The sequence below is a fragment of the Mycobacterium sp. NGS33 genome, from assembly GCF_059812885.1.
On sequence record NZ_JCALDN010000009.1, the window covers coordinates 1 to 56,850 of the forward strand.

51 protein-coding genes and 2 pseudogenes (1 of these 53 only partly in view) are annotated in these 56,850 nt (G+C 68.7%); 31 read left to right on the plus strand and 22 right to left on the minus strand.

Going from position 1 to position 56,850, the window contains the following annotated elements:
* The first annotated feature begins 4 nt into the window (after positions 1–4).
* Positions 5–475, plus strand: coding sequence for an SRPBCC family protein (locus AC5Y5B_RS15765; protein WP_112634993.1), 471 nt, complete (start codon positions 5–7; stop codon positions 473–475).
* Here AC5Y5B_RS15765 and AC5Y5B_RS15770 read toward each other — a convergent pair whose 3' ends face one another.
* Entirely contained in the window at positions 476–1,036 is a 561-nt protein-coding gene (locus tag AC5Y5B_RS15770; RefSeq protein ID WP_112634977.1) for a pyridoxamine 5'-phosphate oxidase family protein, read from the minus strand.
* Between the two features lie 160 nt (positions 1,037–1,196).
* Between AC5Y5B_RS15770 and AC5Y5B_RS15775 the strand changes: the two genes are divergently transcribed.
* The 4 genes from AC5Y5B_RS15775 to AC5Y5B_RS15790 all read left to right on the plus strand — a co-directional run bounded on the left by AC5Y5B_RS15775 (position 1,197) and on the right by AC5Y5B_RS15790 (position 5,862).
* Complete coding sequence (locus AC5Y5B_RS15775; protein WP_500005973.1) at positions 1,197–1,829, plus strand: TetR/AcrR family transcriptional regulator; 633 nt, start codon at positions 1,197–1,199, stop codon at positions 1,827–1,829.
* Between the two features lie 16 nt (positions 1,830–1,845).
* Positions 1,846–2,352 (plus strand): DUF417 family protein, encoded by a 507-nt coding sequence (locus tag AC5Y5B_RS15780; protein ID WP_500005880.1) that lies wholly within the window; start codon positions 1,846–1,848, stop codon positions 2,350–2,352.
* A gap of 142 nt (positions 2,353–2,494) precedes the next feature.
* A complete protein-coding gene (locus AC5Y5B_RS15785; protein WP_500005881.1) occupies positions 2,495–4,294 on the plus strand; it encodes a flavin-containing monooxygenase in 1,800 nt (599 codons plus the stop codon).
* Positions 4,291–5,862 (plus strand): flavin-containing monooxygenase, encoded by a 1,572-nt coding sequence (locus tag AC5Y5B_RS15790; RefSeq protein ID WP_500005883.1) that lies wholly within the window; start codon positions 4,291–4,293, stop codon positions 5,860–5,862. The genes AC5Y5B_RS15785 and AC5Y5B_RS15790 overlap by 4 nt, the downstream gene beginning before the upstream one ends.
* Before the next feature lie 18 nt (positions 5,863–5,880).
* On the opposite strand, the gene AC5Y5B_RS15795 is transcribed toward AC5Y5B_RS15790, so the two are convergent.
* From AC5Y5B_RS15795 to AC5Y5B_RS15815, 5 genes and pseudogenes are all read right to left on the minus strand, one after another.
* The gene (locus AC5Y5B_RS15795) at positions 5,881–6,717 is read right to left on the minus strand and encodes an SDR family oxidoreductase (protein ID WP_112634982.1); all 837 of its coding nucleotides are present in this window, start codon (positions 6,715–6,717) and stop codon (positions 5,881–5,883) included.
* A gap of 66 nt (positions 6,718–6,783) precedes the next feature.
* The gene (locus AC5Y5B_RS15800) at positions 6,784–8,088 is read right to left on the minus strand and encodes a sodium/calcium exchanger protein (protein WP_500005885.1); all 1,305 of its coding nucleotides are present in this window, start codon (positions 8,086–8,088) and stop codon (positions 6,784–6,786) included.
* Positions 8,089–8,331: 243 nt separating this feature from the next.
* On the minus strand, positions 8,332–9,150 hold the full coding sequence (locus tag AC5Y5B_RS15805; protein WP_500005886.1) for an SDR family NAD(P)-dependent oxidoreductase: 819 nt from the start codon (positions 9,148–9,150) through the stop codon (positions 8,332–8,334).
* The gene (locus AC5Y5B_RS15810) at positions 9,151–9,564 is read right to left on the minus strand and encodes a nuclear transport factor 2 family protein (RefSeq protein ID WP_500005887.1); all 414 of its coding nucleotides are present in this window, start codon (positions 9,562–9,564) and stop codon (positions 9,151–9,153) included. It lies immediately after the preceding gene.
* Positions 9,561–9,728 (minus strand): annotated as a pseudogene (locus AC5Y5B_RS15815) (zinc-binding dehydrogenase); the annotation flags it as partial. The pseudogene AC5Y5B_RS15815 and the gene AC5Y5B_RS15810, both read right to left, overlap by 4 nt.
* Positions 9,729–9,868: 140 nt before the next feature.
* On the opposite strand from AC5Y5B_RS15815, the gene AC5Y5B_RS15820 reads away from it, so the two are divergent.
* The 4 genes from AC5Y5B_RS15820 (at position 9,869) to AC5Y5B_RS15835 (ending at position 14,107) form a co-directional block, all read left to right on the plus strand.
* A complete protein-coding gene (locus tag AC5Y5B_RS15820) occupies positions 9,869–10,744 on the plus strand; it encodes a helix-turn-helix domain-containing protein (protein ID WP_112634986.1) in 876 nt (291 codons plus the stop codon).
* A gap of 84 nt (positions 10,745–10,828) precedes the next feature.
* Positions 10,829–11,785: a LysR family transcriptional regulator gene (locus AC5Y5B_RS15825; protein ID WP_112634987.1), complete on the plus strand. Its 957-nt coding sequence runs from the start codon at positions 10,829–10,831 to the stop codon at positions 11,783–11,785.
* Between the two features lie 111 nt (positions 11,786–11,896).
* Positions 11,897–13,285, plus strand: coding sequence for an MmgE/PrpD family protein (locus AC5Y5B_RS15830; RefSeq protein WP_112634994.1), 1,389 nt, complete (start codon positions 11,897–11,899; stop codon positions 13,283–13,285).
* A gap of 57 nt (positions 13,286–13,342) precedes the next feature.
* Positions 13,343–14,107 (plus strand): DUF2127 domain-containing protein, encoded by a 765-nt coding sequence (locus AC5Y5B_RS15835; protein ID WP_112634995.1) that lies wholly within the window; start codon positions 13,343–13,345, stop codon positions 14,105–14,107.
* Positions 14,108–14,121: 14 nt separating this feature from the next.
* Here the strand turns inward: AC5Y5B_RS15835 and AC5Y5B_RS15840 are convergent, their stop codons facing one another.
* Positions 14,122–14,736, minus strand: coding sequence for a PaaI family thioesterase (locus AC5Y5B_RS15840; RefSeq protein WP_112634988.1), 615 nt, complete (start codon positions 14,734–14,736; stop codon positions 14,122–14,124).
* Positions 14,737–14,827: 91 nt separating this feature from the next.
* Between AC5Y5B_RS15840 and AC5Y5B_RS15845 the strand changes: the two genes are divergently transcribed.
* From AC5Y5B_RS15845 to AC5Y5B_RS15855, 3 genes are all read left to right on the plus strand, one after another.
* Positions 14,828–15,673, plus strand: a complete 846-nt coding sequence (locus AC5Y5B_RS15845; protein ID WP_500005890.1) for an SDR family oxidoreductase — start codon at positions 14,828–14,830, stop codon at positions 15,671–15,673.
* A gap of 154 nt (positions 15,674–15,827) precedes the next feature.
* The gene (locus AC5Y5B_RS15850) at positions 15,828–15,992 is read left to right on the plus strand and encodes a hypothetical protein (protein WP_165821886.1); all 165 of its coding nucleotides are present in this window, start codon (positions 15,828–15,830) and stop codon (positions 15,990–15,992) included.
* 28 nt (positions 15,993–16,020) lie between these two features.
* Positions 16,021–16,632, plus strand: a complete 612-nt coding sequence (locus AC5Y5B_RS15855) for a class I SAM-dependent methyltransferase (RefSeq protein ID WP_500005892.1) — start codon at positions 16,021–16,023, stop codon at positions 16,630–16,632.
* On the opposite strand, the gene AC5Y5B_RS15860 is transcribed toward AC5Y5B_RS15855, so the two are convergent.
* Entirely contained in the window at positions 16,609–17,157 is a 549-nt protein-coding gene (locus AC5Y5B_RS15860; protein ID WP_500005974.1) for a CGNR zinc finger domain-containing protein, read from the minus strand. The genes AC5Y5B_RS15855 and AC5Y5B_RS15860 overlap by 24 nt on opposite strands.
* Before the next feature lie 148 nt (positions 17,158–17,305).
* Here AC5Y5B_RS15860 and AC5Y5B_RS15865 point away from each other — a divergent pair, with 148 nt between their 5' ends.
* Together AC5Y5B_RS15865 and AC5Y5B_RS15870 are read left to right on the plus strand one after the other, a co-directional pair.
* Entirely contained in the window at positions 17,306–18,001 is a 696-nt protein-coding gene (locus AC5Y5B_RS15865; RefSeq protein ID WP_112634990.1) for an SDR family oxidoreductase, read from the plus strand.
* Between the two features lie 253 nt (positions 18,002–18,254).
* Positions 18,255–18,707, plus strand: a complete 453-nt coding sequence (locus AC5Y5B_RS15870) for an SRPBCC family protein (RefSeq protein WP_112634991.1) — start codon at positions 18,255–18,257, stop codon at positions 18,705–18,707.
* Position 18,708: 1 nt separating this feature from the next.
* On the opposite strand, the gene AC5Y5B_RS15875 is transcribed toward AC5Y5B_RS15870, so the two are convergent.
* From AC5Y5B_RS15875 to AC5Y5B_RS15885, 3 genes are all read right to left on the minus strand, one after another.
* The gene (locus AC5Y5B_RS15875; protein WP_112634992.1) at positions 18,709–19,449 is read right to left on the minus strand and encodes a methyltransferase domain-containing protein; all 741 of its coding nucleotides are present in this window, start codon (positions 19,447–19,449) and stop codon (positions 18,709–18,711) included.
* A gap of 136 nt (positions 19,450–19,585) precedes the next feature.
* Positions 19,586–20,962 carry a bifunctional lipase/adenylate cyclase LipJ gene (gene lipJ / locus AC5Y5B_RS15880; protein ID WP_500005895.1) on the minus strand — a complete coding sequence of 459 codons (1,377 nt, stop codon included), beginning with the start codon at positions 20,960–20,962 and terminating at the stop codon, positions 19,586–19,588.
* A gap of 40 nt (positions 20,963–21,002) precedes the next feature.
* Positions 21,003–21,608: a TetR/AcrR family transcriptional regulator gene (locus AC5Y5B_RS15885; RefSeq protein ID WP_500005896.1), complete on the minus strand. Its 606-nt coding sequence runs from the start codon at positions 21,606–21,608 to the stop codon at positions 21,003–21,005.
* A gap of 191 nt (positions 21,609–21,799) precedes the next feature.
* Here AC5Y5B_RS15885 and AC5Y5B_RS15890 point away from each other — a divergent pair, with 191 nt between their 5' ends.
* The 4 genes and pseudogenes from AC5Y5B_RS15890 to AC5Y5B_RS15905 all read left to right on the plus strand — a co-directional run bounded on the left by AC5Y5B_RS15890 (position 21,800) and on the right by AC5Y5B_RS15905 (position 26,313).
* A complete protein-coding gene (locus tag AC5Y5B_RS15890) occupies positions 21,800–22,759 on the plus strand; it encodes an oxygenase MpaB family protein (RefSeq protein ID WP_500005898.1) in 960 nt (319 codons plus the stop codon).
* Between the two features lie 160 nt (positions 22,760–22,919).
* Positions 22,920–23,684, plus strand: a complete 765-nt coding sequence (locus tag AC5Y5B_RS15895) for an SDR family oxidoreductase (protein ID WP_112635854.1) — start codon at positions 22,920–22,922, stop codon at positions 23,682–23,684.
* 136 nt (positions 23,685–23,820) lie between these two features.
* Positions 23,821–24,915, plus strand: coding sequence for a phenazine antibiotic biosynthesis protein (locus AC5Y5B_RS15900; protein ID WP_500005899.1), 1,095 nt, complete (start codon positions 23,821–23,823; stop codon positions 24,913–24,915).
* 35 nt (positions 24,916–24,950) lie between these two features.
* Positions 24,951–26,313 (plus strand): annotated as a pseudogene (locus AC5Y5B_RS15905) (aldehyde dehydrogenase family protein).
* Positions 26,314–26,335: 22 nt separating this feature from the next.
* Here AC5Y5B_RS15905 and AC5Y5B_RS15910 read toward each other — a convergent pair.
* On the minus strand, positions 26,336–27,079 hold the full coding sequence (locus tag AC5Y5B_RS15910) for a cutinase family protein (RefSeq protein WP_289176466.1): 744 nt from the start codon (positions 27,077–27,079) through the stop codon (positions 26,336–26,338).
* A gap of 327 nt (positions 27,080–27,406) precedes the next feature.
* Between AC5Y5B_RS15910 and AC5Y5B_RS15915 the strand changes: the two genes are divergently transcribed.
* Complete coding sequence (locus AC5Y5B_RS15915; RefSeq protein ID WP_112632011.1) at positions 27,407–28,276, plus strand: SDR family NAD(P)-dependent oxidoreductase; 870 nt, start codon at positions 27,407–27,409, stop codon at positions 28,274–28,276.
* Positions 28,266–29,831 (plus strand): AMP-binding protein, encoded by a 1,566-nt coding sequence (locus tag AC5Y5B_RS15920; protein WP_500005901.1) that lies wholly within the window; start codon positions 28,266–28,268, stop codon positions 29,829–29,831. The genes AC5Y5B_RS15915 and AC5Y5B_RS15920 overlap by 11 nt, the downstream gene beginning before the upstream one ends.
* Positions 29,832–29,834: 3 nt before the next feature.
* On the opposite strand, the gene AC5Y5B_RS15925 is transcribed toward AC5Y5B_RS15920, so the two are convergent.
* Both AC5Y5B_RS15925 and AC5Y5B_RS15930 read right to left on the minus strand, forming a co-directional pair.
* A complete protein-coding gene (locus tag AC5Y5B_RS15925; protein ID WP_500005902.1) occupies positions 29,835–34,667 on the minus strand; it encodes a cation-translocating P-type ATPase in 4,833 nt (1,610 codons plus the stop codon).
* A gap of 170 nt (positions 34,668–34,837) precedes the next feature.
* Entirely contained in the window at positions 34,838–35,794 is a 957-nt protein-coding gene (locus AC5Y5B_RS15930; RefSeq protein WP_112632014.1) for a sigma-70 family RNA polymerase sigma factor, read from the minus strand.
* Positions 35,795–35,952: 158 nt separating this feature from the next.
* Between AC5Y5B_RS15930 and AC5Y5B_RS15935 the strand changes: the two genes are divergently transcribed.
* Entirely contained in the window at positions 35,953–36,714 is a 762-nt protein-coding gene (locus AC5Y5B_RS15935; protein ID WP_500005904.1) for an SDR family oxidoreductase, read from the plus strand.
* Between the two features lie 28 nt (positions 36,715–36,742).
* On the plus strand, positions 36,743–37,480 hold the full coding sequence (locus tag AC5Y5B_RS15940) for a DUF899 domain-containing protein (protein WP_112632016.1): 738 nt from the start codon (positions 36,743–36,745) through the stop codon (positions 37,478–37,480).
* A 115-nt stretch (positions 37,481–37,595) separates the two neighbouring features.
* On the opposite strand, the gene AC5Y5B_RS15945 is transcribed toward AC5Y5B_RS15940, so the two are convergent.
* Together AC5Y5B_RS15945 and AC5Y5B_RS15950 are read right to left on the minus strand one after the other, a co-directional pair.
* Positions 37,596–37,820: a hypothetical protein gene (locus tag AC5Y5B_RS15945; RefSeq protein WP_083063764.1), complete on the minus strand. Its 225-nt coding sequence runs from the start codon at positions 37,818–37,820 to the stop codon at positions 37,596–37,598.
* A gap of 43 nt (positions 37,821–37,863) precedes the next feature.
* Complete coding sequence (locus tag AC5Y5B_RS15950; protein ID WP_112632017.1) at positions 37,864–38,235, minus strand: nuclear transport factor 2 family protein; 372 nt, start codon at positions 38,233–38,235, stop codon at positions 37,864–37,866.
* A gap of 64 nt (positions 38,236–38,299) precedes the next feature.
* On the opposite strand from AC5Y5B_RS15950, the gene AC5Y5B_RS15955 reads away from it, so the two are divergent.
* Entirely contained in the window at positions 38,300–38,761 is a 462-nt protein-coding gene (locus tag AC5Y5B_RS15955) for an SRPBCC family protein (protein WP_500005907.1), read from the plus strand.
* An 8-nt stretch (positions 38,762–38,769) separates the two neighbouring features.
* Here the strand turns inward: AC5Y5B_RS15955 and AC5Y5B_RS15960 are convergent, their stop codons facing one another.
* Genes AC5Y5B_RS15960 through AC5Y5B_RS15985 form a run of 6 tightly spaced genes read right to left on the minus strand, consistent with a single transcriptional unit; the run spans position 38,770 to position 46,258 of the window.
* The gene (locus tag AC5Y5B_RS15960) at positions 38,770–39,930 is read right to left on the minus strand and encodes an NDMA-dependent alcohol dehydrogenase (RefSeq protein ID WP_500005908.1); all 1,161 of its coding nucleotides are present in this window, start codon (positions 39,928–39,930) and stop codon (positions 38,770–38,772) included.
* A gap of 31 nt (positions 39,931–39,961) precedes the next feature.
* Positions 39,962–41,443: an acyl-CoA synthetase gene (locus AC5Y5B_RS15965; protein ID WP_500005910.1), complete on the minus strand. Its 1,482-nt coding sequence runs from the start codon at positions 41,441–41,443 to the stop codon at positions 39,962–39,964.
* Complete coding sequence (locus tag AC5Y5B_RS15970; protein ID WP_500005912.1) at positions 41,440–42,222, minus strand: SDR family NAD(P)-dependent oxidoreductase; 783 nt, start codon at positions 42,220–42,222, stop codon at positions 41,440–41,442. The genes AC5Y5B_RS15965 and AC5Y5B_RS15970 overlap by 4 nt, the downstream gene beginning before the upstream one ends.
* A complete protein-coding gene (locus AC5Y5B_RS15975) occupies positions 42,215–43,873 on the minus strand; it encodes an AMP-binding protein (RefSeq protein ID WP_500005914.1) in 1,659 nt (552 codons plus the stop codon). The genes AC5Y5B_RS15970 and AC5Y5B_RS15975 overlap by 8 nt, the downstream gene beginning before the upstream one ends.
* A gap of 22 nt (positions 43,874–43,895) precedes the next feature.
* Positions 43,896–44,636, minus strand: coding sequence for a GntR family transcriptional regulator (locus AC5Y5B_RS15980; RefSeq protein WP_112632022.1), 741 nt, complete (start codon positions 44,634–44,636; stop codon positions 43,896–43,898).
* Positions 44,636–46,258: an SMP-30/gluconolactonase/LRE family protein gene (locus AC5Y5B_RS15985; protein WP_112632023.1), complete on the minus strand. Its 1,623-nt coding sequence runs from the start codon at positions 46,256–46,258 to the stop codon at positions 44,636–44,638. The genes AC5Y5B_RS15980 and AC5Y5B_RS15985 overlap by 1 nt, the downstream gene beginning before the upstream one ends.
* 219 nt (positions 46,259–46,477) lie before the next feature.
* Here AC5Y5B_RS15985 and AC5Y5B_RS15990 point away from each other — a divergent pair, with 219 nt between their 5' ends.
* From AC5Y5B_RS15990 to AC5Y5B_RS16025, 8 genes are all read left to right on the plus strand, one after another.
* Entirely contained in the window at positions 46,478–47,332 is an 855-nt protein-coding gene (locus tag AC5Y5B_RS15990) for an SDR family NAD(P)-dependent oxidoreductase (RefSeq protein ID WP_112632024.1), read from the plus strand.
* Positions 47,332–48,723 carry an aromatic ring-hydroxylating oxygenase subunit alpha gene (locus AC5Y5B_RS15995; RefSeq protein WP_112632025.1) on the plus strand — a complete coding sequence of 464 codons (1,392 nt, stop codon included), beginning with the start codon at positions 47,332–47,334 and terminating at the stop codon, positions 48,721–48,723. Before AC5Y5B_RS15990 ends, AC5Y5B_RS15995 begins: the two co-directional genes overlap by 1 nt.
* Positions 48,720–50,579: a flavin-containing monooxygenase gene (locus tag AC5Y5B_RS16000; RefSeq protein WP_205869049.1), complete on the plus strand. Its 1,860-nt coding sequence runs from the start codon at positions 48,720–48,722 to the stop codon at positions 50,577–50,579. Before AC5Y5B_RS15995 ends, AC5Y5B_RS16000 begins: the two co-directional genes overlap by 4 nt.
* Positions 50,576–51,544 carry an SDR family NAD(P)-dependent oxidoreductase gene (locus AC5Y5B_RS16005; RefSeq protein WP_112632026.1) on the plus strand — a complete coding sequence of 323 codons (969 nt, stop codon included), beginning with the start codon at positions 50,576–50,578 and terminating at the stop codon, positions 51,542–51,544. Before AC5Y5B_RS16000 ends, AC5Y5B_RS16005 begins: the two co-directional genes overlap by 4 nt.
* A gap of 13 nt (positions 51,545–51,557) precedes the next feature.
* Complete coding sequence (locus AC5Y5B_RS16010) at positions 51,558–52,700, plus strand: CaiB/BaiF CoA transferase family protein (RefSeq protein ID WP_500005975.1); 1,143 nt, start codon at positions 51,558–51,560, stop codon at positions 52,698–52,700.
* Between the two features lie 45 nt (positions 52,701–52,745).
* Entirely contained in the window at positions 52,746–54,458 is a 1,713-nt protein-coding gene (locus AC5Y5B_RS16015; protein WP_500005918.1) for a thiamine pyrophosphate-binding protein, read from the plus strand.
* Positions 54,459–54,487: 29 nt separating this feature from the next.
* Positions 54,488–55,915: an aldehyde dehydrogenase family protein gene (locus AC5Y5B_RS16020; RefSeq protein ID WP_500005919.1), complete on the plus strand. Its 1,428-nt coding sequence runs from the start codon at positions 54,488–54,490 to the stop codon at positions 55,913–55,915.
* A gap of 238 nt (positions 55,916–56,153) precedes the next feature.
* On the plus strand, positions 56,154–56,850 hold the beginning of the coding sequence (locus AC5Y5B_RS16025) for an acyltransferase family protein (RefSeq protein ID WP_112632030.1). The gene runs 1,298 nt beyond the window's last position; only the first 697 of its 1,995 coding nucleotides appear in the window; it begins with the start codon at positions 56,154–56,156; its stop codon lies beyond the right edge, outside the window.

Sequence of the window (56,850 nt, forward strand, 5' to 3'; positions counted from 1 at the left end):
CATCATGACCGTCACTGTTGTCGATCGGGGCCCCCGCCAGGTCAGCCGCAGGGTCGACGTGGCCGCCCCGGCCGCGGAGCTGTACGCCTTGGTCGCCGATCCCCGCCGGCACCACGAACTGGACGGATCGGGCACGGTGGGCGACAACATCACCGTGCCACCGCAACTCCTTGCGGGCTCGAAGTTTTCGACCCACATGAAGATGTTCGGCATTCCCTATCGCATCACCAGCACGATCACGGCGCTGATGCCGAACGAGCTGGTCGAATGGCGCCACCCGCTGGGTCACCGGTGGCGGTGGGAGTTCGAGGCGGTGTCGCCGACCCAGACCACGGTCACCGAGACGTTCGACTACCGCGACGCCGGGGCGCTCAAGAACAAGCTGAAGTACTACGAGCGGATGGGTTTCGCCAAGGCGAACGCCTCGGGCATCGAAGCGACGCTGAGCAAACTGCGTGACCGCTACGCTAAGTGATCAGTCGGCCACGGGATCGGCTGCGTCCCAAGGCATCACACCGGACACCCAGTGGCTGAGTTCGTTGGCCTGGTCGTTGCGGTGCAGATGGCGCGGCGGGGTCGCGAAGGTCGAGTAGGGCCGGCAACGAATGACCACGCGGTTTTCGCGTTCACACATCTCCCGGATGTGTGGGCGGGCCTCGTCGCCCAGTGGTCGGCCGGACATCCGGCCGCCGACCGCCATCATCACGTCGACCGCCAGCTCGCGATCCCGGTCGAGGGTCGCATCGGCGTAGACCTGCAGATAGGCGAACGGCCAGCGCTCGTCCAGCACGCACAGGCTGATCTTCCCGTCCCGTTCGATGACCCGAGCCTTGCCGCGATCGGCCATGGTGGACACGAGCAATTCGTCGTTATCGGTGGGGATGTAGTACACGATCGACATGCCGGGGCCGTCGTTGCGGCGACGATAGCCGAAGACGCAGGTGCGGTGCGTGCGCACGAACTCGCGTCGTTCGGAGGGAAGCATGTCGCGGTCGGTGGGAGCGGTGAAGGGCTCTGCCGCCAGGGGGAGGAGCATGACGAATGTTCCTTGCTGTGAGGGCGGTTGATCAAGACCGCTTTTATGGATACAGTGTCGCCATAAATAGTTGGACGCGTCAAGCGCTAGGAGACCCGCCTTGCCCGATGAGGGCGACGGCGAACGGCCACGCCGTTCCCGCGGACGCCCGGCCCTGCCGATGGAGCGCATCCTGAGTGCGGCCGTCGAGCTCGTCGACGAGCAGGGGCCCGAGGCGTTGTCGATGCGGTCGCTCTCGCAGCGCCTGGAATCGGGCACCGCCACCCTGTACCGCCACTTCTCCAGCCGGTCCGAATTGGTCTCGCTGGTGATCGACCACATCCTCGGCGAAATCGACCTCGACCCCAAAGCGATCGCCGCGATGCCGTGGCAGCGGGCCTGTATCCTGTTCGCGCAGTCCATGTTTGACGCGCTGAGCCGCCATGGCAATGTCGCGCCCCTGTTGGTCGAGTACACCCCGACGGGGCCGAACGCGTTGGCCAATCGCGAGCGCTGCCTGGCCGTTTTCCTCGACAACGGTTTTTCCCCGCCGGTCGCCGCGCGCGCGTACGCGACGCTGGCGCGCTACGTCCTGGGCTTTGCGCTACAACTGGCGGGCGCGACGGCCGACGGCGGTGAACAGGACGCCGAACTCTCGGCGGCGTTTCACCGGCTCGATTCGTCGCGCTTTCCCGCGACGGTGACCGCCGCCGACGACCTGCCCGTTGCCTTGGCTGACGAATTTGCGTTCGGGTTGCGGCTCATCGTCGCCGGCCTCGAACGGCTGGGAGAAGTGAACGCAACCGTGCCCTGACTCGTGGGTTGGGTGGATGACCGCGCTTCGGCTGAAAGGACTTCGCCCGATGATCGACCAAACCTTGGCGCCGGCCCTGACCCGTTGGGGTCAGCTTGTCAGCCGCTACGGCCTGGTGCTTGTTCTGGCGTGGATCGGAATCGGCAAGTACGTGAAAATGGAGGCGAGGGTCCTCATTCAGCACAGCCCGCTGATGAGCTGGGTCTACGACGTATTCAGCTTCACCTTCGTCGCTCGTGCACTCGGAACGATGGAAATCGTTGCCGCCCTGCTCATCGCCGTGCGGCCGCTGTGGCCGCGAATCTCGGCGGCCGGCAGCGCCCTGGCGGTGGTGCTGTTCTTGGGCACGCTGAGCTTTCTGTTCACCACCCCTGGGGTGGTCATGGCGTACACCCACGGTTTTCCGGTGCTCTCAGCGCTGCCCGGCCAATTTCTAATCAAGGACCTGGTCTTGCTCGGCGTGGCGGTGTGGACGCTGGGTGACGCCCTGGCGGCCGTGGGTAGCGAGCGTTCCGCTGAATAGCCGCCTCAGTCGCTTTGTCGCGCAATGACTTCGGGCTAAGGCGCTGCGGCCGGATGCCGCGACGGCGTTCCAAGCCGGCCGCGCATTGAGATTAACAAACGAATGACTATAGGGTCGAGGCCACGGAGAGGAACCCGAGGCCGTGACCGAGACTGTTCGCCAGGCGCTTGACGTCGACGCGCTGCGACGCAAGTACGCCGAAGAGCGCGCGCGCCGCCTGCGCGCGGACGGGATCGCCCAGTACGTCGAGACGGCCGGCGCGTTCGCCCGCTTTGCCGAAGACCCGTGGGTGGACGGGGACTTCGTCCGCGACCCACTCACCGACGAGGTGGACGTCGCCATCGTCGGCGCCGGATTCGGCGGGTTGTTGACCGGGGCGCGGCTACGCCAGCTCGGCGTGCGCAGCGTGCGACTGATCGACAGGGCCGCCGACGTGGGGGGCACCTGGTACTGGAACCGCTATCCCGGAATCGCTTGCGACGTCGAGTCGTACGTGTACATGCCGCTGCTCGAGGAGCTTGGCTACACGCCGACCGAGAAATACGCCAAGGGTCCCGAAATCTTTGCCCACTGCCGGCGCATCGCCGAACACTACGACCTCTACCGCGACGCCTGCCTGCGGACCGATGTGCGGGAAATCCGCTGGGACGCAGAGCGATCGCGCTGGATCATCCGCACCGACCGGGGCGACGAGATGCGGGCCAGGTTCGTCTCCATGGCCAACGGGTATCAAGCCAAGCCCAAGTTGCCGGGCATCGACGGGCTGGGGGCATTCCGCGGTCACGCGTTCCACACCAGCCGTTGGGATTATGGGTACACCGGGGATACGCTACAGAATCTGGCGGACAAGCGCGTCGGGATCATCGGAACCGGCGCTACCGCGATACAGTGCGTGCCGCACCTCGGCGCCGCCACTCGTAGGCTCTACGTCTTTCAGCGCACCCCGTCCTCGGTGGACGTACGCGCCAACCGCGCCACCGACCCACAGTGGGCCAACACATTACGGCCCGGCTGGCAGCGCGAGCGGATACAGAACTTCCAGATTCTCACCGCCGGAGGGCAAGCCGACCAGGATCTGGTCGCCGACGCCTGGACGAGCATCACCCGCAAGCTGCCCGTCATGCGCCATGACGGGGACGGTCTCGTCGATCCCGAACAACGCGGCCGCGACATCGAGCTGGCCGACTTCGCCAAGATGGACGAGATCCGGGCGCGTGTCGATGCGATCGTCACCGATCCCGCGACCGCCGAGGCGCTCAAACCGTGGTACGGCTACTTCTGCAAGCGGCCCTGTTTTCACGACGAGTATCTGCAGACATTCAACCGGGACAACGTCACGCTGGTCGACACCCGGGGCCGCGGGGTGCAGCGCATCACCGAATCCGGCGTGGTGGTCGACGGTGTCGCCTATGAGCTCGACTGTCTCATCTTCGCAACGGGCTTCGAGGTCGGCACCGACTATTGCCGCCGCACCGGGTTCGAGCTGATCGGCCGCGACGGCGTGACACTGACCGAACACTGGGACGGCGGCGTGCGTACCTTTCAGGGCCTGTGCACGACCGGATTCCCGAACTGCTTCATCGAAAGCATCGCTCAGGCAGGTCTGACGGTGAACTTTCCGTACCTGCTGGACGTGCAGGCCGGCCACGTCGCCTGGATCATTGCCACCGCGCTGGCCGAGGGCATCACCGAAATCGAGGCGGCGCCCGCCGCCGAAGCGGCCTGGGTCGACACCGTGGTGTCCCGCTCGGCCGCGAGCGCCGAGCGGGCCAAGGTGTGCACGCCCGGCTACTACAACCGGGAGGGCAAGGCCGACGCCAAGACTCGCCAAGGCAGCTTCTTCTTCGGCGGACCCACCGAGTACGCCGACATCCTGCAGCGGTGGCGTGCCGACGGGGACCTGGCCGGCATGCTGATCCGCCGCGCCGGAGATGGGTCGTGACTAGCCGAAAAGCCCGTTCCCTCTACGCCATTGGGCGACTGCGGGCCGCAACCCGGCGTGGCCGCGGACCGAAGGTCGCGATCATCGGCGCGGGCTTCGGCGGCCTGGGCGCGGCCGTCGCGCTGCGCCGCGCGGGCATCGACGACCTGGTGATCATCGAGGCCGCCGACGGCGTCGGCGGCACCTGGCGGCGCAACACCTATCCCGGCGCCGCCTGCGATATTCAAAGCCACCTGTACTCGTTCTCCTTCGCCCCCAACGCATCCTGGAGCCGCACCTACGCGCGGCAGCCCGAGATACTGGCCTACCTCGAATCGGTGGCCGACGATTTCGACCTGCGGCGCCACCTCATGCTCGACACCACGGTGCGCTGCCTGCGCTGGGATCCACACAACGGCGCCTGGGAGTGCCGGCTGGAACGCGGGGGGCGGCCGACCACGCTGACCGCCGATGTCGTCGTGTGCGCGATCGGGTTGTTCGGTTCGGTCAAGCTTCCCGACATCGACGGCCTGAGCGACTTCGCCGGCTCGATGCTGCACACCGCGCAGTGGGATCACGACCTCGATCTGGCCGGCCGCAGCGTCGCGGTGATCGGCACCGGCGCCAGTGGGGTGCAGGTCGTCCCCGAGCTGGCCAAGACCGCCGGGCGCGTCACGGTCTTCCAGCGCAGCCCACCCTGGATGGTGCCCAAGGACGATCGCCCGTACAGCCCAACCGAATTGACACGATTCCGGCGCAGCCCCCTGGCGCTGCGCCGCACCCGGTGGCAGATCTGGAAGTTCCAGCACGACAACACCGCGACCTTCGCCGACGACCCCGTGGTGACGGCGCGCACGCAGATCGCGACGTCGTTTCTCGAGCGCACCGTCGACGACGAACCGCTGCGCCGCGCGCTGACGCCGGACTACCCGTTCCGCTGCAAACGGGTGCTGCTGGGCGACGACTACTACCGGGCACTACAGCGCGACAACGTCGAGCTGGTCACCGATCCCATCGCCCGCGTCGGCCCGGCGTCGGTGATTACGGCGGCGGGCGTGGAAATCGGCATCGACGTCATCGTGCTGGCGACCGGATTCGAGGCGTCCCGCTACCTGTCCGGCATCGACGTCATCGGTGTCGGCGGACACCGGCTGCACGAACACTGGGGCGAGGACCCGCGCGCCTACCTCGGGGTGGCGGTCAGCGGGTTCCCGAACTTCTTCATGCTCTATGGCCCCAACACCAACCAGGGCGGCAACTCGATCGTCTACATCCTCGAAGCCGCGGCGCGACTGGTCGCCAGCGCGGTGAGCCGCCTGGCGCGTCGCGGCGGATACCTCGACGTGCGACCCGAGGCCGAAAAGCGTTACAACGAAGCGCTTTCCGCGGACCTGCAGCGCAGCATCTGGACGCAGTGCGACAGCTACTTTCGTTCGCCGACCGGCCGCATCGTCACCCAGTGGCCGTACACCGAACTCAACTACGCCCGCCGGACCTGGCGGCTGCGGGCACGGGAGTGGACGCATGGCCGGGCGGGTGATGGTGCCGCTCAGCCCGATGCCAAAGTCGGCGTCGGGGCCGACGAATAGCCGGTGCGCTGCGCGCGGCTAGCCGGCGGCGGCCGCCCTGGCCCGTTCGGTCATCGAGGCGATGACCCCGCCGTCGTTGAGGATGTCGGTGCCGGTGAGGTATCCGGCCTTGTCGCTGGCGCAGAAGGCGAGGAGCTCGGCCATCTCTTCCGGCTTGCCCCACCGCGGGACCGCGGCGTCGGCAACCATCGCGCCCGCGCCGGCCTGTTCCTCGAGCCTGCCCATCTCGGTGTCGATGGAACCCGGCGACACCGAGACGATGCGCAGCCCGCGGGCGTTGAAGCGCTCCGCCTGCGACTGGCTGTACCACTTCACGAAGCTCTTGCTGATGGCGTACGCGAGGCCGGACCGGGCTTCATCGGGTGCGATGTCGCACGCGGCCAGCATCGCAGCCATGAATCCGTCTTCGTCGTCGAGGGCCCGCGGAAACTGGTCTGTCGGAACGATTTCCGCGGGCAACATGTGCGCCGCCATCGACGCCACATTGACGATCACGGCGCCCTCCTGGGCGACCGCGAAGAACTCCTCGTCGACGTTGACGGTGCCGACGGCGTTGGTCCGCATGACGTAGGCGGCCGCACCCATGCTGGGGCTCACCCCCGCCGTGTGGATGACGGAGACCACCGTGCCGAGATCGCCGGCGCTCGTGAGCAGATCTGCGACCGCCCGCCGGTCGGTGACATCACAGTTGACGGCCGTGGCGGTGATTCCGAGATCTCGCAGCGTTGCCGCCGCGGCCGTCAGCCGGTCCTGCCTGACGTCACACAGCACCAGCGTGTGATCGCGGCCGACGATTTTCGCCGTTGCCTGTCCCATGCCACCCGCGCCGCCTGTGATCACCGACACTCGATTCATACCTGGACCGTATATGCCGGCCGGTCGCGAGCCCGGGAGCGGGGCGGTCGCGGGCATGACGGCGCGCTAGTGCGGGCGGGCGGAACCGTCCGCTTCGAGGTGGGGGTGACCGCTGTGCCGGATGGCCGTGCCGAAGAACGGTGCCCGGAGGGTGGCGGCCACGTGGCGGCGATTGATGATCAGCGCCGCGATGGCCACCGCGGCGTAGACACCGCAGAGCAGTAGCCGCCCCTGTGTCGAGAAGATCGGGAACTGGACGACGAACAGGCCGAGCAGTGTGCACGCGGCGGCCCGGTGGAAACGCAGCGCCAGGATCAGCGCCACCCCCATCATCGTCTGGGCGGCGGTGAGCAGCACTTCCTCCACCTGGCGCGGGTCGAGTTGCAGCGAGAACCCGCCGCCCCCCAGCAGATGGGCGATCGGCAGCGACCCGATCAGCAGGGTCCACTGGTTGACCTTGGAGGAGATCAGCGTGGCGATGGCCGCCGTGCCCTTGCCGCGGGTGGCGAAGATGATCGCGATGATGAATTCCGGTGCTTCGGAGGCCAGCGGGGCCAGCCACTGCACCAGCAGGAAGCGGTTGATGCCGAGCTCGGTACCCGCGGCGACCAGATTGTCGGCAAAGGGCTTGGCGCACAGCAGGATCACCCCGCCGGACACCAGGAAGAGGCCGACCACGACGGCGCGGCGCCGACCGTCGGGCAGATCCCCCAACGCGGCCGCGGTGCCGATCAGGTCGGGTTCTTCGACGCTGCCGTGGCTGATTTTGTACAGGTAGAACCCGAACCAGGCCAGCAACGCCAGCCCGAGCCCGAGATGGATCTGGCCGCTCGCCGGGATGACGAACGCGATCACGCCGGCGACCGACAAGAATCCGAGTTCGACGCGGTTTGCTGGCTCGAGCGTCACACCGGTGGTCTTGTCCGAACCGGACTTGCGGGCGACCAGGGTGCTCACCAGCACCACGACGGGCCAACCCAGACCCATCAACAACCTGTTCGACCCGGTCATGTTGGCCGCGGCGTATTGCGTGTAATCCGCGTTGTGGCCGGACACGAAGGCGTAGTAGAGGTCGACGGCGTATTCGGGCAGCACCGCGATCAGGGCGAGTAGGGCCGTCGCGAGGCCGCCGGAGACGTCGATCTGTGCCGCCTCGGCGGCCCATGCCAGCAGGAAGCTGGCCGCCACCACCGCGGCCCCGAAGATCAGCAGGGCCAGCACGGCGCCGGTGTGTAGGCCGGTGACGCGGACCACCACGGCCGGCGCGACAAACGCGCCGGTGATCAGTCCGGAACGGGTCAGGGTGCGACGCCGCCAGCTTGCCGTCGGCGAGACGGTGGCTGCGGGCCTGTCAATGGCGAGCATCGTCATCCTTCGCACTGGCGATCGGGTGGATATGTGGCGGCTATGTCGGCGCAGTGGCCGGGTACCCAAGTTACCCGCGGCAGTAACGGTCAGCAACGCAGCGGGTCTGCGAACGCAGCGGCACTCCCAAGCCTATATTTGCTGCACAGGGCCGTGCGGACGCAAAAGTTAGGGTGCCCTGATTCGGAACTTTGGCAAACCTCGCGCTCCCTGGCGCGACGCGCAGCGAACGACTGTAGCTGCCGCCCGCTAGGCGTCGGGACCCATGGCAGCCGCGGCCGCCTGGGCGAAGAGCTCGACGGCCTGGTTGCGGCTCAGCGACGCCAGCAGCTGCGCGGCGGCTCGCATGGTGTCGCCCACCATCAGGGTCGGGCCGTTGCCAAGGTTCTCGAACGCCTCGGCGATGACGTCGGATACGGCCGCCGCGTCCGACGGCACCTCGTCGGGGGAGCCGAGCTGTCCGCGGCTGTATTCGAGTTCACGCAGTGCCGGTGTGTTGGTCTTGCCCAGGATGAGGCCCAAGACGTCGACGCCCTTGTCGTGCAGTTCGGCCCACAACGCTTCGGCGAAGACCATGTCGAAGGCCTTGGAGGCGCCGTACGCGACCATGTTGGGTCCGCCGGCCAGTCCCGCACCGGAGCCGAAGATGACGATGCCGCCGCTGCCGCGCGCCACCATCGCGGGGGCGAAGTGGTGACACAGCTGCATGGGCACCATGCAGTTGCGTTGCACCATCGCTTCGGCGGCTTCGATCGAATTGGCAAGGAAGGGCTTGAAGTTCGGGTCGGCTCCTGCGCAATACACCAGCATGCCGATTTCCAGGTCGGCGGTGGCGGCGGCGATCGCCGCCGAGGCGCCCGGTTGCACCAGATCGATGGCGACAGTGCGGGTTTGCACGGACGTCTTGGCTTCGATCTCGGCGGCCACCCGGCCGAGCACGGCTTGCCGGCGGGCCAGCAGAACCACGTTGACACCGCGCTCGGCAAGCCCCTCGGCGAACGCCGCGCCCACGCCGTCGGACGCGCCGGCGACCAGCGCCCACGGCCCGTACTTCGCTACGAACGCCATCTATTCGCCCCCCACCGTGGTGATGCGGACCTGGGTGTAGCGGCGGCGGGCGATGCGCCATCCCGCCGGCGTGCGCACCACGTCGTCGTCGTAGAAACCGATCGCGTTGACGCCAGAGTTGTTGTCGCCGGCCATGATCAGGCCGTCGATGTAGGTGCGCGCGGTGGCGGTGTCGCCGTCGACGGTGATGGCCTGGTTGGTCAGGCGGTGCAGCGTATGTCCCGCCAGGGCGTGCACCTGCTCCATGAAGTCGGCCACGGCATCGACGCCGCTCCAGGTGCCGATCTCGCCGTAGTCGAGCTGACAGTCATCGGTGAACACCGTGCGAAACAGCGGCCAGTCGCGCCGGTCGATCCCCGTCGCGTAGCGCACCAGCAGTTCGGAGATGTCTTGCCGGTCATCACGTTCGGTCACGAGATATCTCCATTCGGACGCACCACGACCCGCGGCGGACCCTGAGACCTGCGGGCCTGTTCGATGGCGTCGAGTGTGCCGTACCGGTCCTGCGGGTGCGGCCCGCCGCCGAACTGAATGGTCGCGCCCTGGCGGGTGGCGGTGGTGATGTCCTGTAACCGGCCGTCTCGCAGCACCACAGCGCGCAATCCGATTCACTTTCTCGAATAATCGATATAAAATCTCGAATGCTCGTACAACTGTAGAAACGCCGTCGCAAAGGAGTCAAGCGATTCGCGGGTCGACGTCAGCGCCGACCGCCCGGGTGCTCGATGTCGTCGAGCTGCTGGCGCGGTCGCCACATGCGCGGCTGCGCTTCTCCGACGTGGTCCGCGAACTGGATCTCACCCAGGCGACCGCACACGCGATCCTGAAGACGTTGTGCGACCGCGGCTGGGCCAGCCGCGATCCGGTCGCAAAGACTTTCGCGCTGGGCCCGGCACTCGCCGTGGTGGCGGCCCGCACGGACACCGCCCGTCCGCTCGCCCATGCCGCGCGGTCGGCGGCGCTGCGACTTTCCCGCGAGGTCGGCTACGCCTGTTCGGTGGTCGAGAAGTTCGGTGATTCCTTGGTGGTCACCGCCTTTGAGGGCGAGCCCGCCACGCAGCCGTCGGGGATACCGGGCGATCGGATCCCCTACGCGCCACCGTTCGGTGTGGCGATGGCCGCCTGGGACACCGAGGAGGAACAACGCGCCTGGGTGCGGCGGGGTGCCGGCGGTAATGCCGTCCGCGCCCAGCGCCTCCAACAGGTGCTGGCGCACACCCGGCACCGTGGCTTCGACGTCGACTGGACAACGCCGGCGCTCGCGCAGGCGGTGCAGGTGGTCGGCACGTTGGACAGCAGCGAGATGCCGACTCCGGTGCGCCACATCATGGACCAGCTGCTGGTCGAGTTCACCACCATCGGATTCCTCTCCGACGACAACCCGGGCCGCCGCAAGCAACCCGTGGTGACCATTGCCGCACCGGTTTTCGACGAGCGGGGCCGCGTTGCCCTGATGGTGGCCGTGCACCCGCTGTGCGCTTTGAGCGCCCGCCAGATTCGGGACATCGGGAAGCACCTGACCGACGAGACGACCGAGGTCAGCGGATCGCCGCAGCCCGGCGCGATCGAGGCGGCCGGCGAACGCGGCGCCTGACCGGGCACGGGTGAGTCCGCTACGCGTTCACGATCACTGGTCAGGCGGTTCCCGGCGCAGGCGGGGCCGCTTTAAGCTCGACCCATGGAACTGCGGCAGCTGCGCTATTTCGTGGCCGTCGCAGAAGAATTGCACTTCGGGCGCGCCGCCGAGCGCCTGCACATTTCGGGACCGGCGCTGTCGCAACAGATCATCGCGTTGGAGCGCGAAGTGGGCACCGATCTGTTGGTGCGCGACCGCCGCAGCGTCCAATTGAGCGAAGCGGGCCGTACGTTTCTCCCGGACGCGCGCAGGATTCTGTCACTGGCCGACGACGCCAAGCATCGGCTGCAGCGGACGGCCGCGCAGAGCTCGCCGGTGCGGCTTGGCTACGTCAGCTGGTTGCCCGATGACATCCACGCCCTAGTCGGGCCCGCGGTGGCCTTGCGCCTCGACGAGTGGGTGTTGCCGTCCCACGCGCAAGCGGACCGGGTGGCCGAGGGCACCCTCGACATCGCATTGGCGTGGATCACCGACGCGCAGGCCAAGCAACGGGGCCTGACACCCCACCTGCTACGCGCCGAGCCGCTGAGCGCGGTCACCCCCGGGGCCGCGTCTTCGGAACCGGTTGGCGCACAAGACGTCAGCGTGCTCGTCGACGATGACGCGTCGGCCTGGTCATCGTGGAATCGGTTCGCCGAAGACTTCGCCGCCGACACCGGCGCACGCGTCATCGCCATCAATGACGGCGGCATTACCGGCGACGCGTTTTACGCACACGTCCGCAAGGTCAGAGGCGCCGTGCTGGCGTCGCCGAAGCGCCACACCGCGGCACTTCCGCCCCGGTTGAGCCGGCGCCCCGTCGCCGACCCGATACCGCTGTGGACGTGGTCGCTGCTGCACCGCCGGGACGACGACCGGCCGAGCGTGCGCGGTGTCGTGACTTCCTTGCTGGCGGTTGCGCGGGGTCGTGACTGGCTGAGGCCTCCCAGCGGACGGTGGTGGACCCCGTCCGACGATCCCCACCGAGGCGTCCTCGACACCGGCGCCGGCGTGCGGTGAGAACTTGCACCAACCACTCATAAGGGATGGATCGTGGACGGTGCCTCCGCGCGCGGCTTCACTGACAGGTGTAGAGCGGAGAGGCGAAAACTGGTGGCACGGAACTACGTTGTGGACGACCTGGCCGATTTCGTCGTAGGTGCGCGGCCAGAGGATCTGACCGGGCGGCCGCGCGCACTGATGAAACGCAACGTGCTCGACAGCATCGCGTGCGCCGTCGGCGCCCTGGACGGCGAGCTCATCCCGACCCTGCGTGACCACACCGCCCAGTTCGGTGGCGCGCCGACGGCCACCCTGGTCGGGGGCGGGCGCGCATCGGTGGACCAGGCCGCGCTCTTCAATGCGGTGCTGGTGCGCTACCCCGATCTGCTCGACACCTATCTCACGGTTGGTGGGCTCTGCCATCCCGCCGACAACGTCGGTGCCGTGCTGGCCGTGGCCGAGCACACTGGCGCCAGTGGCGCCGACTTCCTGCTCGCGCTGGCGGTCGCCTACGAGATCCAATGTCGTTTCAGCGCAGCGGTTCCCGTGATGGCCCGAGGGCTCAACCACGCGCTGCAGCTGTCGATGTCGGTTGCGGCGGGCAGCGCGAAGCTGCTGGGGTTGAGCGCCGCGCAGACCGCCAACGCCATCGCCGCCGCGGCGGCCGACAACGTGTCACTGGCGACGGTGCACGCCGAACCGGTGTCGAATTGGAAGGGCATCTCCCCGGCCATCACCGGGATGCGCGCCGTGTACACGACGGTGCTGGCCGGGCGGGGCATCACCGGACCCAAGTCGCTCTTCGAGGGCCCGCACGGCCTGGTCCAGTTGTTCGATCAGCCCATCGATCTGCAGACCGCCGACCGGGGCCTCACCTGTGTCGAGCAGACCTATCTGAAGCAATACTGCTCGCTCATCCACGGCCAGGTCGTCATCGACGCGATCCTGGCGGTGCGCGGTGAGCACGGCCTGCGCGGCGGGGACGTCGCGCGGGTGGTCCTCGAGGTTTTCCAGGGGGCTTACGACTTCGCCGGCGGGGGAGCCTACGGCGGCAAGGATCACCCGATCACCAAGGAGCAGGCCGACTATAACCTCAAATACCTGACCGCGGTCGCCCTGCTCGACGGTGGTGTCGGTCCCGAACAGCTTGAGAACGAACGGGTTTCGCGAAGCGACGTCGCCGACCTGCTGTCGCGGGTGGAGGTCAGGCCCGCCGCCGACCTCACCGCGGACTATCCGCGCCGCACGGCGGCGCGGGTGCACGTGATCACCCACGACGGGCGGGAATTCAGCCGCGAGCAATCGGATTACGAGGGGTCACCCACCCGCCCGATGTCTTGGGAACGCGTGGTGGACAAGTTCGGCTGGCTCGCCGAACCCTTCTGCGACGAGTCGCTGCGTGACGACATCGTCGCCGCGGTGGCTCGGCTCGACGAGATCGAGGTCGCCGAACTCGCCGGACTGCTCGGGTCGGTGCGTCCCATCGCTGGGTGCGCGCGCAGCAAGCCACGCTTCTGACGCACATCGAGCGCGCCCCCTTGCGTGGCCGACCGGCCGCCATGAATGATCCGGGCCATGGGTAAAGAACACGGCCGCAATCGCTGGGAGCTGGTCACCTGCGCGATTGCCGGTCACGCCACCTACGCACCCGAGGAGAAGTCCCTCGCCGACCGGCTGAGCGGCAGCACCGGGCTGGGGGAGGTGTGGCGCTGCCTGCGCTGCGGCGAATTCACCGTCGGCGAGCCGCACGGCCGCGGGCGCGCCGAAGACGCTCCGATGATCATGCGCGGCAAGGCATTACGCCAGGCCATCATCATCCGCACCCTGGCGGTGGAACGCCTGTTGCGGGCGGTGGTGATCGCCTTGGCGGCCTACGCGGTGTGGAAGTTCCGCGGAGCGCGCGGCGCCATCCAGGCCACCCTCGATCGCGACCTGCCCATCTTTCGCACCGCCGGCTTCAAGGTCGACCAGATGACCGTCGTGCACGAACTGGAAAAGGCGCTGGCGACCAAGCCGTCCACCCTGGCCCTGCTCACCCTGATGCTGGCCGGCTACGCCCTGCTCGAGGTCGTCGAGGGGGTGGGCCTGTGGTTGCTGAATCGCTGGGGCGAATACTTCGCGGTGATCGCCACCTCGGTCTTCTTGCCGCTCGAGATCCACGACCTGGCCAAGGGCATCACGATGACCCGGGTGGTGACCTTCACCATCAACGTCGCCGCCGTGATCTACCTGCTGGTCTCCAAACGGCTGTTCGGGTTGCGGGGCGGACGTGAGGCCTACGACGAGGAACGACGCGGCGAGCAGCTGCTCGACGTCGAACGGGCCGCGGCCGGAAGCTGAACCGGCCCCGCCGGTTATGCCGGTGGCTGCTTGGGGTGGATGAAGACGCCTTCGGCCTCGACGGTGACGCCCTCCTCGTCGGCCAGCTGGCCGACGGCGAAGGTCTTGACCCCGTCGACGCGCTCGACGCGAGCTTCCGCACGCAATCGCCTGCCCAGCGCGGTCGGCCGGCGATAGCGCAGGGTCAGCGTGCCGGTGTAGGCGGGGCGGTCGGGCTGGTGGGCCGTCGCGCCGAGCACGTGGTCGAGCACCAGGGCACAGACGCCGCCGTGAACCGTGCCCGGCGGGCCTTCGTAGGCGGCGCCGAGCTCGAATTCCGACCACACCAGTCCGTCGGGATCGTGGTGGATCACCAGCGGCGGGGCGACCGGGTTGCGCATGCCCACCACGGCGTTGCCCCACGCGATGGTCCGGCCGTCGGGGGTGCGGTGCACTCCGAACGGGCCGGGCAGTAGCGCATCGCTCAATTCGTCTGTCGCACTGTCGATCCTGGCGATGGCAGCCGCTACCGCCGCGGGCCCGGCTTCGGTGCGGATGCTGATGTCGAGGAGCCGGCGCACCGATTCGGCCAGCGGCGCGTACACCGACTCGAGCTGGCTGAAATCGATGCAGGGCGTGGGGTCATGCATGCTGGCAACTTAACAGGGTGCCCGCTGGGTGGGCCGTGCCAGTCGGAGCAGCCGGGTAACCGGCCATACTGCGCTGGGAACGGAGGAGTCAATGGGGACCTATGCGTTAACCGGGTCGGCTTCCGGGATGGGCCGTGAGACCGCGCAGCGCCTTCGGGACAACGGCCACACCGTCATCGGCGTCGACATCAAGGATGCCGATGTCGTGGCCGACCTGTCGACACCCCACGGGCGCACAGACGCCGCCGAGCGCGTCCTGGCGGCCGCGGGCAACAGGCTTGACGGCGCCGTGCTGGCTGCCGGGCTGGGCCCCGGCCGCGGAAGGGATCGCGCCCGCCAGATCGCTGCGGTCAACTACTTCGGAGTGGTCGAGCTGCTCATCGCCTGGCGTGCTGCGCTGGCCGCCGCCGAACACGCGAAGGTTGTTGTCGTGGCCAGCAATTCGACGACGACGGTGCCCGCGGTGCCGCGCCGGGCCGTCAACGCGTTGCTCGCCCACGATGCCGATAAGGCGGGGCGAGCGGTGCGGCTACTGGGGCCGGCGGCGCCGACCATGATGTATGCCGCCTCCAAGATCGCGATCAGCCGCTGGGTGCGTCGCCACGCGGTGTCACCGGAATGGGCCGGGTCGGGCGTGCGGCTGAATGCCCTGTCGCCGGGCGCGATCATGACACCGCTTCTGCAAGAACAACTCTCGGATCCGAGGCAGGCCAAGGCCGTCCGGTCGTTTCCCGTCCCGGTGGGGGGATTCGGTGACGCGGGGCACATGGCCGACTGGATGTGCTTCATGCTGTCGGATGCCGCCGACTTTCTGTGCGGCAGTGTAGTATTCGTAGACGGCGGTACCGACGCCTATTTTCGTCCCGACGACTGGCCCAAGGCTGTGCCCGCACACCGATTGCCCGGGTATCTGCGCAGGTTCAGGGGTTTTCACTAGGCGCACTGTTGCGCAGCTTTCTTTGTGCCGCGCGTGTGCCGTAGACCACAGATTGGCTTTTCGCCGCGTTTACCGCGGCGCGGCGCCCCCGTAAAACGGCTGGGGTGCAATTGAATGAGTCGGCGCACAGGCCGACAGAACAAAGGAACACACGGTGGCCACACTTCCGGCCTGGGTCAGCCAGGCTCCCGCGACTTTCGACGTGGTCGCGCCCCTGAAGGCGCGCGCCTCCGACGCATGGCAGGCGATGCTCAAGAGCACGCGACGGCCGTCCGCCGCGGGCCCGAGGTTGATGTCCCGGGGCGCCGAGCGCTGTTGAGGGCCCGGTCGGGCAGACTGGGTCGACGGTGGATGACTACGCGAAACACGAGGACTACTGGAACCACAACAGCGCCTATCACCCGTGGCTGGTCGGCATTGCCTCGCGACATCGCGGCGACGTCCTGGACGTCGGGTGCGGGGAAGGGCTGCTGGCGCAGCGACTCGCCGCGGTGTCGCGCAGCGTCGTCGGGATCGATGCCGACCCCGCATCGGTGCGGCGCGCTGCGCGGCGACTGCAACCGATCGCAAACGCCTCGGCGGAACTGCGGCGTTTCGAGGATCTCGAGCAGGCCAAGCCGTCCTTCGACCTCATCACCTTCGTCGCCAGCCTGCATCATCTGCCGCTAGGCGACACCTTGCGGAAGGCGCGTCAAATGCTGCGGCCCGCGGGCCAATTGGCCGTGGTGGGGCTGTCCGCCAACAAGAGCGTCGCCGATTGGGTGTGGTCGGGCCTGTGTTTACCGGCGGTGCGCGCCGGGTCATGGCTGCACCGGGAGACCCGCAACATCGGCGTGCCCGTCGCCGATCCACACGAAAGCCTGGCCGAGATCCGGCGGGCGGCCGAAGGCGTCCTGCCGGGGGCCCGCATCAGGCGGGGGCTTTACTACCGCTACCTATTGCTCTGGCGCAACGCCTGATCTGGCCGCGCGCTCGCGTTCGCGTCGCCGCGCCCTGGAGGCCCGCAGATTGACAGCATTGCCGCACGTCTTGACGTCATGCCAGACCCCGCTGTTGTTTTTCGAGCGGTCGTAGAACGTCGCGCCACACCGGTGGTTGTGGCAGCGCTTGATCCGCCGCCAGGTGCCGGCTTGCTGGCTCAGCAGGATCTCGCCCCACAGCGCCGACGCCAGCCAACGCCAACCGCTGCCACTGGGATCCATCCGCACCTCGCCGGCATCGGACAGCGCGAAGGATGCGGCGACACCGTCGGCGCCACGAGACCGCGGCTGTTCGCCGGCCACCAGCTGCTCGATGGTGGCGCGCACCGCGCGAAGCTTGGCCAGGTCCGCGTCACCGAGCTCGGGGGCCGACAAGTCGACATCGCGCACCGACGACCACGCCCGCACCGTGGCGGCCGCCCAGTCCGCGGCCAGGCCCCGATCGGCCAGCAGATCCGGCCCATACCCGTCGATGGCCCTCGTGTTGAGGAAGTCCTGGACCAGGGCCAGCCCTCCTGGAGCGTCCGCGCAGCCATAGCGCTGTGACGACACCCACGTAGGAGACATAATCAAACAGTACTTGACTATGTCTCGCCGGTCAATTAGCATGACGTAAGCAAAGCAGTTTTGCCTATGTCAGAGGAGTGCGATCATGGTCAACGTCAAGGGATCGACGGTGGTGGTCACCGGCGGGCAGCGCGGTCTCGGCAAGGCCATCGTGGCCGAGTTGCTGGAGCGGGGCGCGGCGAAGGTCTACGCCACGGCGAGGGCGCCGAAGCCCAGCCAGGACCCCCGCGTGGTCAGCGTTGAATTGGACGTCACCAGGCCGGAGTCGGTCGCGGCGCTGGCCTCCACGGCGGCGGACGCCGACATCGTCATCAACAACGCCGGTGTTCTGGGCGCCCGGACGCTGCTCGACAGCGACATCGAAGAGGTGCGAGCGGTGTTCGAGACGAACTATTTCGGCGCGTTGCGCGTGGCCAAGGCGTTCGCCCCGGTGCTGGCCGGCAACGGCGGCGGTGCGCTGGTCGACATCGCGTCCATCCTGTCCTGGATGCCCGGATCCGGCGGGTACGGCGACTCCAAGGCGGCACTGTGGTCGACGACGAATTCGCTGCGCATCGAGCTGGAGAAGCAGGGCACCCTGGTCGTCGCGGCGCACCTCAGCTTCACCGACACCGACATGACCGTCGGCTTCGATGCGCCCAAGAACGATCCGCGCCAGGTGGCCCGCGCGATCGTCGACGGCATCGAGCGGGACGACACGGAGGTGCTCGCCGACGACGACACCCGCTACGTCAAGGCTGCGCTGGCCGGACCCGTCGAGGCGCTGCCGCGGATGGGGTGAACCGGCCGCAGGCATGAAGGTCTGTCCGAAGGCAGATTCCCGTGGTGTGACGGTCGGGCAAGCGGGCCCTTGCGGTGGCTCCGCTTGGTTCGGAGCCCAAACTGGACTCTCTGCACTTCGGACAGACCGCCGGGTTGTCCCGGCACTGCCTACCGTCGCATCCGCCCGTCGATGCCGCGACGGCCAAAGGTCCTCGACCTCGCGGGCCAACGTCACCGGCGCGGCGCACGGCCGCACGTGTTTGGATAGCGACATGTCGGAACTTGAACGCATTGTGAGCGCCACCCGCGTGATGTCGGCCAATGCGGCGCGGATATTCGAACTGATCGCCGACCCGTCGCGCCAGCCGAGCTGGGACGGCAACGACAATCTGGCGTCGGCTGCTGCCGGCCAGCGTGTCCATCGGGTGGGCGACGTCTTCAAGACGACGCTGACCAACGGCGCGGTGCGCGAGAACCACGTCACCGAGTTCGTCGAGGGCAGTGTAATCGCTTGGCGCCCAGCCGAACCCGGAAAGCAACCGCCGGGTCACCTGTGGCGCTGGGAACTCAGCCCGGTCAACGCCGAACTCACCACGGTGACCCACACCTACGACTGGACGGAGCTCACCGACGCCACCCGGCTCGAGCGCGCTCGCGCGACGACGACCGACATGTTGCGCGAGTCGATGGATCGGCTCGCCCTGCTGGCACAATCGCCGGAATAGGTCAGCCCTTCTTGGCGCGCACCCACTGGAACGTCCCGAGGGTCTTCACCCGCACGCTGGCAAAGCCGGTGTGTTCCAGTGCATCCCCAATCTCGTCGTCGTCGAACGCGTGCGCTCCGACGTTGGGCAGCATCCGCCAATACCGCGCCAGGCGCCCGGCGGTGGGCACCATGACGGCCAGCCTGCCACCGGGGCGCAGCACGCGCGCGATCTCGGCAAGGGCGGCCGCCGGATCCGGAACCAACTGCAGCACCGCGGTGGACACCGCGACGTCAATGGTGCTGTCGCGCAGCGGAAGACGCTGCGCGTCGGCCTTGATGAAGCCGACCTGGGGCCCGGCCTCGTTGCGGACCGCGCGGTCCAGCATGGGCTCGGAGATGTCGACGCCGAGGGCCAGACCCTGCGGACCCGCCGCGCGCGCCAGCGACGCCGTGACGTTGCCCGGCCCGGAGCCGACGTCCAGCGCCGTACCGCCCTGCGGGACGTCCAACCACTCCAGCGGCAGCTGCCATGCGCTGATCCAGCGCCGGGAAAGCGCCTGGGCGTTGTCGTAGAGCAGCGACCCGATCGGTGAGGCCCACGCCGCCTGGATGGGGCCGGTGTTCTTCTCGACGACGCCGTCCCCGGCCGCGCCGAGCAGGTCGAGGTAACCCCGGCTCACGTCGGGTTCGGCCGGCGGATCGATGAGCAGGTCCAGCGCGCGCCGAAGCGCGGGAGGCAGCGAGATGTGCACGTCGGTCATGCGTACTCCTTCGATGAAATACCAAGCGGGACGCCAGAAATCGAACGGAAAGCCGGGACGCTACGGCTGCGGAAAGTCCCCGTCCGCAGCCTACGCCGCGGGCCCCGACGCTTCGACCGCTGCGATTTTCGGTCCGCTACCGCCGGACGGCGGCGTGCTCGCGGACCAGGGCGTACAGCCGCCAGTAACCGGGCACGCCCTTGAGCGCGGTCTCACCGCGATCACCGAACCTGTGTCGCGAGCCGGTCACGATGTCGCGCAGCGTGGACGACACCAGCACCTCGCTGGGCCCGGCGAGCGCGGCGACCCGCGCGCCGATGTGAACGGCCATGCCCGCGACGTCCGCGCCGCGCACCTCGACCTCGCCGGCGTGAATGCCGACCCGCACCTCGATGCCCAGCACATGAACGGCGTCCACGATGGCGTCGGCACAGGCGATCGCCGCGCTCGGGCTGCTGAACGTCGCAACGAAACCGTCTCCGGCCGTATTGACTTCGTGACCGCCGAAGCGCTGCAGTTCGTGGCGCACGATCCTGTCGTGGTTGTCCAGCAGGTCGCGCCAGCGGTGGTCACCCAGCGCGGCGGCGCGCTCGGTGGAGCCGACGATGTCGGTGAACACGATGGTGGTGAGCAGGCGCTCGGCGTCGGAAGCGCCGCGCACTCCGGTGATGAACTCTTCGATCTCGTCCAGCATCGGGCCGGTGTCGCCGACCCAGTACAGGGCGTCCTCGCCGGGCAGTTCGACCAGACGCGACCCGGCGATGCGCTCGGCGAGGTAGTGCGCGTGCTCGACGGGGCTGAAGCCGGGGTTGTCGCGATGGACGATCAGCGTGGGTACCGCGATGCGCGGCAGCCTGTCGCGGACGTCGCCCTGCCTGACCTTGTTGATGAACGCGCGGGCCATGCTGGGAGACGCCGCCCGGTTGCCGGCCATGTCCCACCACGAGCGGAATGCGTCGTCGTGCGCGACGCTGGGGGCGATGATGCCGAGCATGTCGAAGCCCTGCTCGACGGCGTCCGGCTCCATCCCGACCGAGGTGAATCGATCGGCGTCGTCGAGTTCGGCGCCGATGGGGTAGTCGGGACCGCGCAACGTGCGTGCCGCGCCGTTGGCAATGACAAGGCTGTTCACCCGATCGGAGTGATCGGCCGCCAGGATCACACCGGCCAGCGTGGTGAAACCCGGGGCGAAGATCGTGGCTTTCTCGCAGCCGACGGCGTTCATCACGGCGAGCGCGTCCTGGGCCCACGATTGGGGGCCGAGCATGTCGAGGGAGGGAACCCTCGAGGACAGGCCGATGCCGCGCTGATCGAAGCGGATCACCCGGCAGAACGACGCGAGCCGACGATGAAAGCGGTACATCGAGGGCTCGAGGTCGACGCAGTCGATCGGGATCAGCGGGCCCGGCAGCATGAGCAGGTCCATCGGGCCATCGCCGAAGACCTGATAGGCGATGTCGATCTCGCCGCAACTGGCGTACCGAGTCCGCGGAGCCGCAGAACTCCCAGCCACGGCTCAAGGCTAGTTCAGGGCGCCGACAATGTGAGGTCTGTTAGCGGGATGGTTGCCGACTGATGATCGGCACCAGATAGCGCGCGGCGTAGTCGCGAACCGCCGCCGGATCCGACGTGTCGAGCCGGTCGGTCGGGAAGACGATGATGCCCAGGGCGACGCGGAGCAGGATGTCGGCGATGTTGTCCAGGTCGGCCTCGGCCAGGTCGGCGCCGCAGCGTCGCAGGGTGTGGGCGATCCCGTCGGCGAACTGGCGGATCGGGAAGGCCTGCGACCGGGAGAACATGCCGAACAGTTCGGGTTCGCTTTCGGCGATCCGCGAATACAGCGCGGAGTCCTGCACCAGGCGGACGCCGAGCGCGAACGCCTCGACCACCGCCTGTTGCGGGTCGCAACCCGTGGTCGCCTGGTCCAGCGTGGTGAAGAACAGGCCGGCCTCACGCCGCACCACCTGGGCGAACAGGTTCTCCTTCGTCGGAAAGCGGCGGTAGATGGTGCTGCGGCTGACCCCGGCCCGGGCGGCGACGTCGTCGATATTGGCGCGGCGCACGCCGTAGGTCTCGAACACGCTGCGCGCGGTGTCCAAGATGGTGCGATCGAGATCGGTGAGCGCCTCGGCAGTGGCAGAGCCCGGTTCGGACTGCATGATTGGCGGCATCGTATCAACTCCTCGGCGTGCTCCATGGCCGACTTTTTCGACATCGAGACCGGACTCGGCAGGTGCGACGGCGACCCGCGCCTGCTAGTGTTCGAGACGCTTGGAACAAAGATACGTCTTTGTGTCAATGGTTCACATGGATTGCCGTCGCCCAGCGCGGGTACGGCGAGGAGGTGGGCATGACCGCCCAGAACGACGAGTTTGCCGCGGCGACTGCCGGGCCGCGTTTCGACACCGGCGTCCGCGAGGCGATACCGATGCCCGTCGACGACGCGATCGCCGACGCCTCCCCGCGGCTGGGGCCGGATTCGCTGATCTGGAAGTTCTACGGAGACGTCCGCACCCAGCTCTTCGGGTTCCAGCGCACCGCCGGGGTGGAGAACTGCATCGAGCAGCTCGCCCAGGGCGTGCTGGACCACTCCGTCATCTTCAGCGACACGCTCGGCCGGGCCAAGCGGACCGCGCCGCCCCTGATGAACACCGTCTACTCCGACGAACCGCACGAGTGGGGCCGCAAGGTGCGGGACTTCCACAAGACGATCAAGGGCACCGTCAGCGACGGCTCGCGATACCACGCGCTGAATCCTGAGTTGTTCTACTGGGCGCACGCCAGCTTCGTCGACCAGGTCATCTACAACACCGACATGTTCATCCGCCGGCTCAGCCACGCCGAGAAGGAACAGATCTTCAACGAGGGCAAACTCTGGTACAGCCTCTACGGTGTCAGCGACCGGGGGCAACCGCAGACCTTCGACGACTTCCTCGCCTATTGGGACGAGATGCTCGACCGGTTCGTGCCGCACAAGACCGTCCTGTACGGCACCGGCTACATCCGCAAGGGCATCCCGGGCCCCCGGCGGATTCCCAAGCCGGTGTGGAAGGTCCTCTCGGCGCCGCTGAACGCCTACACCCGGCTGGTCGTGGTCGGGACGCTGCCACCGCAGATGCGCGAGGTGTGCCAGCTGCAGTGGGATGCCAAGAAGGAGAAGCGCTTTCAGCGCTTCGCCGCGACCGTCCGAGCGCTCAACCCGCTGTTGAACCGGCTGCCCGTCCGAGCGCTCTACACGAGCTGGGCCGCCGCGGCGTGGGAGCGCGCGGGCGTCGACCCGCGCCGGCTGCACAACCGCCCGGCCGCGTAGCGGGTCCGCGGCAGCTCGTCGTCGCCGCGGCGAAGTCCGTGACACCGCGCCCGTGGATAGGGCATGGTGGTTAGCCGGCTGCGCATTGGGGCATTCCGCTACGTCGGCCCAGTGGGCCGCCGATCGAGCCGATGGCAGGGCGACCCGAAGGAGAACCGCGATGCAGATGACGGGCAACACCGTTCTTGTCACCGGCGGCGGCAGCGGCATCGGTCGCGGTCTGGCCGAGTCCTTCCACCGGTTGGGCAACCAGGTGATCATCGCCGCCCGGCGCAGCGACCAGTTGCGGGCCGTCGCCGAGGCCAACCCGGGCATCCAGACCCTGTCGCTGGATCAGGGGGACCCCGCCGACATCCGCCGGTTCGCCACCCACCTGACCGACCACTACCCGGACCTCAACGTGCTGGTCAACAACGCCGGCATCCAGCGGGTCGAGGACCTCACCACCGGCAACGTCGGACTGGCCGAGCAGTCGGTGGCCATCAACCTGCTGGGCCCCATCCGGCTGACCTCTACCCTGCTGCCCGCGCTGCTGCGCAAGCCGCACGCCACCATCCTCAACGTCACGTCCGGTCTGGCCTTCATGCCCAGCGCGCTCACCCCGAGCTACTGCGCCTCCAAGGCGGCGCTGCACTCCTACACCGAATCGCTGCGCTTCCAGCTGCGCGACACCTCGGTGCAGGTCATCGAGATCATCCCGCCGCACGTGCAAACCGCGCTGCAGGGCGAACGGGGATTCGACCCCCGGGCGATGCCGCTGGAGGACTACATCACCGAGACGATCACGCTGCTGCAGACGCAGCCGCAGGCCAGGGAGATCGTGGTGGAGCGCGCCAAGATGTTCCGGTTCGCCGAGCGCGACGGCACCTACGACGACATCTACCCCCGCTTCAACGAGACGATCACCGCCATGTTCGGCAGCTAGGCCGGGCGGCTCCCGCTGAACACCGCGTGCACGCAGATGAAACTCCCTGTGAAATAAGCGGATACGGCGATGCGGCGGCGGGCGCGGGCGCCCGTTGTCCTTGGCGTAACGGTCTCGATGCGACAGGATCGGGGACATGGCCACAGTCGATTTCTCGGTGCTCGACGTCCCGCGGGCGGCACCCGTCGCGGACGCGCAGGCCTACTTGCGGGCGGCGATCGCCTGGCACTTCGGCGACGACACCGGTTCGCCGTTCTGGCTGCGGGCCGCCCGCTCGTTCGACTTCAACCCGCTGACCGACGTCCACACCTTTGCCGATCTGCGGCTGTTCCCCAACCTGGTCAACGAATTACGCACTGTCCCAGTGGAAGACCTCATTCCGCGCGGTTACGGGGCGCCGCCCCCGGTACCCCAGATCTTCGAATCCGGTGGCACCACCGGCGCCCCGAAACGCACTGTGCAGCTGCCGGATTGGGTCGCACAGGTCGTCGAATGGCAAACCGAGGACTTCGCCGCGGGCGGGTTCCGGCGGGGCCAGGGCTTTCTGTGCCTGATGCCGAGCGGTCCGCACGGCGTCGGCTACTTCTCCCGGCTGGTGTCGCAGCGCCTCGGCGCCGTCTTCCACGCGATCGACATCGATCCCCGCTGGGTGAAAAAGCTCGCCGCCCGCGGCGCGGCGGCCGAGGTGTCGGCGTACGTGGACCACGTCGTCGAGCAGGCCGTCTTCGTGTTGCGGACGCAGGCGGTGGCCAACCTGCACACCACCCCGCCGCTGCTGGAGGCGATCGCCCGCGACGACCGGGTGGTCGACCTGATCAACGACAAGATCCGCTACCTGCTGCTCAGTGGGGCGCACGTGGACGCCGACACGCTCGACCTGCTGCGCGACATCTTTCCCGCGACGACCATCACCATGGCGTTCGGCAGCACCATGGTGCTCTCGCAGGCGGTCACCCGGGCCGGCGACGACGACTGCTTCGTCTTCGATCCGCGCACCCCGTATGTGGTGTTCTGGGTGGTCGATCCCGACACCGGGGAACGGGTGCCGTACGGGCAGCCGGGTCAGGTGGTGATGCATCACATCAGCAAGGGCATGTTCATCCCCAACAACCTGGAGCGCGACCTGGCGATCAGGATGCCCGGACCGGTGGGCGATCTCAGCGATTCGGTGAGCGCGGTGCGCCCGGTGTCCACCTTCGAGGGCGAGGCCGTCATCGAGGGCGTGTACTGAGCGTGGTCCCTGACAGCGGCCGCGCGGCAACCGGTTTGGTCGCCCTCGACGCGCTCGGTGTGGACGGCGAGTACCGGACCCGCAAACGCGAACTCGTCACCACCACCGCCGGTGTCGCGGTCGCCGAGTTGAGCCTGGTGCCGCCGCTGTATGTTTCGCGCACGCTGGGCGCGCAGCGCAGGGCCGCGCCACTGCCGGCCGCCGGGCGCGCGGACGCGCTGTCCCGGGCCGCCGGCATCTTCGCCGACGGTGTGATCGCGGGGCTGGATTTCGAGGCCTATGTGGCGTTGGCCGCCCGGATCTCGGGCATGCCGATCGCGATCACCCGAGCCGGGGCGCGCGGTGTGGCCGACGCGGTGGGCGGCGCGGTCGATGCGGTGCGGCCGGCGCGCCCGGTGGGCGCGAGCCTGGACTGGCGCGAGGAGCGCACCCGCGCGGGCGGTGCGCTGTGGGTGCGGCGCGGCGAGGTGTTCGCGGTGCACGCGGCCGGAAACGGTCCGGGCGTCCACGGGCTCTGGCCGCAGGCGCTCGCGTTGGGCTACCGGGTCGCGGTGCGCCCCTCGCGCCGCGAGCCGCTGACGGGTCATCGGCTGGTGTGCGCTGCGGCAGGCCGGGTTTCGCGCCGAGGACGCCGTCTATCTGCCTACCGATCATGGCGCAGCCGACGAGATCATCCGGGCGGCCGACCTGGCGATGGTGTACGGGGGTCAGGAGGTGGTCGACAAGTACGCCGACGATCCGGCGGTGATCGTCAACGGACCGGGGCGCAGCAAGATCGTGATCACCGCCGACCGCGACTGGCGGGACTATCTCGACGTCATCGTCGACTCGATCGCCAACCACGGAGGCATGGCATGCGTCAACACCACCGCGGTGCTCTACGAGGGCGATCCCGGCGCGCTGGCGCGCGCGATCGCCGCACGGTTGGCGACGATCGAACCGCTGCCCACCGACGACGAGCGAGCCACCCTGCCCACCCAGCCCGTCGAGAAGGCACGCGCAGTCGCGAACTTCCTGGCGGCCAAGGCCGTCGGGACGACGCCGCTACTCGGCGCCGACCAGGTGGTCGCCGACCTCGGCGACGGCTATGCCGCGCTGTGCCCGGCGCTGCATCTGATGGCCGAACCCGACGCGGACCGACTCAACCTGGAGCTGCCCTTTCCGTGTGTCTGGGTGTCGGCCTGGTCGCGCCGCGACGGGGTGGTGTCGTTGCGGCATTCGCTGGTGGTCGCCGCGATCACGGGCGACGAGGCGCTGATTGACGATCTGCTCGCCGAGCCGACCGTCGGCAACGTCTACTGCGGGCACCACCCGACGTGGTGGCACGCACCGCACGTTCCGCACGACGGATTCCTGGCCGATGCCCTGATGCGCAACAAGGGGTTCGTCAGGGATTAGCCAGGAATCCCGGTCGGGCTGCTTACTCTCCGAAGCCGCCGTGCGGCGACGCGACAGCCATTGCGCCCGGCCCGTCCAGGCCCAGGTGGCTGGAGGCGAACGCGACTCCCTTGTCGATCATCGCGCCGTCGTCGGCGTAGGTGTTGTGCGCGGCGAAGTTGAGGCCGTCGGAGCAGACGGGGTCTTCGGTGGCGCACACCTTGATGGTCTTGTCCTGATACAACGGGCCAATTTCCACGGGCGGTTCGTTGAGGAAGTTCATTGCCCGCACGTTGGGCATGCCGAACAGCACGACCGAGGAGACGTGGTTGGCCACGTCGGGGGACAGCGGTTTGGGCACGGTGTTGGGGTCGATGCCGTCGGGCACGGCGGCTGAGGTGACAAAGCCCATCACGGCCGCGCCCTGGGAGTAGCCGCCGAGCACCATCTTGGTGTTGGGGCAGTCGTGGGCCATCGAATTCACGTGGGCGCCCGCGTCTCTGACACCGTCGATGCCGGTCGCCCATTGATCGCTGGCGGGGTAGTTGACGGGGTAGACGTCGAAGGACCGTCCGCCCACCCGTTGGTGCAGCGCGTCGACGAAGGCCTGACCGGTGGGGCCCACGCCCGGCGCTTCACCGGTGCCGCGGGCGAACACCACCTGCACGTCCGGGCACTGGGCCGACGCGGAGGGGATAACGGAAGCGGACAGGGCCGAAACGGCCACGCCCGACGCTGCGAGAACTACGGCTGAACCGAGGGAACGAATGACGTGACGTGCGATCATGCCGCCATTGTGCCCAGGCAACACGCCGCTTAAACACCCGAAACACCGAAATTACCGTGTTCTCATAAAATAACCGCCGCGACTGCGGACGGGCCGAGTTCGGTTGTGCGCGACGCTATCCGGCGCGGGCGCCCGGACCCGCCGTGCCCACTCGTCGCCGAGGTCGCCCCGTAAGCACGCCGCAGGGCCGGACGGCGGACCCGTTCCGCAGTGTGGTCTGCTACTCGTAGTTACGAGCCGGGGTCACGGTGAAGCTACAGCCGACCTCGGCGAACGGCTCGAGTGAATGCGGCAGCGAAGTTGAACGCACTAACGCAGGCCTTGAACATGGTCACGGACCACGTGGCCAACCCGGCGCGGGTGTCGGATCTCGACAGGTTGCGCGGCGCCGTCTGTGGCAAGACCGTCTTGGTGACCGGCGCCTCCTACGGCATCGGTGAGGCGACCGCGCGCAGCCTGGCCGCCGCGGGGGCGACCGTCCTCGTCGTCGCGCGATCCGAGGAACGACTGTGCGACCTCACGGCGGCGATCAATGCCGGTGGGGGCCACGCGGTCGCCTACCCGACCGACCTCACCGACGAATCCGCGGTGAGCACGCTGACCAAGCGGATCGTCGAGGAGCACGGCCCGCCCGGCATCGTGGTGAGCAACGCCGGCAAATCGTTGCGGCGCTCGCTGCATGACCAATACGACCGGCCGCACGACTTCCAGCGCACCATCGACATCAACTACCTGGGGCCGGTGCGGCTGCTCCTGGGGTTGCTCCCGGCCATGCGGGGCCGCGGCGGCGGGCACATCGTGAACGTGTCGAGTGTCGGCGTGCGGGTGGCGCCCGGTCCGCAATGGGGTGCCTATCAGGCGTCGAAGGGCGCCTTCGACCGCTGGTTGCGCAGCGTGGCGCCGGAATTGCACACCGACGGCGTCGATGTGACCACGGTCTACTTCGCGCTGGTGCGAACCAGGATGATCGCGCCCACCCCGCTGCTGACCCGGCTTCCCGGCCTGTCGGCGGACGAGGCCGCCGACGCCATCGCCAAGGCGGTCATCGAACGGCCCCGCACCATCGAACCCCCCTGGGTGCTGCCGGCCGAGTTGGCCTCGGTGCTGCTGGCCGGGCCGGCCGATTACGCCGCGCGGCTGTGGCATCGCCGATTCTTCAGCGAGTCCGACACCGACGAGGCCGACGATGACGACTGACCGGGTGATTCCCACCGCCGCCCGCGCCCTGCTGCGCTCGGGCCTGCTGAGCCCGCCGACGCCGCTCGCGGGTTTCCGGCTGCTGCGCGAGGCACGCCGGGGCGGCACCAGCCCCTACACGCTGCTGGCGGTCACGACGGCCCGCTGGCCCGACCGGACGGCCATCGTCGACGACGACGGTGCGCTGAGCTATCGACAGCTCCAACAAGCGACCGAGTCGCTGGCGCGGCGGCTGGCCGATGACGGTGTTGCACCCGGGCAGGTGGTCGGGGTGATGTGCCGCAACGGACGCGGATTCGTGGCGGGTGTGTTCGCCGCCGCCCTGCTGGGCGCCGATGTCGTGCCGATGAGTACGGAGTTCCGCAGCGACGCCCTGGCGGCCGCGGTGCGAGCGCACCGCATTGCGACCGTGGTCGCCGACGGCGAATTCGCCGGGCGGCTGCGGGCCGCGGACGAATCGGTCGTCACCGTCGATCCGGCGACGGCCGGCACCGACGAGGGCGCCCGCAGACCGGCCGTGGCCTCCCCCGGCCGCATCGTGTTGCTGACATCGGGCACCACCGGCACCCCCAAAGGGGTGCCCCGTACGCCGCAGCTGCGCTCGGCGCTGGGCGTGTGGGTGACGATCCTGGATCGCACCCGGCTGCACACCGGTTCACGAACCTCGGTGGCAATGCCCATGTTTCATGGCCTGGGGCTGGGCATGCTGATGCTGACCCTGGCGCTCGGGGGGACCGTGCTCACCCGCCGCGAGTTCGACGCCGAAACCGCGCTGGCCCAGGCGTCGCTGCATCGCGCCGACGCCTTCACCGCGGTGCCCGTCGTGCTCGCGCGCATCCTGGAGCTGCCCGAGCAGGTGCGGGCGCGCAACCCGCTGCCGTACTTGCGGACGGTCATCTCCAGTGGCGACCGCCTCGATCCCACGCTGGGCCAGCGGTTCATGGACGCCTACGGCGACATCCTCTACAACGGCTACGGCTCCACCGAGGTCGGCATCGGAGCGCTGGCCACGCCCGCGGATCTGCGCGAAGCGCCAGAAACCGTCGGAAGACCGGTCGTCGGATGCCCGGTGCGAATCTTCAACAAGAACGACAAGCCGGTCGGTCCGCGGGTCACCGGGCGGATCTTCGTCGGCGGCGAACTGACCAGCGACGGCTACACCGATGGCGCCGCGAAGGCCGTCGTCGACGGCATGACCAGCACCGGCGACATGGGCTATCTCGACAACGCGGGCCGGCTCTTCATCGTCGGGCGCGAAGACGACATGATCATCTCCGGCGGCGAGAACGTCTACCCGCGCGCGGTCGAAAACGCGCTCGCCCAGCACCCCGCAGTCGCCGAGAACGCGGTCATCGGGGTCCCCGACGAACGGTTCGGTCAGCGGCTGGCGGCGTTCGTGGTCGCCCAGCCGGGCAGCGAGATCGACGCCACCGAGCTGCGCGAATATTTGAAGGGCCGGGTCTCCCGCTTCGAACAGCCCCGCGACATCAACGTCGTGGGCAGCATTCCGCGTAACCCCACCGGCAAGGTGCTGCGCCGGGAGCTGTCCGGCTAGCGGTCAGTCTTCCCCGGGCTCCAGGGCGGCGACCTGCTTGGCCAGCCAGTTGGGTGCCAGCGCCGAGATCGCGGTGGCACCCGCCGTCGACCCCAGCACCCCGGACCAGGCCACCGGCCCCAGCGGCGTGCACCCGAAGAACTGACTGATCACCGGGGTCTGCACGATCCCGACCAGGACGCCGGCGCTGCCCAGGGCGGTCGCCACGACCAGCGGGCTGTGCCGGCGTGTCAGCAGGGTCTGCGCCAGCTGCGTCGTCACCAGCGCGGTCAAACCCATTGTCGCCGTGCGGCGTTCGGTGCCCGGCGTCCAGCGCCCGATCGCCCAGGCGGCCGTCGCCCCGGCGGCCGTGACAGCGCCGCGGGTGACGATCTGGCGCATCAGCGGTGCGTCGAGCGAGGGCGTGGCCCCGGTGAGCACGGCCCGGCGGTGCAGGCGGCGCGCCTCTTCGGCGGCCTCGGCCGATTCGTACTCGGCCTCGTCCGGCTCGATGTATTGCGAGGTGACGGCCACCGCGAGCGCGGGGAACATGTCGGTGAGCAGGTTGACCAGCAGCAGCTGACGGGTTCCCACCGGGGCGCGGCCGGCGCCGAAGGCGGTGCCGATGATGGTGAACAGCACCTCACCGACGTTGCCGCCGACCAGAATGGTGACGGCGTCGCGAACGCCGGCCCACATGCTGCGGCCCTCGACCAGGGCGTCCATCAGCACGCCCAAATCCTCGTCGGTCAACACGATGTCGGCGGCGCCGCGGGCGGCCGACGAGCCCCTACCGCTCACCCCGATACCGACGTCGGCCATCCGGATGGCGGCGGCGTCGTTGGCGCCGTCCCCGACCATCGCGGTGACTCGGCCGCAGCGCTGCAGCGCGGCCACGATCTGCACCTTCTGCTCGGGGCTGACGCGGGCGAACACCTGCACGTCGGCGACCAGCTTGGCGCACGCGTCCTCGTCGAGACCGGCGAGTTCGGCGCCGGTCACCACCCGGGCGCCCTCGGGCAGGCCCAGTTGCCGGGCGATCGCCCGCGCGGTGACGGGGTGATCGCCGGTGATCAGCACGACGTCGCGGTCGGCGTCCACCAGCGCCTCGATCAGCGGACGCGCCGACGCGCGGGCGGTGTCGGCCAGGCCGACGTAGCCGAGCAGCTCGAGGTTCTTCGCCGCGACGTCGACGGCGTCGGCGTCCGTGTCGTCGTCGTCGGTTTCGTGCTTCCAGCCGCGCTGCGCCACGGCGAGCACCCGCAGCCCCTGCTCGGCGAGACCGTGCACCACCGCCTCGGCCCGCTGCCGGTCGGCTTTCGGGTCTGCGAACTTGCAGCGCGGCAGGATGACTTCGGGGGCCCCCTTGAGGACCAGCACCGGTGCGTCGGCGGGGTGCCCGTTGTCGTGCCCCACGGTGCCGATGGCGGCGGCGAAGCCGCGGCTGGATTCGAACGGGACCTCGGCGAGCATCGCCCAGTCCGAATCGCTTTGGCCGTTCAGCGAACTCGCCGCGGTCAGGATCGCCTCGTCGGTGGCGTGTGCATGCCCCTGGCCTTCCTGCGGCTGGGCCGACGCCCGCGCCGCGGCCCGCAGCAGCCCGGCCGATTCCGGGTCGGTCAGCTTGGGGAAGGGGTCGTGCGGGTCGACGTCCTCGGGCACCGCGCACACCACGCGCAGCCGGTTCTCGGTGAGCGTGCCGGTCTTGTCGAAACACACGGTGTCGACGCGGCCCAGCGCCTCGATGGTGCGCGGCGCGCGGACCAGGGCCCCGCGCGCGGTCAGCCGCTGGGCGGCCGAGAGCTGGGAGAGGGTGGCCACCAGGGGCAGGCCCTCGGGCACGGCGGCCACCGCGATCGCCACGCCGTCGGCGACCGCCTGGCGCAGCGGGGCGCGGCGCAGCAGCGCCAGCGCCGACACCGTCGCGCCGCCGGCCAGCGTCAGGGGCAGCACCTTGCTGGTGAGTTCCCGCAGCCGGGCCTGGATTCCGGCCGCGGTCTCGACGTCGGCGACCGCCGAGATCGCGCGGTGCGCGGCCGTGCCGACGCCGGTGGCGACCACGATCGCCCGGGCGTGCCCGGCGACGATGGTGCTGCCCTCGAACAGCATGCTGGCGCGGTCGGGGTCGTTGACCGCGACGGGGTCCACCTGCTTGTCGACCGGAAGCGATTCGCCGGTCAGCAGGGATTCGTCCACCTCGAGGTCTTCGGCGATCAGCAGGCGGGCATCGGCGGGCACCACTTCGGGTGCGGCCAGGTCGATGACGTCGCCGGGCCGCAACGACTTCGCGGACACCGTGGCCGTGCGGGTCGCGTGCCGGGCGGCCTCGAGCCGACGGCGGGTCGTCGCGACGGCCGGAACGACCACCCGGCGCACCAGCTGGTCCTGCTCGGCGAACAGTTCGGCGGCGGCGGACTCGGCCCGGAGCCGTTGCGCCCCACCGGTGATCGCGTTGACGGTCATGACCCCGGCGACCAGCAGCGCGTCGATGTTGCTGCCGACGATCGCCGAGGCCGCCGCGCCGACGGCCAGGATCGGCGTCAGCGGGTCGGCGAGTTCGGTCCGGGTGGCCGACGCCAGCCGGACGGCGTTGTGCAGGGGCTTGCGCAGGGGTTGCAGCGCCGGGCTGTAGGACAGGTCGTCGAGGCGACGCCGCCAGGACGGCTCGGTTTCGACGGCCATCGGGCGCGCGCCGCCGGCCAGCCGCGAGTAGACGATCTCGGGATCCAGTGCGTGCCAGGCGGTCAGCGGCTGCGGCGTGGGGTCGGGCAGCCGGAGCACCCGGGCGGCCGAGAAGGTCCCCGCCAGCAGGGCGGTGGCCGCGGCGGCATTGACCGGGTTGAGCCAGCGCCGGAAGCTGACCGGGCTGGTGCCCGCCTCCTGCTCGCCGGTGACCAGCAGCAGGCCGGCCAGCGTGGTGCCGCCCTGCGCCAGGTGCACCGCCGATTCGCTGGCCGAGCGGGCCACCGGGATCGCCGAGAGGATGCGTACCGCGTCGGCCAGGTCGGTGCCGGTGATGATGTCGGCGGTCCACGCCGTGGCGGCGCGCGGATCATCAAGGGCCACACCGACATCGGCGATCGCGAGCGCGGCAAGGGTGTCGGTCGAGGCGAAGTCGCGATGCAGCGCGGTGATCAGCAGCACCGGCCCACGGTCGGCTCTCAGCTCGCGGACCACGTTCAGCAGCGGCGTGCCGGGCGGGTGCGTGGTGCCGACGCTGGCGGTGAGGTCCTCGGTGCCCGCGACGTGGCGTAGCACCACCCGCGCGCCGGTGCGGTTGGCGGTCTGAAAGAGCGGGATCGCGTAGGGGTCGACCTCCCAGCCCACGTCGACGCTGCCCACGCATTCGCCGTCGACGATCAGGTCGGCGCTTTCCAGGCCCTGCGCGGGTGTCGCCGAAGGTCCTTGGGTGCGAACCCATTTCAGCCGCGCCCCGGTCGCGGGTAACTCGTCGGCGTCGGGCTCGGGCGCCTCTTCGCCGTGCAGCAGCGCGTCGGCCACCTCGTAGACGCGGTCGTCGTCCCAGCCGGGAGCGTCGCCGCGGACACGCAAGACCGCGCGGTGATCGCCGCGCAGCGCGGCGCCGTCGATGACGACCACCTTCACCCGGTCCAGGCGGCGCAGCGCGCCCGGGTCGAGGACGAGTTGCCCGGAATTGGCGAGCCCGCGGCCCAATATCGCCGCGAACGCCTGGCGGCCCATGTGCGCGGCCCTGGGCACCCCCGCTTCGATGGCCGCGGCCGCGTCCTCGGTGCCGCCGCCGGCGACCAGCGCGCTGACCGCCGCGATCAGCGAGCCGTTGGCCGCCGAATCGACGTAGCTTTCCACCGGCCCGGCCATCGAGCCTTTCGCCTTGTCCATCGCCGCGTCGATGGTGCCGCCGACCACGACGTGGGAGGCCTCCCCGGCGGCCGACGCGGCCCAGCTGTGCCGGGGCAGCTCCGACTTGGCCGAGGAGATGACGGGGACGACCGGGGCCTGCGGCCGGTCGGGGGAGGCCAGCTGCGGCTCGCGGTCGCGCCACACCCGCCGGTGCGCCGACGCCTCGGAGACCTGCAGGGTGCGTTGGGTCAGATCCAGCAGTGGGGTGCCGAACGATTGCGTGAGTCCGTGGGCGGCGGCCGTGGTCGCGGCCAGCGCGATGTCGGTGCCGACCCGGCCCAACCGCGCCTCCAGGATCGACACCATCCGCGGTTGATGGTTGATGAGCGCGGCGGCGGCGCGGGTGGTCTGCGGCGCGGCGGGCAACCGGGTGACCCATCCGGTGACCGCGGCCCCCATCGCGACGACGTCCATGGCCGCCGCGGTCAGGGGCACCAGAATCGCCAGCGGGTTGCCCGGGTCGGCGAACGGCGCGGACAGCGGCGGCGACTCCGATTTCGACCAGGTGATGTCCGAGGCGATCGAGGAGACGGTCGCGCGCACCTCGTCCAAGACGGCGTCGCCGTCCGCGTCGTCGGACAGCTCCACCACCAACCGGCCCAGCGAGCCCTCGACATGGGCCTTGGCCACACCGGGGATCCGGCGCACCGGCTCCTCGACGGCGGGCGCGTACTCGTGCCAACGCGGGAAGGGCAGCAGCGGATCGAGATCGAGGTGCACTCGGTGCCCGCTGTGCCAGCGCACCGGCGGCAAGATCGCGGTGGGCGAGCCGCTGGACGAACCGTCCAGTCCGATCGCCCGGCCCGTCGTTTGAGCAACCGATTGAATGACCGGGCCGGCTAGTTCGGTCACCGGACTGGCCAACGTCTGCAGCGCGCCCGCCGCCCCCGCCGCGGTGGACACACCGGCCCGCACCACCTGCGCGGCTCCGCCGGCTACGCTGGCGACGACGCTGGAAACGCCGGGAATCTTCACTCGTCACCCTTCACTACGTCTACCGCGCCTAATGATCCTGACGTGTGGAGGACCTGTCCACACGTGGGCCGGGAAGGTAAGACCGTGCGACGACACCTCGACAATGCAAGCCGGTGCAGGTCGGGCCTCCCTTAGTGAGCAAGGGGTGCGATTACGTCCCTGTGCAGAGGTTACCGGGTTGCCGACAAACCAAACGTGGGGAACAACCCTGCGTCGAGGAAGACGGTGATGCTCGCGACCCCGGTGACGCCGGTGGTCAAGACGTGGATGGAGTGCGCCCGCATGGTCCCGTCGGCGCTACGGCGGTATTCGGCAACGGCGGGTTGCGCATTCGCTGCTGTCGGGATCATCACAATGTCGCCTCGCGGAGCCAGGGCGCGTCCGGCGAGGAACCGCAGCACGGCGTCTCGGCCGGTGAACCACACTGGCATGGGCGGCATTTCGAGCTTGACGTCGGCTTGCAGCAGCGCCGTCAGCGCCGCCATGTCCGCGTTTTCGAATGCCGCGCAATACCGGTCGAGCAATTCGCGGCGCTGGGCGTCGCCGGGCTCGGACATGTTCTCCTCGGCCGGCGAGAGTTCGGCAAGGTGCGCCCGGGCGCGCTGCAGCGAACTGTTGACCGCCGCGGGTGTGGTCTCGAGCAGCTCGGCAACCTCGGCGGCGCTGAACTGTACGACGTCGCGCAGGATCAGCACGGCGCGCTGCCGCGCCGGAAGCTCTTGCAGGGCGGTCATCACGGCCAGCCGCACGCTCTGCTTTGCGGTCAGGTCGTCTTCCGGGCTCTTGAACATCATTGCGTCGGGAATCGGCTCGAGCCACGCGTGCGCGCCGGCCTTGGCGTCGAAATCGGCGTCGGGGTCGACCGATCCGTCGCCCACCCCCATCGGCAGCACGCGGCGGGCCCGGTTCTCCAGCGCGCGCAGGCAGGCGTTGGTGGCGATCCGATACAGCCACGTCTTGAGCGCCGCGCGTTCCTCGAACGCCTGATAGCCGCGCCACCCCCGCAGGTATGTCTCCTGGACCAGGTCTTCGGCGTCGTGCACCGAACCCAGCATGCGGTAGCAGTGCGCGATCAGCTCGGCGCGAAAAGGCGCCGCCTGCTCAACGAAATCGTCCTGCGCCGGCACGGCCCCTCCTTTCGGCTGGGTGAAGAACCTACTCGTTTAGAGACATCGGGCTACCGAAATTCATCGGCCGCACGCGATGAATCCGGCCGCGGCGCCGTATCTGAATTAGTGAAGGCGCGGCCCCGGCCGCAGGACCACAGCAGAGAGGGACCACGACCATGAAGGAAACCGGCACCGCCCACGCCGAGGGGGCCACGGCGATCGTGACCGGCGCGGGCCGCGGATTCGGCCGCGCCATCGCGGCGGCGTTGGTGGCGGGCGGCGCGCGGGTCGTCGGGGTCGCGCGCACCCGGTCACAACTCGACGAGGTGCGCGCCCAGCTCGGCGACGCCTTCATCCCGGTGGTGGCCGACGCCGCCGATCCCGCCACGGCCGACCGGCTGATCGACGAATACCGGCCGCGCACGCTGGTGCTGTGCGCCGGCGCGACGCCGCGCATGGCGCCGCTGCAGGACCAGACGTGGGAGACGTTCAGCGCGAACTGGGACTGCGACGTCGCGCAGGCGTTTCACTGGGTTCGCCGCGCGTTGCGGCACCCGCTGGCGCCGGGCAGTTCGGTGATCGTGATGTCCAGCGGCGCCGCGGTGAACGGATCACCGCTGTCGGGAGGCTATGCGGGCGCGAAGGCCACCGTCAGGTTCATCACCAGCTACGCCGCCGCCGAATCGCAACGCGCGGGTCTCGGGATCGGCTTCACCGCCGTGCTGCCGCGGCTGACCCCGGCCACGGACCTGGGCGCGGCCGCCGTCGCGGCCTACGCCGGGCGCCAAGGCGTCGACGTCGACTCCTTCGTGCAGGCCGCCGGGCCCGCACTCACCCCCGAACAGGTGGGCACGTCGGTGCTCGAGATCGCGACCGGCGCCGCCACCGACCACGACGCGTATCTGCTCACCGCGGCCGGACTCTCGCCGCTTACCTGAGACCCGAAGATCGAAAAGGGAGGCAAGGATGAACACACCGCCGATCGTGTCGGCCGAGCAGTGGGCCAGGGCGCATCAGCAACTGCTGGTCAAGGAGAAGGAACTCACCCGCGCCCATGACGCGCTCGCGGCCATGCGGCGCCGGATGCCGTGGACGGCCGTCGACTCCACCTATGAATTCGAGGGACCCGAGGGCAGGGTCGACCTGTTGGGCCTGTTCGGTGGCCGGCGCCAACTCGTCGTCTATCGCGCCTTTTACGGGCCCGACATCCACGGCTGGCCCGACCACGCGTGCCGCGGCTGCTCGATGATCGCCGACCACGTCGGCAACCTGGCTCACCTGAACGCCCGCGACACCACGCTGGTGTTCGCTTCGCGCGCGCCGCAGGCCGACATCGAGCGACTCAAGGCGCGGATGGACTGGAAGATGCCGTGGTACACCATCACCGATCGATTCGACAGCGATTTCGGCGTCGACGAATGGCACGGCACCAACGCCTTCATCCACGACGGCGACCGGGTGTTCCGCACCTACTTCATCAACAACCGCGGCGACGAGGCGCTCGGAACCACGTGGAGCTTCCTGGATATGACCGCGTTGGGACGCCAGGAAAACTGGGAGGATTCGCCGGAGGGCTACCCGCAGAGCGCCCCGTATGAATGGTGGGACTGGCACGATGCGTACGGCACGCACGAGCCGTCGCGCTGGTTCGGCGAGCCGGACCCCAACGACCCCAACGACATCCGGCCGCCACGCGAAAGCTAAGCACCGCAGTGGGTTTGGACCGTGCCGCCGCGCCCAGGGTGACAAAGCCCGCAAAACATGAATGCGCGGTAGCCGTCACCGGCTACTCGCGCAATATTCGGGCAATAAGAATTCGCTACAGAATTCGGTGGTTCGCCCTGCCCACCTGGTACCCGGTCGGAAACGACTTCTCGATGACCTGCAGCTGGTGATCGACCCTGGACTCCAGCTCGAGCACCACGCAGCTATCGCTGAAGGATTTCGATTCGAGAACTATGTACCGCTGACCACAATCGGTGATCGGGTCGCCCGAGTGCAATTTCTCGACCGGCACCGACTCCGGAGTTCCATCTGCCTCCATTCATGACACGTTAGGTCAATTCAGCAGGCGAGGGAATAGACCGTTACGTGGGATCGGGTTGCCGCTGCTTGAAGAACACGCTGACGTGACAGATCAATCCGTCGTCGCCCTGCTCGAAGAGGATGCACTCGGGCCAGGTGGTCGCGACGCCGTCGATCTCGAACGTCTCGGACAGCTCGGCGTAGCACACCCGCGAATCCACCTGCGAGACCCGCCGCACCGCCAACCGGTGCCCCTGCAGGCTGGTGCAGACCTTGCGCAAGTAGGCGACGTAGCGCGCCTTGCCCTCGACCACGTCGCAGAACGGCCCCTCCCGGGTCAGGCCGTCCTCGGTGATGGTGGCGGCGAGTCCGTCCCAGTCGTGAGCGGCCAGGCATTCCAGGTAACGCTCGACGACCTGACCGTGCGTGCCCATGTCTTCTCCGCTCGCTTCTGCGTCCACGGTAAGCGGGGCGCCGCCGCAGGGCTAGATTTCTTCCATGAGCTGGTGGACCGTGCATGCCGACCGGACACTCAGTGAACAAGTGCCCGCAGCCCCCGACGCGGTCCGCGACTTCTACGTCGACCTGAACAACATCAAGCTCGTGCATCCGCTGATCGTGTCCGTGGAAACGGTGTCCCGCAGCGAAACCCCGGACGGCTACCGGCAGACCTACCGCGTCGTCGACCGGATTCCGTTGGGACCGTTCACCCTTCGCACCAATTATCAGGCCCGGCTGCACGTGCCCGTGCGCGGCGAAGTGGTCACCGAGGCCGGCCAGTCACCGGGGGTGCGGCTGCGCGGCACGGTGAGCTTCGAGCCGGCCGACGGCGGCACCCGGGTGACCGAGCGGATTTCGATCACCGCCCCGCGGCCACTGGCCGGGGTGACCATCCGCGAAGGGGTCAAGGCGCACGTCAAGATGCTGGCCGGCATCCGCAGTCACTTCGCGTCCGGTTGAGCGGGTGATCACGCGCCGGCGAAATCGATCACGCCGCGAATGTTGCGGCCTTCCCGCAGATCCGTCATCGCCTCGTTGATCTGCTCGAGCCGATAGTGACGGGTGACCAACTCGTCGAGTTTCACGGCGCCGGCCTGGTACAGCGACAACAGCATCGGCACGCTGGTGCGCGGATTCATCCCGCCGTACAGCGCGCCCCGCAGTTGTTTGGCCGACAGCGTCATCTCCTGCAGCACCAGCGGAACCGGCGGCTCGGTGAACGGGGTGATGCCGGTGAGCACGCAGACGCCGCCCTTGCGCAGCAGCGCCATCGCCAACGGCAGCAAGTCGACATGCACCACGCCGGGGCAGATCACGACGCGGTCCGCCATCAGGCCCGCGGTGATCTCATTGACCAGCGGGATCGCCTCCTGTGCGGAGGCGGCGGTATGCGTGGCGCCGAAGATCTTGGCCGAATCTCGTTTGGACTCAACCGGATCCACCGCAAGGACGTACTTCGCTCCGACGGCGCGGGCCCCCTGCAGGGCGTTCATCCCGACACCCCCGGCGCCCAGGACGACGACAGTGTCACCGGGCTCGGTGCCCGCGGAGATCGTCGCGGAACCCCAGCCGGTGCTGACCCCGCACGAGACGAGCGAAGCGGCATGGAAGGGGATCGCGTCGTCGATCTTGATGACCGACCTCTCCGACAACACCGCATATTCGGCGAACGTGCCGAGTTGCCCATAGGCCAACAGGTCTTCGTCGCCCAGATGCCGGCGGCAGGTTCCGTCGGTGGGCATCTCCCGGACGAACAGGCTCGCCCCGATGTCGCAGATGTAGCTCTGGCCGTTCACGCAGAAGCGGCAACTGCCGCACGCCGGAATGAACGACAGCGCCACGTGGTCCCCCGGCCGCACCGACGTCACGCCGGGCCCGACTTCTTCGACAACGCCGGCACCCTCGTGACCGCCGAGCAGCGGGAACCAATCCGGTGCCGGCCGACCGCTGGCGGCGATCGCCTCGGCCGTCGGGACGACGTCGCCGGTGAACAGGTGGTCGTCGGAGTGGCAGATCCCGGCGACGGCCATCCGCACCAGGACTTCACCCGCGTGGGGCGGGTCCAGCTCGATCTCACGGATCTCCCAGTCCTGGCCCACCCCGCGGATGACGGCGGCACGACACTTCATTTGCGACCTCCCTTTCGTGGCTTGGCGGGGCTCAATGAGCCAGGCTGGCGCGCAGTTCGCGCTTGAGCACCTTGCCGTAGCTGTTTTTCGGTAGCTCGTCGACGAACTCGTAGCGCTTGGGCCGCTTGAAGCGGGCGATGCGCGTCAGCAGGTGTGCGTCCAACGCCGAGGGCTCGACGGGATCGTCTGTGCCGACGATGAACGCGACCACCACCTCACCCCATTCCTCGTCGGGGGCGCCCACCACGCACGCCTCGGCGACGCCGGGGTGCTCGAGGAGTACCTCCTCGACCTCCCGCGGGTAGATGTTGCTGCCGCCGCTGATGACCACGTCCTTCGACCGATCCCGCAGCGTGAGGAAACCGCGCGCGTCGAACGAACCCATGTCCCCGGTGTAGAGCCAGCCGTCTTTGAGCGCGCCGCGGGTCGCTTCGGGGTTGTCCCAGTACCCGGACATGACGGCGTCACCGCGGCAGACGATTTCGCCGATCTCCCCGACGGGTGCCGGGCTGCCGTCGGCGCGCAGCACCGCGACGTCCATGCCGGACCGCGCATAGCCGACCGACCCGAGGATCGCGTCGTCGTCCGAGTCGTGATCGGCGCGGCGCAGCCCGGTGATGGTCATCGGCGATTCACCCTGGCCGTAGATCTGCGCGAAGATCGGGCCGAATGCCGTGATCGCCTTGCGCAGGCTGTCGACGTACATGGGTCCGCCGCCGTAGATGATGGCCCGCAGATGTGCCGGGCGGCTGCGGCCCGTCTCGACCAGCCGTTGCACCATCGTCGGGGCCAGAAATGCGCTGGCGCCCGGGTGATATGCGCAGAGATCGAGGAACTCGTCGGGATCGAATGCCCCCGACGAGGGCACCACCTGTCGGGCGCCGCGCAGCACGTACGGCAGGACGTAGAGTCCGGACCCGTGTGACATCGGCCCCGCGTGCACCAGGCTGCAGCCCTCGTCGGGGGCATCGATGTCGGCGAGGTGGGCGACCGTCATCGCGGTGAGGTTGCGGTGCGAAAGCATCGCGCCCTTCGACCGGCCGGTGGTTCCGCTGGTGTAGAACAGCCACGCCAGCGCCGACTGGTCCGTGCGCGGCGGCCGCGCTGGGTCGACGGCAAACCGCCGCGAAAACCCCTCGGAATCAAGGATTTCCGTAGGGGCCCCGGTCAGGGGCGCAAGCGCGGCAGCGATGGGCGACGACGCGAATACCCGCGCGGCGCCCGCGTCCTGAAGGATCTGCACTATTTCGCGCGGATGCAGCTTGTAGTTGATCGGGACCACGACGCACTCGGCGGCCCAGATCGCGAACATCAACTCGACGATCTCGGGGCGGTTGTGGGTCGCGATCGCGATCCGGGCGCCCGCGCCGTGCTGCCCGCGGATCGACGCCGCCAGGCGTAATGCCCGGTCCCGCAGCTCGATCCACGTGTACATGCGGCGTTCCCCGAGGTACAGGGCGCCACGATCGGGAAACCGGCTCGCGGCCTGGTCGAGCATGGCGAACAGATTCATCGCTCGATCCACTGTGACGACAACGCGAACTCGGAGAGATACTTCGTCGAGCTCCATCCGCCATCGACGACGATCGTCTGGCCGTTGATGAAACTTCCCCCCGGCGAACACAGGAAGGCGACGGTGCTGGCGATGTCGTCGATGCGGCCCAGCCGCTGATGCGGGGTCATCTCGGTGTTGATCTTGCGGAATCGCTCGTCCTCCAAGCGCTTCTCCACCATCGGCGTCACCGTCACCCCGGGGGCGACGGCGTTGCACCGGATGCCCGACGCACCGTACTGACAGGCGATGTGAGTGGTCAGCGCGGTCAGCCCGCCCTTGGCGGCGGAATACGCGCCGCCGCGCAGGCCGCCGACGACCGCGAAGGTCGAGGTGACGTTGATGATCGCGGACCCGGGTTTCATGTGCGGCAGCACGTCGCGCACCAGCCGAAACGGCGCCCGCAGCATCAAACCCAGGAAATAGTCCAGGGTTTCGTCGTCGGTTTCGTGCAGCGGCTTGGGGCTGCCCACCCCGGCATTGTTGATCAGGAAGTCGATGTGGCCCCACCGGTCGACCGCGAGGTCCACGATGCGGCGCGGGGCGTCGTCGGCGGTCAGGTCGACGGCCAGTGTCGCGACGCGATCCGGATCGCCGACCGCGCTTGCCAGTTCGGCCAGCCGGCTCCGGTCGCGGCCGGTGCCGACGACCGCCATGCCCATCTCGGCGAGCTTCCTCGCGCACCCCAAGCCGATGCCGCTGCTCGCGCCAGTGACGATTGCGACCTGCATCTCACCCATCCTTAGTCCCTCCGCAGCGCCCGGCTGCGCCGCCCTCGCGATCGCCGTGTATCAGCGACGCCCGGATCCGGTGCTTGAGAACCTTGCCCGCGTCGTTCTTGGGCAGGGCGTCCCAGATCACGACCTGTTCGGGCGCCTTGAATTTGGCGACTCCCTTGCTCACCAGCAGCGCAAGCAGACTCGCGACGTCCGGGGCGGGCGCACCCGCGGGGACGATCACCGCACAGGCCCGCTCTCCGGTGCGGTCGTCGGGCAGCCCGACGACCGCGATCTCGGCGATGCCGGGATGGTCGGCGAGCAGGTCCTCGACCTCTTTGGCCGAGATGTTCTCGCCGCTGCGGATGATGATGTCCTTGGCGCGGCCGGTGACCACCAGGTACTGGTCTTCGAAACCGGATGAGACCCAGCGTCCGAGGTCACCGGTGCGGAAAAACCCTGCGGCATCGAAGGACTCGGCGCCGTCTTCCGGGTGCAGATAACCCCGCAGCATCTGCGGGCCGCGCACGCAGATCTCCCCGTCGCCGGCGGGCGCGGCCTCGTGGGCGACGAGCTTGATCTCGGCGATTCCGGGCCGGCCGTCGGTATCCGCCGCGGCACCGGCCTCATCCGGTCGGGGGGCGCCGACGGTCGCGACGGGCACTTCCGTGCAGCCGTACACCCGGGTGACAACGGCCTGCTCGAAATAGTCTGCGGCGCGGCGGATCAGCGAGGGCGACACCGAGGCGCCGCCGCAGATGAACAGCTTCAAATCCGGCAGGCGAGTGTCGGCGCGCTCGGCGGCGGCCAACAGCTGCTGCAGAAACGGCGTGGCCCCGGCCATGTGGGTGCACGCCTGCGAGTCCATCAGGGTAACCGCCTCCGAGGCGTCCCACCGGTCCATCAGCACCGCGGTGGTGCCCAGCAGCAGCGGGCATTCGAAGGCGTATATCGAGCCGCCGATGTGCGCGATCGGGGACGGCACCAGGAACGTGTCGCCCGGCGCGATCATCCAGTGGTCGCGGATCTGACAGATCAGGGCGTGCAGCGAATTGTGGGTGTGCAGGACGCCTTTCGGGCGGCTGGTGGTGCCGGACGTATACAGGACCATCCGCACGGAATCGGGGTCCAGCGCCGGCAGCCCAGGAGCATCGTCCGGCGACCGGCTGAGCAGCGAGGCATACGGCGTGTGCGGACCGGCGTCACCGCGCAGCACCACCACCTCCGGGCTGCGGCTCATGGCGGCCGTCACGCGATCGAGCATCGCCGCGTAGTCGTGGCCGCCGTGGCGTTGCGGGACGAAAAGCATTGCGGTGCCGGCATCGTCGAGGATGAAGCGCAGGTCGTGGCCGCGCAGCGACGGCAGGATCGGGTTCACCACCATCCCGGCGAGCGTCGCGCCCAGGTAGATGACGGCGGCCTCGTGCCAGTTCGGCAACATGAACGACACGACGCTGCCTGTCGGCATGCGCGCCAACAGGGCCGCTGCCAGCGCGTTGGCCTGGGCGTAGAGCGACGCGCAATCCAGTCGAATGTCTCCGTCCACCAAGGCGATTCGCCGCGGCGCGGCCTCGGCGGCCGAGCGTAGCGCGTCGGCCAGCGTGGTGCGTACCCATAACCCGCGCCGGTATGCCTCCGAAGCATCGGCCGTGTCCTGGGGCGCTTTGGCGGTCACCGCGACCTCATCTCGGGGCGGCCTATTCGTCCACGCGTCGCATGGTCATCGCGTACCGAAACCTCGACGACAGGTGGGTGTTGATGGTCACCTGCGCGATCTCGCCATCGGAGGTCGTGTACGTGCGCCGCATCTGCAGCGCGGCCGTCCCCGCCTCCACACCGAGTCCGTCGGCCAGTTCCGGTGACAGCAGGACCGCGGCGATCTCCTGGTGCAACTGGGCGACGCTCACGCCGAACAGATCCTCGATCAACGGAAAGATCGGGCCGACGTGGCGTTGCAGCAGCCTGCCCACGGCGGCGAAACTGCGGTTGATGTAGTACTCAGTCCGGCACATCGGCACCGCCGCGCCGTCGGCCTGCCGGTAGCCGCGCACCGACAGCCACTGGGAGCCGACGTCGAGGCCGGTGCGGGCGGCGAGCTCGGCGTCGATGGTCACCATCGCGTTGGATTCGATGGTCAGCTGCGCGCCGGCCGCGAACGCGAGCAGGTCGTCGATCGACATCGCGTCCTGGGCATAGGAACTCGACGCCGGCCGGGGAACGACACGGGTGCCGGCCCTGGGCCGGGATGCGACCAGGTTGTCCTCGCGCAGGCGCCGCAGGGCCTCGCGGATGGTGTAGCGGCTCACCGCGAAGCGCTCGCACAGCTGGTGTTCGGTGGGTAGCTGCGAGCCCACCGGGTAGACGCCGTCGACGATCTCCTTGCGCAGCGTGCGCGCGATCTGAAGGTAGCGGTGGTCGCCGGCAAGGGCCTGGGGCATCACGGACCGCCCGGGGTCGGGCGCAAGGCCAGCACGCTGCCGTCGCCGTCGGCCGAGATATACAACGTCCCGTCGCCCGCGGCGGCGATGCCGGCGAACGGGCCCTGCGGCCCGGAGAACGGCGGCATGCCGCGCAGCGGTTTGGGCGTCACACCCGGCGGGGGACCGACCGGCAGCCCGGACGCGATCGTCTGCCGCGCGTTGGTGCTCAGATCGAACGCGACCAGCTCCTTGGCGCCGGCGTCGACCACGTAGAGCACATCTCCGCGGACCAGAATGCCCTGCGGGCGTTGCAGATCGGCGGCGACGGTGTCGAGGCTCGACCCGTTCACCCGGATCACCCGCCCGGCCCCTGCCTCCGCCACCATGGCGGACCCGTTGGCATCGATCGCGACGCCGACCGGTTCACGCAGCCCGGTCGCCAGCACCTCGACATCTCCCGACTCCCAGGACAGCACCCGCCCGGTGCCCAGCTCCGCGAACACCACACCGGCTGGGCTCAGGGCGACGCCGTAGAGCTGGTCGAAACCGTCTGCGAGCACGTCGGTTTCGTTGGCCTCGGGCCGGTACCGGCCGACCTGGCCGCCGGACGTGGTCACGACGAACTCACCGGGACCGCTTGCCGCCACACCGCGCAGGAACCCGGGATAACCGGGGCTGAACAACATTCCGGCGGTGTGCAGTGATCCGTCGGGCAGGGCGACGTAGAAGTAGGTGCCGTCGGCGATGTAGAGCCGCCCGTCGTGGCCCACCGTGAGATCCAGCGGCCAGTTGAGCCCGCCCGCCAGCACGGATCGCGCTGTGCCGTCGGGCGAGATCTCGGTGATCTCGCCGGTGAAGTTGGAAACGAACAGCCGATCGCCGACGAACGTGCAGTTGTCCAGCCCCGGGTTCAGCTGGGCGAGCAAGCGTTGCTCGCCGCTGCGCGGATCGATGCGCAGCACCTGTCCGGTTGCCACCTGGGTCGAGACGATGTGGCCCCGGGCATCGAACTTGACCGAGTCGGGCACGCCGAGACCGGTTGCCACACACTGCGGCTCGCCCCCGTCGGGGTCGATGCGCCAGATCTCGTTGGCACCCATCACCGGGAAGTACAGCAGCCCGTCCGGGCCGACCTCCATCGCGTTCGGAGAGGGCACGTTCTCCAAGAGCACCCGCGGCGGACCGCCCGTCAGGTCGAATTCGAGCAGCCGCCCGCCCTCGCGGCATTCACCGATGAACAGCCGGTCTCGGTAGAAGGTGATGCCGTTGGCCGACGGCACGTCGTCGCGCAGCACCCGCGTTCGGCCGCCGGTGTCGCGGACGCTGACCCGGCCGTCCATCACCTCGGTGGCGTACAGATTGCCGGCGGCGTCGAACGCGACGTCGTCGGGCGCCACGATGTCGCCACCCGTGGGGCTGGCGGTCACCAGTTCCCCGGTCCGGTGGTCCAGCGCGCTGATCTGGCTGCCGGTCACCTGGGCGATGTAGACGCGGCCGTCCGGGCCAGTGCGCAGACCGTTGGCACCGAACAGCCGACTGGGCGCGGTGACCCGTTCGAGCGTCCAGCCCTCGGCGACGTCCATGGGGTGTGGCGCCGCGTACCGCGAGGGTTGCGCGGAGATGGCCCGTGAAATGGACATGCTCGCCGAGGTCCTTCCGTCAGCCGGTTGGGCTGGACGCTATCAACTCCACCTAGTCCAGACAATAGCCGCCAAACCGCGGCGAACCGATCTTGACACCGAAGTCCGCCGATCGGAATAGTGTTCTCCAAAGGACAGAATGCGATATTTTGTCCGGACAAAATAGGCATTAATCCCGCCGCGGGACGCGCGACGCCCGGCGGCAGGGGAAAGCAGGTCATGGCGGATCACGGGGATCTTCTAGGGCTCGACGGGCGGGTCGTGGTGGTGTCGGGCGCCGGTGGGGGCGGCATCGGCACGACCGTCACGGCCATGGCCGCCCGGGCCGGGGCCACCGTGATCGCGGTGAGCCGGTCGAAGGAAAACCTCGACGAGCACGTCGCCCCACTGGCGCAGCAGGGCCTGCCCGTGCTGCCCGTCGCCGCGGATGCATCCACCGACGAGGGCATCGCCGCGGTGCTCGACCACGCGCGCCGCGCCGACGGTGACTTGTACGGCCTGGTCAATGTCGCCGGCGGCGCCGAGCCGTCGACGTGGATGCCCTCGACCCGGGTGGCGCGCGACGACTGGCGCACGATCTTCGCCGACAACCTCGAGACGGCCTTCTTCATGAGCCAGGCCGTGGCGGGCGAGCTCGTCGCCCATCACCTCCCGGGGTCGATCGTGTCGATCTCCTCGATCAGCGGCATGAACACCGCGCCGTTTCACATCGCCTACGGGACGGCCAAGGCGGCGATCGTGGCGATGACCCGGACGATGGCACTCGAGCTGGCGACGGCGGGAATTCGGGTCAACGCGGTGGCGCCCGGCGTCACCGAGACGGCGGCCTCGCGCACCTACGTCGACGAGGACCCCGATCGCGACCGGCAGGCGATCGCGATGGGCCGCCGTGGGCGGCCCGAAGAGCAGGCCGGCGCCATCCTGTTTCTGCTCTCGCAGATGTCGAGCTACGTCACCGGCCAGACGCTGCTGGTCGACGGCGGACTGGACCTCAAGTGGAGCCACCTCGGCGCCGACAACACGTCGCTGTTTCTCAAGGACGAATCCTTCCGCGCGGCAATCAGGAGGATGTGATGACCGATCTAGCGAAAGACACGGCGGCCGAGGAGCTTTCGCAACCGATGACCATCGGCGTGGAGGCCTACATCTCCGAGGAGTATGCCCGCGCCGAACGGGACAAGCTGTGGCGCAAGGTATGGCAGCAGGTCGGCCGGGTCGAGGAATTGCCCGAGGTGGGCAGCTACCTGACCTACGACATCCTCGACGACTCGATCATCGTGGTGCGCACCGGCGCCGCGGAGTTCCACGCCCACCACAACGTGTGCATGCACCGCGGCCGCCGGCTGATCGACACTCCCGAGGGCGCCAAGAACGCGTGCGCGCGAACCCGAAAGTCGTTCGTCTGTGGCTTCCACGGCTGGACCTACGGCCTGGACGGCGCGTGCACCCACATACGCGAACAGCAGGACTGGCAGGGCGCGCTCACCGAAGACAACACCCACCTGCGTCCGGTGCGGGTCGATACCTGGGGTGGCTGGTTGTGGATCAACATGGACCCCGACTGCGAACCGCTCGCCGATTTCCTGTTCCCCGCCGCGAAGATCCTCGACCCCTTTGGGCTGGAGAACATGCGCTACAAATGGCGCAAGTGGCTCTCGTTCGACTGCAACTGGAAGGTTGCGTTGGAGGCCTTCAACGAGACCTACCACGTCTACACCACGCATCCGGAGTTCAACAAGTTCGGCGAGTTCAAGGGCTGGGCGAAAGCCCAAGGCAGACATAGCAACATCGGCTATGACGCGCCGGAGGACTTGGAGGCCACCAAGTCCAAGATCCGCCTCGGCATCGGCGCCGATCCTCGCGTGTCGACGGCGGAGATGCAGGTTTACACGATGGAGGAGACCAACGCCACCACCACGCAGACGCTGGTGAACGCCGCCAAGCGGCTGGTGGACGAGCTGCCCGAGGGGACACCGGCCGACCAGGTCCTCGAGCACTGGCTGGCCTCGGCGCGCCGCGACGACGAGGCCCGCGGGGTCATTTGGCCGACGATTCCCGCCGACATCCTCGGGCAGGCCGGCACCGCATGGCAGATCTTCCCGAACTTCCAGATCGGCCAGGGCCTGACCAGCGCGCTGTGCTACGGCGCACGACCGCACCCCAGCTACAACCCGGACAAGTGCATCTTCGAGGTGTCGGTCTTTGAGCTGTACCCCAAAGGCCAAGAGCCCCAGACGGAATGGGAATACACCCCGGTCGGGGACCCCAGGTGGCGCTCGGTGTTGCCGCAGGACTTCTCCAACATGGCCGCCGTGCAGCAGGGCATGAAGTCACTTGGCTTCGGCGGCACCAAGCCCAACCCGTACCGCGAGCGCAGCACGGTCAACCTGCACTACCAGCTGTCGAGGTACATGGGGACCGGTGAGCCCCAGGAGCTTTCGGAAAAGGAGCGCCCCCAGGCATGACCCCCGACATGGAAACGCACCAAGACGGATGCGGGCCCACCCAGACGCCCGACGACGTCGACATCGACGCGCTGCGCGAGAAGTACCGCCAGGAGCGCGAAAAGCGGCTGCGCAAGGAAGGTTCCAAGCAGTACATCGAACTGGAGGACGACTTCGCCGGCTACTACGAGGTCGACCCCTACACACCCGCGACGCCGCGCGAGCCGATCCGCCAGGACATCGACGTCGCGGTCCTGGGCGGCGGCTTCGGGGGTCTGCTGTCGGCGGCCCACCTGAAGAAGGCGGGCGTCGACGACGTACGGGTCATCGAGCTCGGCGGCGACTTCGGCGGCGTCTGGTACTGGAACCGTTATCCCGGCATCCAGTGCGACAACGAATCCTACTGCTACATCCCGCTTCTCGAAGAGCTCGACTTCATGCCGTCGAAGAAGTTCGCCGACGGCGCCGAGATATATCAGCATTGCCGCAACATCGGCAAGCACTTCGGCCTCTACGATTCGGCGATCTTCTCCACCCAGGTGCGCGATCTGCGGTGGGACGAGGACAGCAAGCGGTGGCGGATCAGCACCAACCGCGACGACGACATCCGCGCCCGGTTCGTCGTGCTGGCGTCGGGCCCGTTCCACCGGCCCAAACTGCCGGGCATCCCCGGGATCAAGGACTTCAAGGGGCACGCGTTCCATTCGTCGCGGTGGGACTACGACTACACCGGCGGCGACACGGGCGGCAACCTGCACAAGCTGGCCGACAAGAAGGTCGCCGTCGTCGGCACCGGCGCCACTGCCATCCAGATCGTCCCGTTCCTGGCCCGAGACACCCAGCACCTCTACGTCTTCCAGCGCACCCCCTCGACGGTCGACGAGCGCAACAACGCGCCCACCGACCCGGAATGGGTCAAGACGCTGCGGCCGGGCTGGCAGCGGGAGCGGCAGCGCAACTTCCACTCCTGGACGTTCGAGGGCATGGCGCTGGGCCAGCCGGACCTGGTGTGCGACTTCTGGACCGAGCTCGGCCGCAACACGGCGGCTCGGGTGCTGGCCCTGGACGACCCCGCCTCGATGACGCCCGAGCAGTTCATGGCGATCCGCGAGGAAGAGGACTACAAGCTGATGGAGCGGCTGCGCCGCCGCATCGGGGCGATCGTCGAGGACCCGCAAACCGCCGAGGCCCTCAAGCCCTACTACCGGTTCCTGTGCAAGCGGCCGCTGTCCAACGACGAGTACCTGCCGGTGTTCAACCGGCCCAACGTCACCCTCGTCGACGTCTCGGATTCCAAAGGCGTGGAACGCATCACCGAGAAGGGTCTGGTCGCTGGCGGCGTCGAGTACGAGGTCGACTGCATCATCTACGCCAGCGGCTTCGAGATCACCACCGAGATCAGCCGCCGCTACTCCATGGAGACCATCCAGGGCCGTGACGGGCTGTCGCTGTTCGACCATTGGAGCGCCGGTTACAAAACGTTGCACGGGATGACCAGCCGGGGATTCCCCAACCAGTTCTACACGGGCTTCACTCAGGTCGGCATCTCCGCCAACATCGCGGCCAACTACGAGCTGCAGGGCGAGCACATCGCCTACATCATCGCCGAGGCGCTCAAACGCGGCGCCACCACCGTGGAGCCCAGCCAGGCGGCGCAGGAGCGGTGGTGCGCGACGATCCGCGAAACCGCGATCGACAATTCGGCGTTCGACGCCCAATGCACGCCCGGCTATTACAACAACGAAGGCGGCGGCGGGGGCGAGGGCATCCGGTCGCACCTCGGCGAGCCGTACGGCCCCGGCTTCTACGCCTTCGAGGACCTGCTCCGGGCATGGCGCGACGCAGGTGAGCTGGAAGGGTTGGTGCTCGGCGTTTGACCGAAACCATTGCGCCACAACTCCGGTTCGACGACCGCGTCGCCGTGGTGACCGGCGCCGGCCGCGGGCTGGGCCGTGCGTACGCGCAGCTGCTCGCCTCGCGCGGGGCCAAGGTGGTCGTCAACGACGTCGGCGGCGGTTTGGACGGTGAGGGTACCGACGCCGGACCGGCCGAGCGGGTGGTCGCCGAGATCACCGCGGCCGGCGGTGAGGCCGTCGCCTGCGGCGCCTCGGTGGCGACCCCCGAAGGCGGCCAGGAGATCGTCACGACCGCGCTCGAACGTTACGGCCGCATCGACGTGGTGGTGCACAACGCCGGCAACGTTCGCCGCGCCTCGCTCAAGGAGATGAGCTACGAGGACTTCGACACCGTGCTCGACGTGCACCTGCGCGGCGCGTTCCACGTCGTGCGGCCCGCCTTCCCGCTCATGTGCAACGCCGGCTACGGCCGCATCGTGCTGACGTCGTCGATCGGCGGGCTCTACGGAAACCATCACGTGGCTAACTACGCGGCCGCCAAAGCCGGCGTGATCGGGTTGGCCAATGTCGTCGCGCTCGAAGGTGCCGCCGAGGGCGTGCGGTGCAACGTGATCGTGCCGGCCGCGGTGACGCGCATGGCCGAGGGCATCGACACCTCGTCCTATCCGCCGATGGGCGCGGAACTCGTTGCGCCCGTGGTGGGTTGGCTCGCGCACGAGTCCTGTTCGGTGACCGGCGAACTGTTCATCGCGCTGGCGGGCCGGGTGGCGCGGGCGGTGATCGCGGAGAGCCCCGGCGTGTGCCGGCCGTCGTGGACCCTCGAGGAGGTCGGCAGCCACCTGGACGCGATCCGCTACGTCGAGGCGCCGCTCATTTTCCCGGTCGTCCCGGACGGGCACAACGAGCACATCCGCTACAGCTTCGACCTGGCTCAGAGGTCAAACGAACTACACGCCTCAACCGACCACGGAGCACTCCATGGCTAGCCCGACCGGCCCAATGGCGGGGTTGCGCGTCATCGACCTCACCGCGATGGTGATGGGGCCGTACTGCACGCAGATCATGGCCGACATGGGCGCCGACGTCATCAAAGTCGAACCACCGCAGGGTGATAACACCCGCTACATCTCGGTGGGCCCGGCCCCGGGCATGAGCGGGGTGTTCGTCAACGTCAACCGGGGCAAGCGCAGCGTGGTGCTGGACCTGCGAACCGACGCCGGCGCGGACGCGTTGCGCGCCGTGGCCGAGACGGCCGACGTGTTCATCCACTCGATGCGGGCCAAGGCGATCGCCAAGCTCGGCTTTGGTTACGACGACGTCGCCGCGATCAATCCCGCTGTCGTCTATACCAATTGCTACGGGTACGGGCGCCGCGGACCCGATCACGACCGCCCCGCCTACGACGACACCATCCAGGCCGAATGCGGCCTGCCGGCCGTGCAACAGCAATTGACCGGCGAGGCCGACTATGTCGGCACCATCATGGCCGACAAGGTCGCCGGGCTGACGGCGCTGTACGCGACGACCATGGCGCTGTTCCACCGGGAGCGCACCGGGCAGGGACAGGAGGTCGAGGTCGCCATGTTCGAAACCATGGCGTCGTTCATGCTCGTCGAACACGCCAACGGCGCCCTGTTCGACCCTCCGCTCGGGCCCGCGGTGTATCCGCGCACCGTGGCGCCCAACCGCCGCCCGTACCGCACCAGCGACGGCCACATCGCCGCGTTGATCTACAACGACAAGCACTGGAACGCGTTCATGAACGCCGTTCAGCCACCGTGGGCCAGCGAGCTGTATTCGACGTTGGAGCAGCGTGCCCGCGAAATCGACACCGTCTACGGCTTGGTGGCCGAGACGATGAAGGAGCGGACCACCGCGGAGTGGCTGGCACTGCTGCGGGACCTCGAAATACCGGCCGCGCCGCTGAACACCCCGGGCGCGCTGTTCGACGATCCGCATCTCAATGCCGTCGGCATGTTCGAGACGGTGGACAGCCCGCACGGGCCGGTGCGCTTCCCGGGCGTACCCACCTGGTTCTCGCAGACGCCGGGTCGGGTCGCGGGGCCGGCGCCCGAGCTCGGCGCCCACACCGCGGAAGTGCTCGCCGAACTGGGCCTGGCCGTCGACGCGAACCCGAGATAACGCCAACTGGAACGAAATAGGCTGTCAACAAAGGAGTTTCCCACCATGGCTGTGCCGGTCTACAAGCGCATCCTCGACCTCTTCGAGGCCGAGGGCGTGAACACGCTGTTCGGCATCCCGGACCCGAACTTCGTGCACATGTTCGCCGAGGCCGACGCGCGTGGCTGGTCGGTGGTGGCACCGCACCACGAACTGAGCGCCGGATTCATGGCCGAGGCCGCGTCACGGATGACGGGTAATCCCGGCCTGTGCATCGGCACGCTCGGCCCGGGCATGGCCAACATCGCCGGGTCCATGCAGTGCGCGCTGGTGGAGAATTCGCCGGTGATCTTCCTCGGCGGGCAGCGAGCCCGCGTCACCGAGCGCCGGGTGCGCCGTGGCCGCATCCAATTCGTCCAGCAGGAACCGCTTTTCGCTGCCTCGGTGAAGTACAGCAGCTCGATCGAGTACGCCGACCAGACCGACGAGATCATCCACGAGGCCATCCGCAGGGCGATGTCCGGCACACCGGGTCCGTCCTACGTCGAGTTCCCGTCGCACGTCATCCTCTCCGAGCTCGACGTCGACACCGCGCCGCCGCCGTCGGCCTACCGGCTGGTCAACCAGGGCGCAGGCACCCGCGAGGTGGCCGAGGCGGTCGAGCTGATCCGGCAGGCCAAAAGCCCGGTCCTGTTGGTCGGCCACGCCGTGCACACCTCCCGCACCCAGCAACAGGTCAAGGAGCTGGCCGAGCTGATGGCCTGCCCGGTGATCCAGACCTCCGGCGGCACCTCGTTCATCCCGGGACTGCAGGACCGGACATTCCCCTACCTGTTCTCCCCGGCCGCCAACGAGGCCGTCGAGGAATCCGACCTGTGCGTCGCGCTGGGCACCGAACTCGGCGAGCCGATGCACTACGGCAGGACCCAGCACTGGGCCGCCAACAACGCGAACCGCAAATGGGTGCTGGTGGAACAGGACCCGACCGCCATCGGCGTCAACCGCCCCGTCGACGTGGCACTGGTCGGAGACCTGCGCGGCGTGGTGCCGCAGCTGGTCGACGCGCTCAAGGAGTCCCCACGCAAGCCGGCGCCCGCACTGCAGGCCCTGATCGACAAGGACACGAAAGAGCTTGCAGATATGGCGGAGTCGGCACCGTCCGGGCGTTCGCCGATCCATCCGGCGCGTTACGTCGTCGAGGCCACCAAGGCGTTCAACGAACTCTCCGACGGCATTCTGGTGCGCGACGGCGGCGCGACCGTGATCTTCCAATGGACCTACTCGCAGTCCAAACCGCGCGACGTCATCTGGAACCAGAACTTCGGCCACCTGGGTACCGGCCTGCCCTACGCCGTAGGAGCCTCCGTCGCCGAGGGCGGCAAGCGCCCGGTGATGCTGCTGACCAGCGATTCGGCCTTCCTGTTCCACATCGCCGAGTTGGAAACCGCTGCGCGGCAAAACCTTCCGCTGGTCTGCGTGGTGGGCGTCGACCACCAGTGGGGCTTGGAGGTGGGCGTGTACAAGCGCACCTTCTCCCAGCCGTCGCCGCAGCCGGGTGTGCACTGGAGCAAGGACGTGCGAATCGACAAGGTCGCCGAGGGCTTCGGCTGCCACGGCGAGTACGTCGAGAAGGAATCCGAGATCGGCCCGGCGATCGCTCGCGCCTACGCCAGTGGCAAAGTCGGCGTGGTGCACGTGTGCATCGATCCGAAGGCCAATTCCGAGGAGATGCCCAAATACGACCGATTCCGGACCTGGTACGCCGAAGGCACTCAGTAGGACCCGCAGTCAGAAAGAGGATCGATGTCATGCGCGAATACCTGAAGTTCTACATCGACGGACGGTGGGTCGACCCGGTGCGCCCCAACGCCTTCGACGTGGAAGACCCGGCAACCGAGCAGGTGTCCGGAAAGATCTCGCTAGGGTCGGCCGCCGACGTCGACGTCGCGGTCAACGCCGCGCGGCGAGCCTTCACCGGCTGGTCGCAGAGCACCCGCGAACAGCGCCTGGACCTATTGCAGGCGATCCTCGCCGAATACCAGAAGCGCGCGGACGATCTCGCGCAGGCGGTCACCGAGGAAATCGGCGCGCCGCCCTCGCTGGCCGCGGGGCCCCAGGTCTTTTTGGGGATCGGTCACCTGACGACGGCCATCGACGCGCTGAAGAACTTTGCGTTCTCCGAACAGAAGGGTGCGACGCTGATCGCCAAGGAGCCGATCGGCGTCTGCGGTTTGATCACGCCCTGGAACTGGCCGATCAATCAGGTCGCGGTCAAGGTCTACCCGGCATTGGCGACGGGGTGCACCGTCATCCTGAAACCGTCTGAGGTGGCGCCGTATTCGCCCTACATCTTCGCCGAGATCCTGGACGCCGCGGGCGTGCCGGCCGGGGTGTTCAACCTGATCAACGGCGATGGTGCGGGCGTCGGTGTGGCCCTGGCCAGCCATCCCGACATCGACATGGTGTCGTTCACCGGGTCGACCCGCGCCGGCGTCGAGGTCGCCAGGAACGCCGCCCCTACCGTCAAGCGGGTCACCCAGGAGCTTGGCGGCAAAAGCCCCAACATCGTCCTCGACGACGCTGGCTTCGCCGAGGGCGTCCGGGCCGGCGTGGCCAACATGATGCCCAATTCCGGGCAGAGCTGTAACGCGCCCTCGCGGATGCTGGTGCCGAATTCCCGCATGGACGAGGCCATTACCCTCGCGCGTGAGGCCGCCGAACAGATCCCGGTGGGCAGCGGCGAGGCGACGGCGATCGGGCCGGTGGCGTCCAGAGCGCAGTTCGAGAAGGTGCAGCGCCTGATCCAGCAGGGCGTCGACGAGGGCGCGACCGTGGTCACGGGCGGGCCCGGCCGACCGGCCGGGCTGGACAGGGGTTACTACGTCAAGCCGACCGTCTTCGCGCATGTGACCAACGACATGACCATCGCCCGCGAGGAGATCTTCGGGCCGGTGCTGTGCATCCTCGGCTACGACGACCTCGACCAGGCCGTCGAGATCGCCAACGACACCGAATACGGCCTCGCCGGGTTCGTCTCGGGGGCCGACCTCGACACCGCACGCGAGGTGGCCCGCAAGATCCGCGCGGGATGGGTGACGATCAATCACGCCTTCGACATGAACGCGCCGTTCGGCGGCTACAAGCGCAGCGGCAACGGCCGCGAGTGGAGCGAGTTCGGCTTCCACGAGTACCTGGAAGTCAAGAGCACGCTGGGCTACGCGCCCGACGAGGCCTGACCCGCCGGGCCGAAACCCGAACGCAGCACGGAGAAAAACGCCTCGCGTGTCCTCCACGTGATCCGGCGCGCCCGCCTCTAGGCTGGCTTGCTGAACTCAACAGGAGGGGCAGCGACGTATCGGCATCAACCATGGCGCCGGGCGAGATGGTAGTTACGGCGCGCTGACGACAAGCACCGAGCCGGGCGGGTCTTACCCCGCACCGGCTCGTCGTTCTCGGCCTCGATGGGTCGCCCCCGTGCGCCGGGTCGGCCGCCTGGCGATCTGGGACCGGCCGGAGCGCGCCAGCGGAATCCCCGCGCTCGACGGGCTGCGCGCGATCGCGGTCGCACTGGTGCTCATCGGACACGGCGGCATCCCGGGGGTCACCGGCGGATTCATCGGCGTCGACGTGTTTTTCGTGCTCAGCGGATTCCTGATCACCTCGTTGCTGCTGGACGAGTTGGGGCGCACCGGCCGTATCGAGTTGACCGGCTTCTGGATTCGGCGCGCGCGGCGATTGCTGCCCGCGCTGGTGCTGATGGTGCTCACGGTGGCCGCGGCCCGCCAGCTGCTGCCCGACCGGTCGCTGACCGGCCTGCGCGACGACGCCATCGCCGCCTTCGTGTGGATGGCGAACTGGCGCTTCGTCGCCCAGAAGACGGACTATTTCACCCAGGGTGCGCCGCCCTCGCCGCTGCAGCACACCTGGTCACTGGGGGTCGAGGAGCAGTACTACTTCGTCTGGCCGGTGCTGCTGATCGCGGTCACGCTGCTGCTCGCCGCGCGCGCGAAGCGGCGCTCGACGCGGGCCACCGTCGGCGGCGTCCGGTTCGCCACGTTCCTGATCGCCACCGTGGGCGCGCTGGCCTCCGCGGCGATCGCGATCGTGATGACGTCGGACGGCACCCGCGACCGGATCTACTTCGGGACCGACACCCGCGCGCAGGCGTTGC

What these genes read in the sequence shown, in the direction of transcription:
- AC5Y5B_RS15805 (WP_500005886.1), bottom strand. Translation starts at nt 9,150, where the DNA reads ATGGCGTTCGTAGCGAAGTACGGGCCGTGGGCGCTGGTCGCCGGCGCG.
- AC5Y5B_RS15845 (WP_500005890.1), top strand. Translation starts at nt 14,828, where the DNA reads ATGGGGACCTATGCGTTAACCGGGTCGGCTTCCGGGATGGGCCGTGAG.
- AC5Y5B_RS15835 (WP_112634995.1), top strand. Translation starts at nt 13,343, where the DNA reads ATGGGTAAAGAACACGGCCGCAATCGCTGGGAGCTGGTCACCTGCGCG.
- AC5Y5B_RS15775 (WP_500005973.1), top strand. Translation starts at nt 1,197, where the DNA reads ATGGAGCGCATCCTGAGTGCGGCCGTCGAGCTCGTCGACGAGCAGGGG.
- AC5Y5B_RS15885 (WP_500005896.1), bottom strand. Translation starts at nt 21,608, where the DNA reads ATGCAGTCCGAACCGGGCTCTGCCACTGCCGAGGCGCTCACCGATCTC.
- AC5Y5B_RS15795 (WP_112634982.1), bottom strand. Translation starts at nt 6,717, where the DNA reads ATGAATCGAGTGTCGGTGATCACAGGCGGCGCGGGTGGCATGGGACAG.
- AC5Y5B_RS15970 (WP_500005912.1), bottom strand. Translation starts at nt 42,222, where the DNA reads ATGGGTGAGATGCAGGTCGCAATCGTCACTGGCGCGAGCAGCGGCATC.
- AC5Y5B_RS15780 (WP_500005880.1), top strand. Translation starts at nt 1,846, where the DNA reads ATGACCGCGCTTCGGCTGAAAGGACTTCGCCCGATGATCGACCAAACC.
- AC5Y5B_RS15935 (WP_500005904.1), top strand. Translation starts at nt 35,953, where the DNA reads ATGAAGGAAACCGGCACCGCCCACGCCGAGGGGGCCACGGCGATCGTG.
- AC5Y5B_RS15985 (WP_112632023.1), bottom strand. Translation starts at nt 46,258, where the DNA reads ATGTCCATTTCACGGGCCATCTCCGCGCAACCCTCGCGGTACGCGGCG.
- AC5Y5B_RS15955 (WP_500005907.1), top strand. Translation starts at nt 38,300, where the DNA reads ATGAGCTGGTGGACCGTGCATGCCGACCGGACACTCAGTGAACAAGTG.
- AC5Y5B_RS16000 (WP_205869049.1), top strand. Translation starts at nt 48,720, where the DNA reads ATGACCCCCGACATGGAAACGCACCAAGACGGATGCGGGCCCACCCAG.
- AC5Y5B_RS15910 (WP_289176466.1), bottom strand. Translation starts at nt 27,079, where the DNA reads ATGATCGCACGTCACGTCATTCGTTCCCTCGGTTCAGCCGTAGTTCTC.
- AC5Y5B_RS15920 (WP_500005901.1), top strand. Translation starts at nt 28,266, where the DNA reads ATGACGACTGACCGGGTGATTCCCACCGCCGCCCGCGCCCTGCTGCGC.
- AC5Y5B_RS15915 (WP_112632011.1), top strand. Translation starts at nt 27,407, where the DNA reads ATGGTCACGGACCACGTGGCCAACCCGGCGCGGGTGTCGGATCTCGAC.
- AC5Y5B_RS15980 (WP_112632022.1), bottom strand. Translation starts at nt 44,636, where the DNA reads ATGCCCCAGGCCCTTGCCGGCGACCACCGCTACCTTCAGATCGCGCGC.
- AC5Y5B_RS16010 (WP_500005975.1), top strand. Translation starts at nt 51,558, where the DNA reads ATGGCGGGGTTGCGCGTCATCGACCTCACCGCGATGGTGATGGGGCCG.
- AC5Y5B_RS15875 (WP_112634992.1), bottom strand. Translation starts at nt 19,449, where the DNA reads ATGACCGACGTGCACATCTCGCTGCCTCCCGCGCTTCGGCGCGCGCTG.
- AC5Y5B_RS15840 (WP_112634988.1), bottom strand. Translation starts at nt 14,736, where the DNA reads ATGCATGACCCCACGCCCTGCATCGATTTCAGCCAGCTCGAGTCGGTG.
- AC5Y5B_RS15940 (WP_112632016.1), top strand. Translation starts at nt 36,743, where the DNA reads ATGAACACACCGCCGATCGTGTCGGCCGAGCAGTGGGCCAGGGCGCAT.
- AC5Y5B_RS15895 (WP_112635854.1), top strand. Translation starts at nt 22,920, where the DNA reads ATGCAGATGACGGGCAACACCGTTCTTGTCACCGGCGGCGGCAGCGGC.
- AC5Y5B_RS15765 (WP_112634993.1), top strand. Translation starts at nt 5, where the DNA reads ATGACCGTCACTGTTGTCGATCGGGGCCCCCGCCAGGTCAGCCGCAGG.
- AC5Y5B_RS15995 (WP_112632025.1), top strand. Translation starts at nt 47,332, where the DNA reads ATGACCGATCTAGCGAAAGACACGGCGGCCGAGGAGCTTTCGCAACCG.
- AC5Y5B_RS15900 (WP_500005899.1), top strand. Translation starts at nt 23,821, where the DNA reads ATGGCCACAGTCGATTTCTCGGTGCTCGACGTCCCGCGGGCGGCACCC.
- AC5Y5B_RS15965 (WP_500005910.1), bottom strand. Translation starts at nt 41,443, where the DNA reads ATGAATCTGTTCGCCATGCTCGACCAGGCCGCGAGCCGGTTTCCCGAT.
- AC5Y5B_RS15950 (WP_112632017.1), bottom strand. Translation starts at nt 38,235, where the DNA reads ATGGGCACGCACGGTCAGGTCGTCGAGCGTTACCTGGAATGCCTGGCC.
- AC5Y5B_RS15945 (WP_083063764.1), bottom strand. Translation starts at nt 37,820, where the DNA reads ATGGAGGCAGATGGAACTCCGGAGTCGGTGCCGGTCGAGAAATTGCAC.
- AC5Y5B_RS15960 (WP_500005908.1), bottom strand. Translation starts at nt 39,930, where the DNA reads ATGAAGTGTCGTGCCGCCGTCATCCGCGGGGTGGGCCAGGACTGGGAG.
- AC5Y5B_RS15865 (WP_112634990.1), top strand. Translation starts at nt 17,306, where the DNA reads ATGGTCAACGTCAAGGGATCGACGGTGGTGGTCACCGGCGGGCAGCGC.
- AC5Y5B_RS15825 (WP_112634987.1), top strand. Translation starts at nt 10,829, where the DNA reads ATGGAACTGCGGCAGCTGCGCTATTTCGTGGCCGTCGCAGAAGAATTG.
- AC5Y5B_RS15800 (WP_500005885.1), bottom strand. Translation starts at nt 8,088, where the DNA reads ATGACGATGCTCGCCATTGACAGGCCCGCAGCCACCGTCTCGCCGACG.
- AC5Y5B_RS15890 (WP_500005898.1), top strand. Translation starts at nt 21,800, where the DNA reads ATGACCGCCCAGAACGACGAGTTTGCCGCGGCGACTGCCGGGCCGCGT.
- AC5Y5B_RS15870 (WP_112634991.1), top strand. Translation starts at nt 18,255, where the DNA reads ATGTCGGAACTTGAACGCATTGTGAGCGCCACCCGCGTGATGTCGGCC.
- AC5Y5B_RS16020 (WP_500005919.1), top strand. Translation starts at nt 54,488, where the DNA reads ATGCGCGAATACCTGAAGTTCTACATCGACGGACGGTGGGTCGACCCG.
- AC5Y5B_RS16015 (WP_500005918.1), top strand. Translation starts at nt 52,746, where the DNA reads ATGGCTGTGCCGGTCTACAAGCGCATCCTCGACCTCTTCGAGGCCGAG.
- AC5Y5B_RS15770 (WP_112634977.1), bottom strand. Translation starts at nt 1,036, where the DNA reads ATGCTCCTCCCCCTGGCGGCAGAGCCCTTCACCGCTCCCACCGACCGC.
- AC5Y5B_RS15990 (WP_112632024.1), top strand. Translation starts at nt 46,478, where the DNA reads ATGGCGGATCACGGGGATCTTCTAGGGCTCGACGGGCGGGTCGTGGTG.